Source organism: Pseudomonas sp. NPDC087336 (assembly GCF_044744285.1).
Classification (GTDB): Bacteria; Pseudomonadota; Gammaproteobacteria; order Pseudomonadales; family Pseudomonadaceae; genus Aquipseudomonas.
Window position 1 is genome coordinate 57,429 of sequence record NZ_JBIUYA010000019.1, and the last position, 56,517, is coordinate 113,945.

At 59.7% G+C, this 56,517-nt stretch carries 51 protein-coding genes and 1 tRNA gene (2 of these 52 running past the window's edge); 23 read left to right on the plus strand and 29 right to left on the minus strand.

What is annotated here, in order from left to right; genetic code table 11:
• From secD to queA, 4 genes are all read right to left on the minus strand, one after another.
• Positions 1–748, minus strand: the 5' end (the start) of a protein-coding gene (gene secD / locus ACIO0C_RS19510) for a protein translocase subunit SecD (protein ID WP_401314680.1). The gene continues 1,121 nt to the left of window position 1, outside the view; 748 of the gene's 1,869 nt are visible here — the first part of the coding sequence; its start codon is at positions 746–748; its stop codon lies beyond the left edge, outside the window.
• 63 nt (positions 749–811) lie between these two features.
• Complete coding sequence (gene yajC, locus ACIO0C_RS19515; RefSeq protein ID WP_007956696.1) at positions 812–1,147, minus strand: preprotein translocase subunit YajC; 336 nt, start codon at positions 1,145–1,147, stop codon at positions 812–814.
• 43 nt (positions 1,148–1,190) lie between these two features.
• The gene (tgt, locus tag ACIO0C_RS19520) at positions 1,191–2,306 is read right to left on the minus strand and encodes a tRNA guanosine(34) transglycosylase Tgt (RefSeq protein WP_162130301.1); all 1,116 of its coding nucleotides are present in this window, start codon (positions 2,304–2,306) and stop codon (positions 1,191–1,193) included.
• A gap of 14 nt (positions 2,307–2,320) precedes the next feature.
• The gene (queA, locus tag ACIO0C_RS19525; RefSeq protein ID WP_401314682.1) at positions 2,321–3,370 is read right to left on the minus strand and encodes a tRNA preQ1(34) S-adenosylmethionine ribosyltransferase-isomerase QueA; all 1,050 of its coding nucleotides are present in this window, start codon (positions 3,368–3,370) and stop codon (positions 2,321–2,323) included.
• 105 nt (positions 3,371–3,475) lie between these two features.
• On the opposite strand from queA, the gene ACIO0C_RS19530 reads away from it, so the two are divergent.
• Positions 3,476–3,560: transfer RNA gene (locus ACIO0C_RS19530), tRNA-Leu, on the plus strand.
• Positions 3,561–3,707: 147 nt separating this feature from the next.
• On the plus strand, positions 3,708–4,037 hold the full coding sequence (locus ACIO0C_RS19535; RefSeq protein ID WP_401314684.1) for a hypothetical protein: 330 nt from the start codon (positions 3,708–3,710) through the stop codon (positions 4,035–4,037).
• 1,215 nt (positions 4,038–5,252) lie between these two features.
• On the opposite strand, the gene ACIO0C_RS19540 is transcribed toward ACIO0C_RS19535, so the two are convergent.
• From ACIO0C_RS19540 to ACIO0C_RS19550, 3 genes are all read right to left on the minus strand, one after another.
• On the minus strand, positions 5,253–5,528 hold the full coding sequence (locus ACIO0C_RS19540; RefSeq protein WP_401314686.1) for a hypothetical protein: 276 nt from the start codon (positions 5,526–5,528) through the stop codon (positions 5,253–5,255).
• A gap of 378 nt (positions 5,529–5,906) precedes the next feature.
• Entirely contained in the window at positions 5,907–6,293 is a 387-nt protein-coding gene (locus ACIO0C_RS19545; RefSeq protein WP_282487779.1) for a hypothetical protein, read from the minus strand.
• Positions 6,290–7,699: a PAAR domain-containing protein gene (locus tag ACIO0C_RS19550; RefSeq protein WP_401314688.1), complete on the minus strand. Its 1,410-nt coding sequence runs from the start codon at positions 7,697–7,699 to the stop codon at positions 6,290–6,292. The genes ACIO0C_RS19545 and ACIO0C_RS19550 overlap by 4 nt, the downstream gene beginning before the upstream one ends.
• Positions 7,700–8,369: 670 nt before the next feature.
• On the opposite strand from ACIO0C_RS19550, the gene ACIO0C_RS19555 reads away from it, so the two are divergent.
• From ACIO0C_RS19555 to ACIO0C_RS19575, 5 genes are all read left to right on the plus strand, one after another.
• Positions 8,370–8,681: a DUF3077 domain-containing protein gene (locus ACIO0C_RS19555; RefSeq protein WP_401314690.1), complete on the plus strand. Its 312-nt coding sequence runs from the start codon at positions 8,370–8,372 to the stop codon at positions 8,679–8,681.
• A gap of 712 nt (positions 8,682–9,393) precedes the next feature.
• The gene (locus ACIO0C_RS19560; protein WP_401314692.1) at positions 9,394–9,870 is read left to right on the plus strand and encodes a formate dehydrogenase subunit gamma; all 477 of its coding nucleotides are present in this window, start codon (positions 9,394–9,396) and stop codon (positions 9,868–9,870) included.
• Entirely contained in the window at positions 9,870–11,426 is a 1,557-nt protein-coding gene (locus tag ACIO0C_RS19565) for a formate dehydrogenase beta subunit (protein WP_401314694.1), read from the plus strand. The genes ACIO0C_RS19560 and ACIO0C_RS19565 overlap by 1 nt, the downstream gene beginning before the upstream one ends.
• Positions 11,423–14,305, plus strand: a complete 2,883-nt coding sequence (fdhF, locus tag ACIO0C_RS19570; protein WP_401314696.1) for a formate dehydrogenase subunit alpha — start codon at positions 11,423–11,425, stop codon at positions 14,303–14,305. Before ACIO0C_RS19565 ends, fdhF begins: the two co-directional genes overlap by 4 nt.
• Complete coding sequence (locus ACIO0C_RS19575) at positions 14,302–14,517, plus strand: formate dehydrogenase subunit delta (RefSeq protein WP_401314698.1); 216 nt, start codon at positions 14,302–14,304, stop codon at positions 14,515–14,517. Before fdhF ends, ACIO0C_RS19575 begins: the two co-directional genes overlap by 4 nt.
• Before the next feature lie 116 nt (positions 14,518–14,633).
• On the opposite strand, the gene ACIO0C_RS19580 is transcribed toward ACIO0C_RS19575, so the two are convergent.
• From ACIO0C_RS19580 to ACIO0C_RS19600, 5 genes are all read right to left on the minus strand, one after another.
• Positions 14,634–15,833 carry a hypothetical protein gene (locus tag ACIO0C_RS19580; RefSeq protein WP_401314700.1) on the minus strand — a complete coding sequence of 400 codons (1,200 nt, stop codon included), beginning with the start codon at positions 15,831–15,833 and terminating at the stop codon, positions 14,634–14,636.
• A 15-nt stretch (positions 15,834–15,848) separates the two neighbouring features.
• Complete coding sequence (locus ACIO0C_RS19585; RefSeq protein ID WP_401314750.1) at positions 15,849–16,736, minus strand: nitrilase family protein; 888 nt, start codon at positions 16,734–16,736, stop codon at positions 15,849–15,851.
• Positions 16,737–17,071: 335 nt separating this feature from the next.
• On the minus strand, positions 17,072–17,524 hold the full coding sequence (locus tag ACIO0C_RS19590) for a hypothetical protein (RefSeq protein WP_401314702.1): 453 nt from the start codon (positions 17,522–17,524) through the stop codon (positions 17,072–17,074).
• Positions 17,525–17,714: 190 nt separating this feature from the next.
• The gene (locus ACIO0C_RS19595) at positions 17,715–18,083 is read right to left on the minus strand and encodes a PH domain-containing protein (protein ID WP_401314704.1); all 369 of its coding nucleotides are present in this window, start codon (positions 18,081–18,083) and stop codon (positions 17,715–17,717) included.
• 61 nt (positions 18,084–18,144) lie between these two features.
• Positions 18,145–18,486, minus strand: coding sequence for a potassium channel family protein (locus ACIO0C_RS19600; protein ID WP_401314706.1), 342 nt, complete (start codon positions 18,484–18,486; stop codon positions 18,145–18,147).
• Between the two features lie 127 nt (positions 18,487–18,613).
• On the opposite strand from ACIO0C_RS19600, the gene ACIO0C_RS19605 reads away from it, so the two are divergent.
• The 4 genes from ACIO0C_RS19605 to ACIO0C_RS19620 all read left to right on the plus strand — a co-directional run bounded on the left by ACIO0C_RS19605 (position 18,614) and on the right by ACIO0C_RS19620 (position 21,838).
• Entirely contained in the window at positions 18,614–20,533 is a 1,920-nt protein-coding gene (locus tag ACIO0C_RS19605) for an alkaline phosphatase D family protein (RefSeq protein WP_401314708.1), read from the plus strand.
• Between the two features lie 124 nt (positions 20,534–20,657).
• Positions 20,658–21,179, plus strand: coding sequence for an adenylate kinase (locus tag ACIO0C_RS19610; RefSeq protein ID WP_401314710.1), 522 nt, complete (start codon positions 20,658–20,660; stop codon positions 21,177–21,179).
• Between the two features lie 153 nt (positions 21,180–21,332).
• On the plus strand, positions 21,333–21,587 hold the full coding sequence (locus tag ACIO0C_RS19615) for a type II toxin-antitoxin system prevent-host-death family antitoxin (protein ID WP_401314711.1): 255 nt from the start codon (positions 21,333–21,335) through the stop codon (positions 21,585–21,587).
• Positions 21,584–21,838 (plus strand): Txe/YoeB family addiction module toxin, encoded by a 255-nt coding sequence (locus ACIO0C_RS19620; RefSeq protein WP_020795568.1) that lies wholly within the window; start codon positions 21,584–21,586, stop codon positions 21,836–21,838. Before ACIO0C_RS19615 ends, ACIO0C_RS19620 begins: the two co-directional genes overlap by 4 nt.
• Here the strand turns inward: ACIO0C_RS19620 and ACIO0C_RS19625 are convergent.
• A complete protein-coding gene (locus ACIO0C_RS19625; protein ID WP_401314713.1) occupies positions 21,806–22,993 on the minus strand; it encodes an aspartate aminotransferase family protein in 1,188 nt (395 codons plus the stop codon). The two genes, ACIO0C_RS19620 and ACIO0C_RS19625, sit on opposite strands and share 33 nt — an antisense overlap.
• Before the next feature lie 102 nt (positions 22,994–23,095).
• Between ACIO0C_RS19625 and ACIO0C_RS19630 the strand changes: the two genes are divergently transcribed.
• Complete coding sequence (locus ACIO0C_RS19630; protein WP_401314715.1) at positions 23,096–24,001, plus strand: LysR family transcriptional regulator; 906 nt, start codon at positions 23,096–23,098, stop codon at positions 23,999–24,001.
• A gap of 78 nt (positions 24,002–24,079) precedes the next feature.
• Positions 24,080–25,093 (plus strand): diguanylate cyclase domain-containing protein, encoded by a 1,014-nt coding sequence (locus tag ACIO0C_RS19635; RefSeq protein ID WP_401314716.1) that lies wholly within the window; start codon positions 24,080–24,082, stop codon positions 25,091–25,093.
• Between the two features lie 6 nt (positions 25,094–25,099).
• Here the strand turns inward: ACIO0C_RS19635 and msrA are convergent, their stop codons facing one another.
• Together msrA and msrB are read right to left on the minus strand one after the other, a co-directional pair.
• Positions 25,100–25,807, minus strand: coding sequence for a peptide-methionine (S)-S-oxide reductase MsrA (gene msrA / locus ACIO0C_RS19640; protein ID WP_401314717.1), 708 nt, complete (start codon positions 25,805–25,807; stop codon positions 25,100–25,102).
• A 31-nt stretch (positions 25,808–25,838) separates the two neighbouring features.
• Complete coding sequence (gene msrB, locus ACIO0C_RS19645) at positions 25,839–26,357, minus strand: peptide-methionine (R)-S-oxide reductase MsrB (RefSeq protein WP_401314718.1); 519 nt, start codon at positions 26,355–26,357, stop codon at positions 25,839–25,841.
• 211 nt (positions 26,358–26,568) lie between these two features.
• Here msrB and ACIO0C_RS19650 point away from each other — a divergent pair, with 211 nt between their 5' ends.
• From ACIO0C_RS19650 to ACIO0C_RS19660, 3 genes are all read left to right on the plus strand, one after another.
• Positions 26,569–27,288 (plus strand): response regulator transcription factor, encoded by a 720-nt coding sequence (locus ACIO0C_RS19650; RefSeq protein ID WP_008060591.1) that lies wholly within the window; start codon positions 26,569–26,571, stop codon positions 27,286–27,288.
• Positions 27,285–28,805, plus strand: coding sequence for an ATP-binding protein (locus tag ACIO0C_RS19655; protein ID WP_401314719.1), 1,521 nt, complete (start codon positions 27,285–27,287; stop codon positions 28,803–28,805). Before ACIO0C_RS19650 ends, ACIO0C_RS19655 begins: the two co-directional genes overlap by 4 nt.
• A gap of 108 nt (positions 28,806–28,913) precedes the next feature.
• Positions 28,914–30,002 (plus strand): RHS repeat-associated core domain-containing protein, encoded by a 1,089-nt coding sequence (locus ACIO0C_RS19660; protein ID WP_401314720.1) that lies wholly within the window; start codon positions 28,914–28,916, stop codon positions 30,000–30,002.
• Positions 30,003–30,182: 180 nt separating this feature from the next.
• Here the strand turns inward: ACIO0C_RS19660 and ACIO0C_RS19665 are convergent, their stop codons facing one another.
• The 4 genes from ACIO0C_RS19665 to ACIO0C_RS19680 form a co-directional block, all read right to left on the minus strand.
• On the minus strand, positions 30,183–30,938 hold the full coding sequence (locus ACIO0C_RS19665; RefSeq protein WP_401314721.1) for a class II aldolase/adducin family protein: 756 nt from the start codon (positions 30,936–30,938) through the stop codon (positions 30,183–30,185).
• Entirely contained in the window at positions 30,935–31,879 is a 945-nt protein-coding gene (locus ACIO0C_RS19670; RefSeq protein WP_401314722.1) for a CobW family GTP-binding protein, read from the minus strand. Before ACIO0C_RS19670 ends, ACIO0C_RS19665 begins: the two co-directional genes overlap by 4 nt.
• Positions 31,876–33,624 (minus strand): amidohydrolase, encoded by a 1,749-nt coding sequence (locus ACIO0C_RS19675; RefSeq protein WP_401314723.1) that lies wholly within the window; start codon positions 33,622–33,624, stop codon positions 31,876–31,878. Before ACIO0C_RS19675 ends, ACIO0C_RS19670 begins: the two co-directional genes overlap by 4 nt.
• A gap of 82 nt (positions 33,625–33,706) precedes the next feature.
• On the minus strand, positions 33,707–35,311 hold the full coding sequence (locus ACIO0C_RS19680) for a 5-guanidino-2-oxopentanoate decarboxylase (protein WP_401314724.1): 1,605 nt from the start codon (positions 35,309–35,311) through the stop codon (positions 33,707–33,709).
• A 151-nt stretch (positions 35,312–35,462) separates the two neighbouring features.
• Between ACIO0C_RS19680 and ACIO0C_RS19685 the strand changes: the two genes are divergently transcribed.
• The 7 genes from ACIO0C_RS19685 to ACIO0C_RS19715 all read left to right on the plus strand — a co-directional run bounded on the left by ACIO0C_RS19685 (position 35,463) and on the right by ACIO0C_RS19715 (position 43,253).
• Positions 35,463–36,368, plus strand: a complete 906-nt coding sequence (locus tag ACIO0C_RS19685) for a LysR substrate-binding domain-containing protein (RefSeq protein ID WP_401314725.1) — start codon at positions 35,463–35,465, stop codon at positions 36,366–36,368.
• A 268-nt stretch (positions 36,369–36,636) separates the two neighbouring features.
• Positions 36,637–37,728 (plus strand): ABC transporter ATP-binding protein, encoded by a 1,092-nt coding sequence (locus ACIO0C_RS19690; RefSeq protein ID WP_401314726.1) that lies wholly within the window; start codon positions 36,637–36,639, stop codon positions 37,726–37,728.
• A 90-nt stretch (positions 37,729–37,818) separates the two neighbouring features.
• Entirely contained in the window at positions 37,819–38,931 is a 1,113-nt protein-coding gene (locus ACIO0C_RS19695; protein WP_401314727.1) for an ABC transporter substrate-binding protein, read from the plus strand.
• Between the two features lie 10 nt (positions 38,932–38,941).
• On the plus strand, positions 38,942–39,814 hold the full coding sequence (locus tag ACIO0C_RS19700; RefSeq protein WP_401314728.1) for an ABC transporter permease: 873 nt from the start codon (positions 38,942–38,944) through the stop codon (positions 39,812–39,814).
• Positions 39,815–39,821: 7 nt separating this feature from the next.
• Positions 39,822–40,649 carry an ABC transporter permease gene (locus ACIO0C_RS19705; protein WP_401314729.1) on the plus strand — a complete coding sequence of 276 codons (828 nt, stop codon included), beginning with the start codon at positions 39,822–39,824 and terminating at the stop codon, positions 40,647–40,649.
• Positions 40,650–40,888: 239 nt separating this feature from the next.
• A complete protein-coding gene (locus ACIO0C_RS19710; protein WP_401314730.1) occupies positions 40,889–41,593 on the plus strand; it encodes a hypothetical protein in 705 nt (234 codons plus the stop codon).
• Between the two features lie 223 nt (positions 41,594–41,816).
• Entirely contained in the window at positions 41,817–43,253 is a 1,437-nt protein-coding gene (locus ACIO0C_RS19715) for a PLP-dependent aminotransferase family protein (RefSeq protein ID WP_401314731.1), read from the plus strand.
• 71 nt (positions 43,254–43,324) lie between these two features.
• Here the strand turns inward: ACIO0C_RS19715 and ACIO0C_RS19720 are convergent, their stop codons facing one another.
• From ACIO0C_RS19720 to ACIO0C_RS19765, 10 genes are all read right to left on the minus strand, one after another.
• The gene (locus tag ACIO0C_RS19720) at positions 43,325–49,276 is read right to left on the minus strand and encodes a DUF4329 domain-containing protein (RefSeq protein WP_401314732.1); all 5,952 of its coding nucleotides are present in this window, start codon (positions 49,274–49,276) and stop codon (positions 43,325–43,327) included.
• Positions 49,277–49,435: 159 nt separating this feature from the next.
• The gene (locus tag ACIO0C_RS19725; protein WP_401314733.1) at positions 49,436–50,236 is read right to left on the minus strand and encodes an N-acyl homoserine lactonase family protein; all 801 of its coding nucleotides are present in this window, start codon (positions 50,234–50,236) and stop codon (positions 49,436–49,438) included.
• A gap of 14 nt (positions 50,237–50,250) precedes the next feature.
• Positions 50,251–51,210, minus strand: a complete 960-nt coding sequence (locus tag ACIO0C_RS19730; protein ID WP_401314734.1) for a diiron oxygenase — start codon at positions 51,208–51,210, stop codon at positions 50,251–50,253.
• Between the two features lie 66 nt (positions 51,211–51,276).
• On the minus strand, positions 51,277–52,035 hold the full coding sequence (locus ACIO0C_RS19735) for a TauD/TfdA family dioxygenase (protein WP_401314735.1): 759 nt from the start codon (positions 52,033–52,035) through the stop codon (positions 51,277–51,279).
• A 21-nt stretch (positions 52,036–52,056) separates the two neighbouring features.
• Complete coding sequence (locus ACIO0C_RS19740; protein WP_401314736.1) at positions 52,057–52,929, minus strand: branched-chain amino acid aminotransferase; 873 nt, start codon at positions 52,927–52,929, stop codon at positions 52,057–52,059.
• Positions 52,930–52,960: 31 nt separating this feature from the next.
• Complete coding sequence (locus ACIO0C_RS19745) at positions 52,961–54,313, minus strand: KamA family radical SAM protein (protein ID WP_401314737.1); 1,353 nt, start codon at positions 54,311–54,313, stop codon at positions 52,961–52,963.
• Between the two features lie 33 nt (positions 54,314–54,346).
• Positions 54,347–55,003: a glutathione transferase gene (gene yfcF / locus ACIO0C_RS19750; protein ID WP_401314738.1), complete on the minus strand. Its 657-nt coding sequence runs from the start codon at positions 55,001–55,003 to the stop codon at positions 54,347–54,349.
• A 211-nt stretch (positions 55,004–55,214) separates the two neighbouring features.
• Positions 55,215–55,700, minus strand: a complete 486-nt coding sequence (locus tag ACIO0C_RS19755; RefSeq protein ID WP_401314739.1) for a cupin domain-containing protein — start codon at positions 55,698–55,700, stop codon at positions 55,215–55,217.
• A gap of 84 nt (positions 55,701–55,784) precedes the next feature.
• On the minus strand, positions 55,785–56,279 hold the full coding sequence (locus ACIO0C_RS19760) for a RidA family protein (RefSeq protein WP_401314740.1): 495 nt from the start codon (positions 56,277–56,279) through the stop codon (positions 55,785–55,787).
• Positions 56,280–56,327: 48 nt separating this feature from the next.
• On the minus strand, positions 56,328–56,517 hold the 3' portion of the coding sequence (locus ACIO0C_RS19765; RefSeq protein WP_401314741.1) for an acetyl-CoA carboxylase biotin carboxylase subunit family protein. Its footprint extends 1,091 nt past the window's final position; the window shows 190 of its 1,281 coding nt (coding positions 1,092–1,281); its start codon lies off the right edge, out of view — the gene reads right to left on this strand; it ends in the stop codon at positions 56,328–56,330.

Here is a 56,517-nt window from a genome sequence, read left to right on the forward strand (position 1 = left end):
CGGCAACACCCAGCTCGTTGACGCGGTTACGTACCGTGGTCAAGTTCTGCTTGATGGAGTATTCGCGGATTTCCGCCAGCTTGGCCGGGGTCATCGCCAGACGCAGCACCGGTTGACCGTTGAGGTCGGCCGGAACAATGTCGAAATCGTTGAAATTCTTGCGGATCAGAGCGCGGGCCTGTTCACGGCTGTCTTCATCGGAGAAGCCCAGCTGAATGGCGCCGTTGAGTTGCGGCAGGCTGCGATAGCGCAGTTTCTCTTTACGCAACAGGCTCTTCACATCGCCTTCGTACACTTTCAAGCGTGCATCAAGGGCTTTGTCCATGTCCACTTCGAGCAGGAAGTGCACACCACCGGACAAGTCCAGGCCCAGCTTCATCGGGTGCGCGCCAAGGTTGCGCAGCCATTGCGGAGTGGTTTGTGCCAGGTTCAGTGCAACGACGTAGTCATCACCCAACGCCTTGCGCACCACGTCTTTGGCCGGCAGCTGGTCTTCAGCCTTGGTCAGGCGAATCAAGCCGCCCTTGCCGCTGGCAGCCAGGGTGGCAGCCTTGACGTTGATCCCGGCGTCCTTGAGAGCAGCGCTCACACGGTCCAGATCAGCCTGATTGACCTGCAGCGCAGTGCTTGCACCGCTGACCTGAATGGCCGGGTCATCAGGATAAAGATTGGGAGCGGAATAAATCAGACCGATCGCCAGCACCGCCAGGATCAGAATGTATTTCCACAGAGGGTATTTGTTCAGCATCACGCCGCCCGCTTATGACGCGGGGCGCCTTGCGCGCCCCGTCGATTGAGTAGAAGTTGAAACTTAGATCGCTTTGAGCGTGCCTTTTGGCAGCGTGGCGGCGATGGCGCCTTTCTGGAATTTCATTTCGACGGTGTCGGAAACTTCCAGAACCACGAAATCGTCGGCCACTTTGGTGATCTTGCCGGCGATGCCGCCGGTGGTCACGACTTCGTCGCCTTTCTGCAGGCTGCTCAGCAGGTTTTTCTGCTCTTTGGCGCGCTTGGCCTGTGGACGCCAGATCATCAGGTAGAAGATGACCAGGAAGCCGACCAGGAAAATCCACTCAAAGCCGCCGCCCATCGGGGCTGCAGCAGGTGCTGCAGCGTCTGCCATGGCATTAGAGATAAAAAAGCTCATTTAGCACTCCAGTTGCAAATGTTGAATCTTGGGGTCAGTAAACTCAGTCCAAAGGCGGTACGGGAAGCCCGCGTTTGGCGTAGAAGGCATCGACAAAGGCGGCCAATGTACCCTGTTGAATAGCCTCGCGCAAACCAGCCATAAGCACTTGATAATGACGCAAGTTATGGATGGTATTGAGCATGCTTCCCAGCATTTCGCCGCACTTGTCCAGGTGATGCAGGTAAGCGCGGGAGAAGTTCTGGCAGGTATAGCAATCGCAGGTCGGATCGAGCGGCGAATCATCATGGCGATGGAACGCGTTTCGGATCTTCAGCACGCCGGTATCAATGAACAGATGCCCATTGCGGGCATTACGGGTTGGCATCACGCAATCGAACATGTCCACACCGCGGCGCACACCCTCCACGAGATCTTCCGGTTTGCCAACGCCCATAAGGTAACGAGGTTTGTCAGCCGGCATCATGCCCGGCAGGTAATCCAGCACCTTGATCATCTCGTGCTTGGGTTCGCCCACCGACAAGCCGCCGATGGCCAGGCCGTCGAAGCCGATCTTGTCCAGGCCTTCCAGGGAGCGCATGCGCAGGTCCTGGTGCATGCCGCCCTGAACGATGCCGAACAGCGCCGCGGTGTTGTCGCCATGGGCTTCTTTCGAACGCTTGGCCCAACGCAGGGACAATTCCATGGAAATACGGGCGACGTCTTCATCAGCCGGGTACGGCGTGCATTCGTCAAAAATCATCACGATGTCCGAGCCCAGGTCACGCTGGACCTGCATCGACTCTTCCGGGCCCATGAACACCTTGGCGCCGTCGACCGGGGAGGCGAAGGTCACGCCCTCCTCCTTGATCTTGCGCATGGCGCCCAGGCTGAACACCTGGAAACCGCCGGAGTCGGTCAGGATCGGGCCTTTCCACTGCATGAAATCGTGCAGGTCGCCGTGCTTCTTGATCACTTCCGTGCCCGGGCGCAGCCACAGGTGGAAGGTGTTGCCCAGAATGATTTCGGCGCCCGTTGCCTCGATATCCCGTGGCAGCATGCCCTTGACCGTGCCGTAGGTGCCCACCGGCATGAAAGCCGGGGTCTCGACGGTACCGCGCGGGAAGGTCAAGCGACCGCGACGAGCCTTGCCGTCAGTAGCAAGTAACTCAAACGACATACGACATTGGCGACTCATTCTTTGTCCTCGGGGCCACGTGGTGCGGGGTTACGGGTGATAAACATCGCATCACCGTAGCTGAAAAAGCGATATTCGTTGTCGACGGCGGCTTTATAGGCGGCCATGGTTTCCGGATAACCGGCAAACGCCGAGACCAGCATCAACAACGTGGATTCAGGTAAATGGAAGTTGGTGACCAGGGCATCGACCACATGAAACGGCCGGCCTGGGTAGATGAAAATGTCGGTATCGCCGCTGAACGGCTTGAGCACGCCATCGCGCGCAGCACTTTCCAGCGAGCGCACGCTGGTGGTGCCCACCGCGACCACGCGACCACCGCGAGCGCGGCAGGCGGCAACGGCATCCACCACGTCCTGGCCGACTTCCAGCCATTCACTGTGCATGTGGTGGTCTTCGATCTTCTCCACCCGCACCGGCTGGAAGGTGCCAGCGCCAACGTGCAAGGTCACGAACGCCGTCTCGACGCCCTTGGCGGCAATCGCCTCCATCAGCACCTGATCGAAATGCAGCCCAGCCGTCGGCGCCGCCACCGCGCCCAAACGCTCAGCGTAGACGGTCTGGTAACGCTCGCGGTCCGCGCCTTCGTCCGGGCGGTCTATATAAGGAGGCAGCGGCATGTGCCCAACGCGGTCAAGCAGCGGCAACACCTCCTCAGTGAAGCCCAGCTCGAACAACGCATCATGACGCGCCAGCATCTCGGCCTCGCCACCGCCGTCGATCAAAATCTTCGATCCGGGCTTGGGCGACTTGCTGGAACGCACATGGGCCAGCACGCGATGACTGTCCAGCACCCGCTCCACCAGGATTTCCAGCTTGCCGCCGGAAGCCTTCTGGCCAAACAGCCGCGCCGGAATCACCCGGGTATTGTTGAACACCATCAAATCGCCGGGGCGCAAATGCTCCAGCAAATCAGTGAATTGACGGTGTGCCAGGGCGCCGCTGACCCCATCCAGGGTCAACAGGCGACTACCGCGACGCTCGGCCAAAGGGTGGCGGGCGATCAGCGAATCAGGGAGCTCGAAAGTAAAGTCAGCAACGCGCATGATGGGGTTCGTCTAGCAGGGCCGGGAAGTCTAGCGGAAATATCAAAAATTCTCCATGTACCTGATTGACCAACGGTTATCTCATCTCTATACTCCGCGGCCATTGCCCTGATGGCGGAATTGGTAGACGCGGCGGATTCAAAATCCGTTTTCGAAAGGAGTGGGAGTTCGAGTCTCCCTCGGGGCACCAAATTAAGAAAGGTCTTGCTTAGCAAGGCCTTTTTTTTCGCCTGTAAAAAAGCCACCCCGCCCCTGTGGGAGCTGGCTTGCCAGCGATGCTTTTGATCTGCCCTTCACTGCCACTCGTACCGCCGGAACATTTCACAAGGACTCCCCCATGGAATCGCACCTGGAAACCGTCGCCCTGTTCTCCCTCAAGCTGGCTTATGAGACGGAAGGTTCAAGCCCGATTTTGCGGGATGACCTGGTCATGGGTGATTACCAGCGGGATGTGTTTGAGTTGCTGGTGCGGCGGGGGGATGTTGAGGGGATTCAGGTGAAGGTGGGTGAGTGTGTGGGGTTGGCTTTGGAGGCGGTTGGGGGTGTGGATAAGCCGTTGGGGCGGGAGTTGGGGAGGTTGGTGGGGGAATTTGCCGGGATTCGGGCAATGGAGGAGCTTGATGCTCCGCTCATCACGCTTAAGGATTATCTGAAAGATATTCAATGAAAGAGGGTCAGCCTGAATGCGGGCTCGCTCGGTAGCCGGACCGCCTCTGGCCATCACGTCTTGACCGATAACAAATCAGCTTCACTTTCCCCACCTTGCCTTTCCCACCTCTTCCCCCCTCTTTTGGCCTTGCAACTCTCATAAAGTAGCGACAACATACGTAGCCAAACGCCAGCATTCAAAGGCTTGATTCGATGCTTACCTATCATAGATTTGTCCCAGCTATGCGAAGCGCTTTGAGGCGAGTGAAGTAGAGCGCGAGTGCCCAAGGAAGGAGGGCTATGTAGGCGTAGGGAATCAGTGCCAGGTTCTTGATGCCCAAGCCGGCGAACACTACAAGCAGTATCGTTGAAGCAGCAGTCGTCCACATGGGCCATAACCTTCGAGCATTTTCGCGTTTGAACAATAGTTTGTTAGGTTGTTTTCGACTGCACTTGTAGAGGACCTTGAGGTCAGCCCATTCTATGAGCTTCATGATTTTTCCTTATCTTCAGAGTCGAGAGGGTAAAAATTGGACGACCACAAATTGGATTTATTTTCATACGAAAGACCTGCCAACTTTTCTCCTATTATCTCTTTCGACTATTCCATTTTTTACCGTGCAACTTGAAGCTTTGCGGCAACTTACTCCGCACGCCGCTATACGATGCCAAGTGTGCTGACTGCAAAAAGCCCAAGCAAAAGAGAAATACAAAACACGCCTATCCAATACAAAACTATTAGCTTCCATCTAAGGTTTCCGGGGAAACTTTGCAGGTCCTTAGCATTGGCTCCACCATCACGAAGATACACATTAGGCATAGTCATAGCGCCCATTATTGCAGCCAGAACGAACAACCTTCCCCAAGCCCCCCATTCTTAAATGGAGCCCTAACCATAATAGATGGGCAGTTTTTCAGGTGATCCAGCATCATATCCATTTTGGTGTAGGCCAAATGCAACGCCACACAAAGGAAAATGAGAAGACCGCCAAAACCAATTATGCTGATACACAGAAATATCTTTTGCGCGGCACTCACGCTCATTTCAGGGGCTTGTAAATTATTTCGCCAGTTTTTTCACCCGTCTTGCCGAGGGCAAATCCTACAGCCAAGTATTCTCTTGCCACTACAAATCAACATACCTAAATTTCTGAGCTTGCAGTTTAGTTCTCGGAACTGGCTAGCCTTAAGCCAGCCAGCTATCGATCAGACACTACATAGATCCACAGCCACATTACTTGAGCACTCCTGACTCCCACAATGAAACCAGGAACACCAAAGTGGTGAGCAATCCTATTACACTCCATTGCAAAAAAATTAATTTGCGCATAAATGGAAGTGGAAAGCTTTCTATATCTTCAGCGCTGGCGATGCCGCGCTTTATAAAAAATCGAGGAAAGGTGACAACACCAGCTATGCCACCTACCAACTGAAGCTTTCCAAATGGTCCCTTATGCTTGTTCGTATATAGCGTTATAAGCGAAGAGTTTTTTTTGAAATACGCCGACATCTCTTCACCTTCGGTGTAGCCAAGATATAGGGTAAATCCAATCCAAAATTACAATCCGACGAGCGCTACCCCGCATAAACTACCGACAACCAATTCAGCGGCAGTCATTTCGTAGAATCATAGATAACCTCCCCTATAAACTCACCACCCTTCGCACCATAAACGCTGCTAGCATAAGAACCGACCCCAACTACGATGACACCGCACATCAAAGTAAAAAAGTAAAAAGTGGACAAAGTAAAAACAATAAAAATGGGACAGATTTATTTCATAAAAAATGCAATAAAAATGGGACAGATTTACCCCCCCCTTTCCTTTTTCCACTCCTAGTACTGCCGTGCGCTTTGGAACAACTCTACAACCTTACCCCGAACACTACTAAACGAGGCCAAGTGCACTGACTGCAAAAAGCCCAAGCAATATAACGATAAAAACCACCCCACTCCAATGCAAAACAATTAGTTTGCGCCTGAGGTTCCCAGGAAAGCTTTGCAGATCCTTAGCGTTGGCTCCGCCATCGCGAAGATACACATTAGGCATAGTCATAACGCCCATTATTGCAGCCAGAACGAACAACCTTCCCCAAGCCCCCCCATTCTTAAATTGAGCCCTAACCATAATAGATGGGCAGTTTTTCAAGTGATCCAGCATCATATCCATTCTGGTGTAGGCCAAATGCAGCGCAACGCCAAGGAAAATGAGAAGACCGCTAAAACCAATTATGCTGATACACAGAAATATCTTTTGCGCGACACTCACGCTCATTTCAGGGTCTCGTAAATTATCTCGCCGGTTTTTTCACCCGTCTTGCCGAGGGCATAGCCTGTAGCCAAAGAACCTGCTCCCACCACTACGAGTCCACATATCAGGGTCCCTGCGCCTGCTGTGGGTACTCCTAAAGCTGCGCAGATAATACCTGTCGTACCAGCGCCAAAGATCACGCCTGCGGCACTACCACCGACTATTCCCCCTATAAAAGATCCTCCCTCAGTGAACTTCACCTTTTTACAGGCCTCAGCATCCCCCGCTGTACACACGTCTTGAACCTTTACGGCAGATGCTCCTCCTCCGACCGCCGTCCCGACCCAACCGCCGTATTTGACGTATTTAGAAGCCTTCGCCACACCCTCAAGATGGGTGGCATGACCCGGTATTTGGCCCCCAGGACTGGCCTCCGTCCAGAGATGAACCAGGCTTTGACTGGAAATCCCCAACATTTTTTTCAAGTTGATATGGTCAGGGAATCCAATTCCCTTGCGGGTCAGTGTCGTCATATGGGTGTTCAGTTGTGCGAGCAGACGCTGGCGCTCTGCAAAGAACGCTGGCGAGCGCAGGTTCCCATCTCTTTGAAGCGTATTCTGTTGCAACGCTTCAATATCCCTCAAGGCATTGCCTACGTTGTCCAGGTTGTTCTTGAAAACGCTCGCGCCAATGCCGATAGCGTCTGAGCCATAGGTCAGGAAAGCCTGAATGACGTCTCGGTGTTGCACCATGAAATCCGCCTCTTCGGGGCTAAGCGTTTCAATGATCTGGTTGGTCTTGGCTGCCACGTCCATGAGCAGGGCTTCTTCGCGGGTGCACTGGAAGTTATTGGGGTCGCTCAGCACGATCATCGAGCCGGCTTTGACGTCGCGCAGGTTGGGATTGAGCAGCTTGAATTTGCCCATCACCGCCGGGTCACGCAGGGTGAACAAGGAAGCTTCGAGCTCTTCGCGGGTGGTGCTTTTGGGCACGATGTAGAAGCCAGGTTCCTGGGCTGCTGAACTGCCCAGCGGCACTGGCTTGGGAGTGCTCGCCGCAGACGCGAAACCGGCGGATCGCGGCGCTGCCGGATTGCCGAGAGGTGTGTTCGGTTGGGGCGCGGCCCTTGTGGTCTGGGGTGCAGCACTGTGGCTCGATTCATAAGTGGCGGTGAAAACCGACGGGATCAACTTGGCTCTGCACGGGCAGCTGCTGTAGCTGTCCAGCGAGCCCGCCACGATCCTGCCATGACTGTTGATGTAGGAGACGCCTCCCATGATCTTGTAGGTTTCGTCGTTTTTCCCGCAGGAAACGCGGTCGCCTTCACGAGCGTGGGCGATACCAAACATCATCACGCGGGTGTCGGCCTCCAAAACCTTGCCGCCGCAAGTTGTCTCGTCACCCAGGCGAATGAAATGTCCTTTGGCCATTGCTGATCTCCTTCTCTACTGGCGCCCCGATAATGGGAAGCGCACCACTGTTAACGATCGATAAGCCGACTCAGGACGAGTCGCTTAACGCAAAGTACGTGGACAGAGAGGAAACTCAAGATGGCCGAGAAAATCAGGAAAGATCCCACAAGCCATGCGAATAAAGCCGACGAAAAAGGAGACAGGACAACCCCCCTTTCGTGCTTGGTTCGTAAAAAATCAAAAAAAGAGACATTAATAACTTAACGTCCTTCGCCACATCATCTTCTCGGCGGCAGGTCATGTACTGCTCGATTGATGGTTGCACCAGTGGTGACTGCACGATACCCTTCCGCCGTCGCTGCCAATTCAGCGACCGGGTGTGAGAACCCGTGGAAATCAAGGCGCAAAGCGCCCCAAAACCTGTCGCGGCGTTTTTTTTCGTCTGCGATATGGCTTTATGGCGGCTGTGCGTGGGAGACCTTCGGGTCTGCCGGTTGCCTTGATTGCCGGTTTCTCACCCCGCGCACGGCTGTCACCCAAGCCCGTGAGAAGGCTCGTGGCAGCTCCTCAAATCAAGGATGTTGACCATGACCAAGACAAATCCGTTTGAAATTTGGCTTTCCCCTCTACGCAATTCCCAATCGCGTAACGCCCTCCCCCATTGCCTCTCCATCCTCGGAGGTGGCCAATGACTGAACAATCTGAACTCAAAACCATTGGCCTGACGCCTGCGATCTACTGCGCGGATCAAGCGCTGTTTCATGTCACTCGAGGCGTTCCTCTCGGCGATGCGTTGTCCATGGCCTCCGATTTTCTGTTCCTGGCCAAGACGCTCACTGAAGATGCCGCTTATGCCAGAGACACTGACCGTCACGCTTGGGCTGCGCATTATCTGACTTCGATGAGCAAGGCGTTGGTGGATGATGCGGTGAAGGTGCTTACTCGAGATCGGGCTTGTGCGCCGGTATCCGAGCGGGCGGGGGCGAAGGCTGAGGCTTAGTGGTTGATGCCTGTGGGTGTGGGTGGCTTGGGATGGTGGTGGCTGATTCGGCATTTGTGCTGATTGGGCTGGAGCTATCGCGGGCAAGCCCGCTCCCACAGGGTATTGCGGTGAGTTGGCGGGCATTGTTTGGCCACGGTGTTTGAGTGGGTTTGGGGTGCAGCTTCAGCATTGGTGGTGGTTGGGCTGGGGCTATCGCCAGCGGGCTGGCTCCCACAGGGGTTTTGGGTGGTGGCTAGGATTTGGGATTGGCCTCGAGGTTTTCGGGGCTTTTTCGTATTTGGGTCAGGGTGAAAGGCTTTCGGGTTACGGCGCAATGGATCAGCGCATCTGCTCCGTAAAATTGCCCTCGGTTCTGATGCTTCTTCTCGCCTGTAATGCTTGTTATACATCAGCCCATCGACAGGCCCTCCGGGCGTTAGGCCAGTGTGCAAACGCCCTTGCGGCACTCATCTAGACTTAATGGATAGTCGTAGGCAGAACCGAGCACGTCGCTTTGGTGCGGTTCGTTCAATAGCGGCGTGGCAAGCTGCTCTTTATGCCCAGTAGAGGTGCGGCGAAGACCGTGCCGGGCGCACAAGATGCCCGCTCAGGGTGCCCTGGCCAACGGCCTGTCAATGCCACGATGCCGTGACGTGGTGTGAGTGCCGCAGCCGACACTTTCGGACGACCGACGACCTTCTGGTTTGTCCGTGACCGTGAGGATTGCTGAATGCCTGATGTTGAGTTGCACCTGTCTGTGGTCAATACCCTGCTGGAGCGCCATAAGGGCACTCCCGGTGCTCTGTTGCCGATTCTTCATGATATTCAGGAGCGCATTGGGTATATCCCCGATGCGGCCGTGCCCGAGATTGCCCATGCGCTGAACCAGAGTCAGGCTGAGGTGCGCGGGGTGATCAGTTTTTACCATGACTTCCGAACTGCGCCGCCTGCCCGGCACATCCTGCGGCTGTGCCGCGCCGAGTCGTGCAAGAGTCGCGGGGCCGAGCAGTTGGCGGCGCAGTTGCGTGAGCGTCTGCAACTGGACGACCACGGCAGCAGCGCCGATGGCAGCATCAGTTTGCGCCCCGTTTATTGCCTGGGGGCCTGTGCCTGTTCGCCGGCCCTGGAGCTGGATGGCCGGGTGCATGCGCGGCTCAGTGCCGAGCGGCTGGATGCCTTGCTTGATGCTTGCCGGGAGGACGTGTGATGCCGACTCTTTATCTGCCAACCGACTCGCTGGCCCGTGCCGTGGGGGCCGATGAGGTGTCCACGGCGTTGATCACTCAAGCCAGGGAACGCAACCTGCCGCTGGAGTTGCAGCGCACCAGTTCGCGCGGCCTGTATTGGCTGGAGCCGTTGCTGGAGGTGGACTCGCCACAAGGCCGGATCGGCTTTGGTCCGCTGACCGCTGCCGATGTGCCGTCCGTTCTCGAAGCCCTACACAGCTCAACCGAACATCCTCTGTCCCTGGGCCTGGTAGAAGAACTGCCTTATCTGAAGACCCAACAACGCCTGCTGTTCGCCCGCGCCGGCATTACCCGGCCCCTATCGCTGGATGACTACCGAGCCCACGGCGGTTTCGAAGGCCTGGCAAGGGCTGTCGCCATCGGCGGCGAGCAAACCGCCACAGCGGTGTTCGATTCGGGCCTGCGTGGCCGTGGCGGCGCGGCTTTCCCCGCCGGGATCAAATGGCGCACAGTGCGTGGCACTCAGGCTGCGCAGAAATACATCGTGTGCAACGCCGACGAAGGCGACTCCGGCACCTTTGCCGACCGCATGTTGATGGAAGGCGACCCCTTCCTGCTGATCGAAGGCATGGCCATTGCCGGTCTCTGCGTCGGCGCCACCTACGGCTATATCTATGTGCGCTCGGAATACCCGGATGCCGTGGCCACCTTGCGCAACGCGCTGGAGATTGCCCGGTCGAACGGTTACCTCGGCGCCAATGTCGGCGGCAGCGGCCAGGCCTTTGATATGGAAGTGCGCGTCGGTGCCGGCGCCTACATCTGCGGTGAGGAAACCGCGCTGCTGGATTCGCTCGAAGGCAAACGCGGGATCGTCCGCGCCAAGCCGCCGATTCCTGCCTTGAAGGGGCTGTTCGGCCAGCCGACGCTGGTGCACAACGTGCTGACCCTGGCCTCGGTGCCGCTGATCCTGGCCAAGGGCGCGCAGTTCTATCGCGATTACGGCATGGGCCGTTCCCTGGGCACCATGCCTTTCCAACTGGCAGGCAATATTCGCCACGGCGGCCTGGTGGAGCGGGCTTTTGGCCTGACCCTGCGCGAACTGGTGGAAGACTACGGCGGCGGCACCGCCAGTGGCCGGCCGCTGAAGGCTGCACAAGTGGGCGGCCCGCTCGGAGCCTGGGTGCCGCCGTCGCAATTCGACACGCCGCTGGATTACGAGGCCTTCGCCGCCATGGGCGCGATGCTCGGTCACGGTGGTGTGGTGGTGGCGGACGACACACTGGACATGGCCCACATGGCGCGGTTCGCCATGGAGTTCTGCGCCGAGGAATCCTGTGGCAAATGCACGCCGTGCCGTATCGGCTCGACCCGGGGCGTGGAGGTGATCGACCGCTTGCTGGCCGCATCGGACCAGGGCGGTCGCGATGAGCAGGTGATCATCCTCAAGGACCTGTGCGACACGATGCAATACGGTTCGCTGTGCGCCTTGGGCGGCATGGTCTCTTTTCCGGTCGCCAGCGCCCTCAAGTACTTCCCCGCCGACTTCGGCTTGCAGCCCTCGGAGGCCGAGCAATGATCACTGTATTCGATCCGAAAACCGACATGGATCTGGGCACGCCAGCCCGCGAAAGCCAGGTGCAGGTCACCCTGAACATCGACGGTCAAACCATCAGCGTGCCCGAAGGCACGTCGGTGATGCGCGCTGCCGCATTGCTGGGCACCACCATTCCCAAACTCTGCGCCACCGACAGCCTGGAAGCCTTCGGCTCCTGCCGCATGTGCCTGGTGGAGATCGACGGCATGCGCGGCTATCCCGCGTCCTGCACCACGCCGGTCACCGAAGGCATGACCGTGCACACCCAGACGCCGAAGCTCGCGACCCTGCGGCGCAACGTCATGGAGTTGTACATCTCCGATCACCCGCTGGACTGCCTGACCTGCTCGGCCAACGGTAACTGCGAGCTGCAAACCGTGGCCGGTCAGGTCGGCCTGCGGGAGGTGCGTTACGGTTACGAAGGCGACAACCATCTGGCCGATGTGAAGGACACGTCCAACCCCTACTTCGACTACGACCCGAGCAAGTGCATTGTCTGCAACCGCTGCGTGCGTGCCTGCGAAGAAACCCAGGGCACCTTTGCCCTGACCATCACCGGGCGCGGTTTTGAATCCCGGGTGGCGGCGGCTGGTGGGGATAACTTCCTCGATTCGGAATGCGTGTCCTGCGGCGCCTGTGTACAGGCCTGCCCGACCGCCACGCTGATGGAAAAAAGCGTGGTCGAACTGGGTCAGCCCGAACACAGCGTGATCACCACTTGCGCCTATTGCGGCGTGGGTTGCTCGTTCCGCGCCGAGATGAAAGGCGACCAACTGGTGCGCATGGTTCCGGACAAGAACGGCCAGGCCAACCACGGCCACTCCTGCGTCAAGGGCCGATTTGCCTGGGGCTACGCCACCCACCCGGATCGCATCACCAAGCCAATGATCCGCCAGCACATCAACGACCCGTGGCAGGAAGTCAGCTGGGATGAAGCGGTGACCTACGCCGCCAGTGAATTCCGCCGCCTGCAGCAGAAATATGGCCGCGATTCCATCGGCGGCATCACCTCCAGCCGCTGCACCAACGAAGAAACCTACCTGGTGCAGAAACTGGTGCGCGCCGCCTTCGGCAACAACAACGTCGACACCTGTGCGCGGGTCTGCCATTCGCCGACCGGTTATGGCTTGAAGCAAACCCTGGGCGAGTCCGCCGGCACCCAGAGTTTCGACTCGGTGATGCAGGCCGACGTGATCCTGGTGATGGGCGCCAACCCCAGCGATGCGCACCCGGTGTTCGCTTCGCAACTCAAGCGCCGCCTGCGTGAAGGCGCACGGCTGATCGTCATCGACCCACGGCGTATTGATCTGGTGGATTCAGTGCATGCTCGCGCCGAATATCACTTGGCCCTGCGCCCCGGCACCAACGTCGCCATGCTCAACGCCCTGGCCCATGTGATCGTCACCGAAGGCCTGCTCAACCAGCCCTTCATCGACGCCCGCTGCGAAGGCAACGATTTCGCCCGCTGGAGCGAGTTCGTCAGCCGTGCGGAGAACTCACCGGAAGCCCTTGCCCCAGTCTGTGGGGTCGACGCCGCCGATATTCGTGCTGCCGCGCGCCTGTACGCCACCGGCGGCAACGCCGCGATCTATTACGGCCTGGGTGTCACCGAGCACAGCCAGGGCAGCACCGCGGTGATGGGCATCGCCAACCTGGCCATGGCCACCGGCAACATCGGGCGCGAAGGCGTGGGCGTGAATCCGCTGCGGGGGCAGAACAACGTGCAGGGCTCCTGCGACATGGGCTCCTTCCCCCACGAGTTGCCCGGCTACCGGCACATTTCCAACGAAGTGGTGCGGGCGCAGTTCGAGCAGGCGTGGAACGTCACGTTGCAACCTGATCCGGGCTTGCGCATTCCCAACATGTTCGAGTCGGCGCTGGCCGGCAGTTTCAAGGGCTTGTACTGCCAGGGCGAAGACATCGCCCAGAGCGACCCGAACACCCAGCACGTCACCGCGGCCCTGTCGGCCATGGAGTGCGTGGTGGTGCAGGATATCTTCCTCAACGAAACCGCCAAATTTGCCCACGTGTTCCTGCCGGGCGCCTCGTTCCTGGAGAAGGACGGCACCTTCACCAACGCCGAGCGGCGCATCTCGCGGGTACGCAAGGTCATGGATCCCCTGGGCGGCAAGGCCGACTGGGAAGGTACGGTGGCGCTGGCCAATGCCTTGGGCTACCCGATGAACTACAAGCATCCATCGGAAATCATGGATGAAATCGCCCGCCTGACGCCAACCTTCACCAACGTCAGCTACGCCGAACTCGAGCGCCACGGCAGCCTGCAATGGCCGTGCAACGCCGAGGCACCGGACGGCACGCCGACCATGCACATTGATCAATTCGTGCGCGGCAAGGGGCGCTTCATGCTCACCGGCTACGTGCCCACCGAGGAGAAGGTCAACAGCCGATACCCGCTGTTGCTGACCACCGGGCGCATCCTCAGCCAGTACAACGTCGGCGCCCAGACCCGGCGTACCGAGAACGTCGCCTGGCACGCTGAAGACCGCCTGGAAATTCACCCTACCGACGCCGAGAGCCGTGGCATCAACGAAGGCGACTGGGTCGGCATCGGCAGCCGCGCCGGGCAGACCGTGCTGCGCGCGCGGGTCACTGAACGGGTGGCGCCGGGCGTGGTGTACACCACGTTCCACTTCCCGGAATCGGGGGCCAACGTGATCACCACCGATAACTCCGACTGGGCCACCAACTGTCCGGAGTACAAGGTCACGGCCGTGGAGGTCAGCCGCGTGTACCACCCTTCGGAGTGGCAAAAACGCTTCCAGGAATTCACCGACGAACAGCACCGCTTGCTCAAGGAGCGCCGTCAGGCCCGTGGCGATAAGGCAGAGGTGCGCCGATGAGCACCGAAAACCTGATCAAGATGGCCAACCAGATCGCCCAGTACTTCGCCAGCGAACCGGACCGGCAACAGGCAGTACTGGGCGTGCGTAATCATCTCAAGATGTACTGGACGCCAGGCATGCGCAAGGAGTTGCTGGCCTGGCAGACTGAGCATAAGGGCGCGGATATGCACCCGCTGGCGCAAGAGGCGGTGGGTGGAGCGGGCTGGTAGCGACTGAAAAACGCGATTCCTGCAGGAGCCGGCTTGCCGGCTCCTGCAGGATGAATATCAGCCAGCACATAGGCTGAATGTCAGGCCGCCATCGCGAGCAGGCCAGTCGCTGGCATCTACCCCCCGACAAGAACGCCAATCAGCGGCACGATCAGCAACGTGCTGATGGCCATGGACAGGACATTGCCAATGTAGGCATGCATGTCGGCCGGCAAACGCTTGGCAATCGCAAAGGCCAGGGGTGGTGCGATCAAAGCCCCTAGCAACGCACTCGAGCCGATCACCAGCCCACTGCCGCCATGGGTCAGGATCGCAGCGGGCACCACTGACACCAGAGGCACGTAAGTGGGGTACCAGCCGCGCAGCATCCATTGTCGACGCCAGACCAGCACCCCGATGGCCGAGGTCAACGCTTGTGCAGCGATGATATGCAGCAATAGTCCCGACCCGTACGCCGGGCTGACCGGATTCATCGCGTACGCCAGCAATACCCCCAGTAACAAGCCAAGACTGGCCAGTTCATTGCCAAAGAATGGCGCTTCGGAAAAGTCTGCCAAAACCCGGCGCATGCTCCAGACGACCCCGTAGTCGGGCGCTTTGGTGACGGGCGCGGGAGGCTTGGAGGGTGGTGTCTCGGATTGTTCGGACTTCATCAGGTCGGGCCGGTAGCGGCACAGCAGAAATGCCACGACACTGGCGACTGCCATGCCAAGAACATTGCCGATCACCGCTGGCAACCCCAACGGATTGCACAGGTAATTGACGATCAACAGGCACATGGGAGTGACGAGTACGGCCCCCATGATTGCGCCGTTGATCGTGACCTTCCAGCCACCGCCAAACATCAGCACCATCGCCGCTGGCAGCGAGACGAATGCGGCAAATGTCGGTTGCCAGCTGGTGGCGGTCACCGTCCACCCCCAGAGCACGTTACTCAGCAGCAGGCCGAGCAGTGAACTGGTGATCAGCCAAGGCCAGAGCCCGGTGCCATAGGAAATGCTGAAGCCTTGCCAGGATCTCCCCGTTCGATTCGCCCAGTAGGCGAGATATGCACCCGCCAACAGTCCGATCGAGGCGAACTCGTGTTTGTAGAATGCCACCTCGCTGATGTCTCCAAGCAGCCAGCGCAACCAGGCGCTTGGCTGGGGAAGGCTCGACACCATGTCGCTGTAACCTGGCCAATGAGCGGACCAGAACGAACGGTTGGTGAATGAAAGCCAGATAATCAGCAGTGTCGCGCCGGTCATCAGCAGGATGACCGCCATATCAAATGGCGATCTGTGGACAATGCGTTTTTTGTCGGTAGTCGTTTGCATGTCAGGTCTCCCCTATCAACGCGGGAGACATGGGTGTTGTGTATAGCTGAGCATCTGATCGTAGAGATCGGCTCGACGATCACGGTGTAGATCGTTCAGGTTGTTCCAGATAGGGGCGCTGCGGGAGCTGGTCAGGTCAATATCGGCATACAGGATTTCCTCCTGGTCTGCCGAGGCTACGGCGCCAATCGGCCAGCCATTGGTCCCGGCAATCAGCGAGCATCCAAGGTAACGGGCACCTCGTTCTTCACCGATCCGGCTGGCTGCAGCGATAAACACATTGTTGACGTGAGCAGCCGTCATCGTCAGGTACGACGCCATGCACTTGCCGGCATCGTCGAACAGCGGCGGCGGTGTCCAGACCCAGTTGTTGACGCTGCAAATGATGTCGGCGCCTTGTTGACTCAGGATGCGTGGCACCTCGGGGAACCAGATATCCCAGCAGATCAACATGCCGATTCGACCAATCGGCGTATCAAAAACCGGAAACCCCAGATCGCCCGGTGTGAACCAGAGTTTCTCCAGATTCCATAAATGGGCTTTGCGATACTTGCCGATAAAACCTTCAGGGCCGACCAGTATTGCGGTGTTGAAGAGCCGCATGCCATCACGTTCGGCCAGGCCGGTTACGAGGTAGACGTTGTGCCTGGAGGCAAAATCGATCCACAGTTGCGCGCTTGGCCCGCCGGGTATCAACTGGGCATGAGCAAAGGCATCCTGCCGACTGCTGAAGAAATAACCGGTGCTGGACAGTTCAGGCAGCACGATAAGATTCGCACCGCCGTTGACCGCCTCCAGCGCCAATTCCAGGCTGCGACACAGATTTGCATCACAATTTTCAATGCCGACTTGTGGATCGAATTGCACGACTGCTACACGAACAGGGCTTGTTGGCTCGCTCATTTCGGGTGACCTCTTTTTATTGTTATTCACGCTGTTTGATTGCGTGTTTATGAGAGTCGAAATGCCAGCGGGTGTAAGTCAGATGCTTCCGGTAAGGCTGTAGCCTGTGTCCGGAGATGTATGAGGGAGTTGTTTTAGTTTGATTCGGAAAAAGAGTCTGCATTTGCAGGCCCTTTTTGTGCGTGAAGGACCCTAAAATTCACCACAACACCCTGTGGGAGCGGGCTTGCCCGCGAAGAGGCCAGTACTTTCAACGGGGATGCCGACCGGGCGAACGCCTTCGCGGGCAAGCCCGCTCCCACAGGGTATGCATCGTTCTCGAGTTCCTGTTTTGATCACTCGATCTCAATCGGCCCCTTGGTCCCGGCATCACTGTCCGTCCAGTAATCCTCGCCCGTCAGTCGCCGATCACCTTGAAGCGTGAAGGTAAGTTTGCCTTGGTGAAATTGCAGGGTGCCGTCGGTGCGTTTGGCGTCAACCCGTTTGCCGTTCACCCAGACCTGTTCCTTGGCATCGATGCGGATGGTGGCCACTGTCGCGCCTGCATCGCTTTTGGCTACCCACTGGCCGGCATAGGGCGTCTGGGTCGTCGAGTTGTCCGTGGCGGGGTTGGTGAACCCGGCCTTGGCGTTTTCCGCTTTGCTCTTGTGGATATCACAGCCCTGGGTCTCGCTGACCTGGGTGCAGCCCGATTGCTCGAGTTGCTTGCGGTACTTGTCGTTGATGGCAAACGCCGGGGCTTGCGCGGTCAGCAGGATTGCCAGCACTGGCAGGATGATTTTGTTCATGATTGCCCTCTTATTGATCAACAACTTGGCCATTGGCTGCGAACAGTATGGGTGGGATGAAGCGGTGACCTATGCCTGCAGGGGGTGCTCCGACGAACCGAGGGCGCCGCGGGGTGCCAGGCTTCCCGCGTTATCGCTAACGACCATCGTCGGAACGCCGCCCGGAGCATGCTCGCTCCTACAGGGGGTGTTAGAGCAGGTGTTGGGAGATCAGCTTGGAGACCTCGACCATCGAGGTCTTGCCGGTGAATTCGAATTTCACTTTTCCCAACGACGAAAAATAGATCTCCAGCTCGGAATCCAAGTCAAAGGTCCCCGAGGTCTCCACCGAATACGCCACGATGTTTTTATACGGCAACGAGGTGAAGTCCTTCTTGCTGCCCGTGATGCCCTGTACGTTCACCGCGATGATGCGCTTGTTGGTGAAGACCACGCCGTCGCGCATGGATTTGTACGAGTCGATGACCTTTTCCCCGTCGAGCAAAAGCTCGGCAACCCGTTCGGCGTATTCCTCGTTTTGCTTGAGCTTGAAGAATCCCTTGTTGTTGAAGTCGATCATTGGCCTCTCCCTGATTGTCAAAACACGCATCTAAGCACGACTTCATGCCCTTGGGCCTGCCTTACTTATCTCCGCCGGTCGTGCGTACCGCACTCTCGATCGCCCGCACGCTGATCGCCGCAAAGATAGCGGTGAGCAGCACGCCGTTGAACCCCAGCAATATCGCGAGTATTCGCGACATCGGCAGTTTCGGCACGAGCTCGCCGTAGCCGATGGTCAACCCGGTCACGAAGCCGAAGTAGATGCCGTCAAAAGCGTCCCAGCCTTCCAGGTAGCTGATGATCAGGCCGCACGTGACGATGACGACCAGCATGGAGGAAAAGATCGGCCAGACAATTCGAAGGTAATAGCCGACGGCTTTGTAGAATTCTCGACGGATGTGCGAGGTATGGGTGGGCTTCATGTCATGGGTATCCTGGGGGCGGCGGATTATTTCGTGACAGACGCAATGGCAACTTCACTTTAGCCTGTGTTGCCGTTAGCTGCGTTATCATCGCCCGCCTCTGTGCCTTCAAGAGTTTGTATCCCGGATGTCCCAAGCGCTGCCAATACCCGACGACCCTCAATCCCTGCCTCCTGTGCTGGCCGGCCCGATATTACGGCGCCTGGAACCCACGCGGCTGGTGCTGTGGCTGGTGGGCTCGCGGGCGCTGGAGTTGACGCTGCGCTTGCAGGGCGTGGGCGATATTCGCCTCGATGTCGGGCAATGCACGGTGATTACGGTGGGTACGCATGCGTTCGTGCACCTGATCGATGTCGCGCTGGACGTCGCCCTGCCCTGCGATGAGTTGATCGAGTACGACCTGCTGATCGATGACGGCACCGGCATCGCCACCTGGGCGCCGCATCTGTTGTACGGCGATGCAACTGCGCCGAATTTTGTCCTGCACGCTCGCATTGAGCAGTTGCTGCACGGCTCGTGCCGCAAGCCCCATCACCCGGCCACCGACGGACTGCTGTGCGTCGATGAGCTGTTGGCGCAAGACCACCCGGCCAGCGACCGGCCGGCGCTGCTGATGATGAGCGGTGATCAGGTCTACGCCGACGATGTCGCCGGGCCGACCCTGCGGGCGATCCATGCCTTGATCGAACGGCTGGGGTTGTTCGGTGAGCATCTGGAGGGCGCCGTGGTCAGCGACAGCGCCGAGCTTTACGGGCACGCCGCCTGTTACTACCACCGCGCGGACTTGTTGCCGGCACTGCAAAGCAACGAAACCCTGCGCGAGCGTTTTTTCGGCGGCGCGCGCAAGCCTATTTTCACCAGCAGCAGTGCCGACAATCACCTGGTGACCTTCGCCGAAGTGATGGCCATGTACCTGCTAGTCTGGTCGCCGACGCCCTGGACCCTGATCGCGCCAAAACCGCCGAAACTGATCAAGGAACGGCGCGAGCGTTATGCCCTGGAACAGACGCGCATCGACGCGTTCAAGGCCGGCCTGGACAAGGTCGCGCGAGCCCTGGCGCACGTGCCGACGCTGATGATCTTCGATGATCACGACATCACCGACGACTGGAATCTTTCCGCGCAATGGGAGGAAACCGCCTACGGCCATCCGTTTTCCCGGCGCATCATCGGCAATGCGCTGCTGGCCTACATGCTGTGCCAGGGCTGGGGCAACAATCCGACCGCCTTCACTGCCGTGCTGGAAAAAACCCGTTTGTTGAGCGCTACAGGCGATGACCATTACCTGGACAGCGATGTCCAGGACGCGCTGATCGATGAGCTGCTGCGCTTCCAGAACTGGCACTACGTGCTGCCCACCACGCCGGCCATGGTGGTGCTCGATACCCGCACGCGGCGCTGGCGCAGCGAGATGAACCTCAAGCAACCGTCGGGCCTGCTGGACTGGGAAGCCCTCAGCGAACTGCAGCAGGAACTGCTCGATCACCCCTCGGCGATCATCGTTTCGCCGGCGCCGATCTTCGGCGTCAAGCTGATCGAAACGGTGCAACGGGTGTTCAGCTGGCTGGGTTATCCACTGCTGGTGGACGCCGAGAACTGGATGGCCCATCGCGGCGCGGCCCAGGTGATTCTGAACATTTTCCGCCACTCGCGCACGCCGGGTAACTACGTTGTGCTGTCCGGCGATGTGCATTACTCCTTCGTCTACGAAGTGCTGATCCGCCACCGCAAGGCCGGCCCGCGCATCTGGCAGATCACCAGCAGCGGGATCAAGAACGAGTTTCCGCCAACCCTGCTGGAGTGGTTCGACCGCCTCAATCGCTGGCTGTACTCACCGCGCTCGCCGCTGAACTGGCTGACCAAGCGTCGGCGCATGCGCATCGTGCCGCACGTTCCGGAGCATGCTGAAGCGGGTGAGCGGCTGTGGAATTCGGCGGGGATCGGCCAGGTGTACTTCAATGAACAAGGGCAGCCCCGGGATATTTTCCAGCACAACGCCAATGGCTCGCCGAAGACGCGGATGGTGGCGCCTGAAGATGATGCCTGAAGGACTTGAACAATAATCTGTAGGAGCGAGCTTGCTCGCGAATGCGGTGTAACAAGTACCCCTGAGGTGACTGGCAGAGCGCATTCGCGAGCAAGCTCGCTCCTACAGTTGATCGGTGTCGCTCATGGACCTCACCCGAACCCTGATCATCGGCAACTCCGGCTCCGGCAAGAGCTGGCTGGCACAACGGCTGGCCGAGCGATTGCAGGTGCCCTGGACCGATCTCGACCGCCTTCACTGGCTCTGCGACGAACACAGCATCCCCCGCCCCCGCGCCGACGCCCTGGCCATGGCACGAATCGCGGCCGGGCAAGAACGCTGGGTGATCGAAGGCGTGTATGGCTGGATCGCCCGCGAACTCCTGCCCCGCACGACTGCGCTGATCTGGTTGTGCGTTGCCGACGAGGTGTGCGTCGACAATATTCGCCAGCGTGAGGCCAAGGATGACGAACGCCTGATCGCCCTGCTGGAGTGGGGGGGGAGCTATCGCCAGCGCGATGGGTCCAGCGGATATACGGCCCATCGGCAATTGTTCGACGGGTTTACCGGCGGCAGAATTCAACTGATGGATCGAACTGAAATCACCAATTTCGCGGCGCAATGCACTACGCCGATTGATTTATCTTCACGGCTTCTCATCAGATAAGGACTACAACGTTCTCGGAAACGTCTCGAGGAGGTTTCGACGATACTCAGGAGAAGCGTTGATGCGCCAATTGCATAACGACCATTCGGAGCTATCGCCTTGTCAACCTGTACTGATTTCTGTACGTTCCTTGCATCGAGCGAGGATTTCACCATGCACACCATCAATTACACCACCGCACGCGCGCACCTGGCTGAAACCATGGATCGCGTCAATGAAGACCGCACCCCGCTGCTGGTCACCCGCCAGAAAGGCGAGCCGGTGGTGATAATGTCGCTGGCGGAATACAACGCCCTCGAAGAAACCGCCTACCTGCTTCGCTCCCCAGCAAACGCTGAACGCCTGATCAAATCGATTGGCAACCTGCGCGCCGGGAAAACCAAGTCTCGGCAACTCATTGAAGAATGAATATCGAGTTCACTCCTGAAGGCTGGGACGACTACCTTTGGTTTCAGCAAAACGATAAGGCGGGACTCAAACGCATCAACCTGCTGATCAAAGCCATCCTGCGTGAACCGTTCGAGGGTCTCGGAAAACCAGAACCGCTCAAACACAATTTAAGCGGCTTCTGGTCGCGCCGGATAACGGCTGAACATCGCTTGGTCTACACCATCGAAGACGGTGAGTTATGCGTTGTCATGTGCAGATACCACTACTGAACTCACCCCCCTGACAATCATCTCCACCTCCCGCTCGTCAATCGTCAGTGGCGGCAACAAACGAATGGTCTGCCCCCGCGTCACGTTGATCAGCAACGCATGATCCCTTGCGGCGATCAGGCTAAGGTCGCGCATCGGTTGCTTGAGTTCGATGCCGATCATCAGGCCCTGGCCGCGGATCGCCAGGACATTCGGATTGTCGGCCAACTCCATGCGCAACCTGGCCAACAGGCGTTCGCCCTGGCGCCGGGCGTTTTCCAGCAGGCCCTGTTCCTCGATGATGTCCAGCACCGTGCACCCAACCCGGCAGGCCAGCGGGTTGCCGCCGAAGGTGCTGCCGTGGCTGCCCGGGGTAAAGAGTTCGGCGGCTTTGCCACGGGCCAGGCAGGCGCCGATCGGGACGCCGTTGCCCAGGCCTTTGGCCAAGGTCATGACATCCGGGACGATGCCCTCGTGCTGGAACGCGAACCACTGTCCGGTACGGCCGATGCCGGTCTGGATTTCGTCGAGCATCAGCAACCAGGCGCGCCGGTTGCAGAGTTCGCGCACGGCTTTCAGGTAGCCGGGTGGCGCCAGCTGCACGCCGCTTTCGCCCTGGATCGGCTCCATCAGGATCGCCACGATGCGCGAGCCGTGATCCTGGCGCACCTTGTCCAGCGCCTCGAGGTCGCCGAACGGCACTTTGACGAAATCCCCTGGCAACTTGTTGAACCCCAGGCGCACCGCCGGGCCATCGCTGGCGGACAGGGTGCCGAGGGTGCGGCCATGGAAAGCGTTCTCCATGACCACCACCAACGGTTGCTCGATGCCCTTGTGCCAGCCGTGCAGTCGGGCGATTTTCAGCGCTGTTTCATTGGCCTCGGCGCCGGAGTTGTTGAAGAACGCCCGGTCCATTCCCGACAGTTGGGTCAGCTGGCGGGCCAGGCGTTGCTGCCAGTCGATGCTGTAGAGGTTGGAGGTGTGCAGCAACAGGCCGGCTTGTTCGCTGATGGCCGCGACGATTTTCGGGTGAGAGTGGCCGACATTGGTCACCGCCACCCCGGCCACCGCGTCCAGGTATTCACGACCGGCCTGGTCCCACAGGCGCGTGCCCAGGCCCTTGTTGAAACTCAAGGCCAAGGGTTGGTAAGTGCTCATCAGGCAGGCGGCGGTCATGACATCAAGCTCCATCAAGGGTCGTTGTTTTTGCAGTATGGTTAGCCACCTGAGCTGGATAAATACTGCAATACTTCAATCATTTTAAAGTTGAGCTTGATAATGGATCTGTTCCAGGCAATGACCGTCTACGTCAAAGTGGTGGAATCCGGCAGCATGACCGGCGCCGCTGCGCAGTGCAAAATGTCCACGACCATGGTCGGCAACCACCTCAAGGCCCTCGAGCAGCGCCTCGGCGTGCGCTTGCTCAACCGCACGACCCGGCGCCAGCGGTTGACCGAATTTGGCGTTGCGTATTACCAGCGCTGCCTCGAAGTGTTGGGGCTGGTGGCCGATTCCGAACGCCTGGCCGAGCAAGCGGTGGATGAACCCAGCGGCACGTTGCGCATCTCGGCGCCCTTGACCTTCGGCACGGAAAAACTGGCACCCGCCCTGAGCGAATTCGCCCTGCTCTACCCCCGGGTAAAACTCGATGTAATGCTCACCAACCGGCGCCCGGACCTGCTGGAAAACGGTCTGGACGTGGCCTTTCGCCTGGGCGCCATCGAGGCGTCCAACCTGATCGCCCGGCCGCTGCTGGACTACACCCTGACCATGTGCGCATCCCCGGCGTATGTGGCTCGTCGCGGGGCGCCACAAACCCCTGAAGACCTGCGCCATCACGATTGCCTGTCCTTCGCCTATCCGGCTGGCGATGACTGGCACTCGGTGGAGAAGGAATGGCGCCTGGCTGGCCCCGAAGGCGAAGTCACGGTAGCGGTCAGCGGACCGATGCTGATCAACAGCTCGGCAGGGCTGCATCAGGCGGCGCGAACCGGCATGGGCATCGTGATGTTGCCCGATGTCCTGGTCGAGCAAGACATCCAGGACGGCAAACTGCTGGGCTTGATGCCCGGATTCAACCCGCCGAGCCGGCCGATGCACCTGATGTATGCCCAGGACCGCTACCGCCTGCCGAAATTGCGACGTTTCGTCGACTTCGCCGTGCAGATGTGGGGCAAGCACTAGCAGCCTCGCCGAGCCTTGGACTAATCTCCCTGACTGAGCAGGTCATTGGCTATCAGGCGCTCGCCAGGGAGAGCAGCGATGGGAGAAGCATCGAGTATCGAACCCTTGAAGTTCAATGTCTCGGACATGAACGAAGGCATGCTGCACACCATCATGGAGCTGGTCAGCGACGGTATCTGGGACTGGAACGCCAACACCGGCTTCGTCTACCGCAACGCCCGCTGGTACGAAATGCTCGGCTACACGCCGCACTCCCTGGATAACAACGTGTTGACCTGGGAAAATATCATCCACCCCGATGATTTCCCGCAGGTGATGGCTCTGTTCGATGACTACCTGAGCCAGCGCACGCCGGTGTACCAGGCCGAGTACCGCTGCCGCGCCCACGATGGCCGTTATATCTGGATCGAAGACCGCGGCCACGTCCTCGCCCGCAATGCCGACGGTTCGGTGGCGCGGATGGTCGGCGCCCACCGCAGCATCGAAGACAAGAAGCGCCTGCTCGAAGCACTCGAACGGCGCAATCAATCCCTTGAAGCCCTCGTTGAAGAACGCACCCGCGAGCTGTCCAGGGTCAATCAGCAACTGCAGCAGCAACTGGAAGAAAATCGTAAGTTGGCTGAAACCGATGCCCTGACGTCGATCGCCAATCGCTACCGCCTGGAAAAAACCCTGCCCCAGGAATGCGAGCGGGCCCAGCGCTTTCGACAGCCGCTGTCACTGATCGCTATGGACATCGACGACTTCAAGGCCATCAACGATCACTACGGCCATGCCCTGGGCGATGCCGCGCTGGTGCAGGTGGTCGAACAAGTGCAGCGCTGCGTGCGTGACGGTGACCTGCTGGCCCGTTGGGGCGGCGACGAATTCATCGTGGTCCTGCCCGATACTCCGCTTGACGCGGCCAGGGCCCTGGCGGAAAGAATCCGCGAGGGCCTGGCGCACTTGCCGGCCGTGGGCGACTTTGCCGTGACCATGAGTTTCGGTGTGGTCCAGCGCTTCGACGAAGAACAACAGACCGGCCTGATGGCCAGGGCCGATCAGGCTCTGTACCGGTCGAAAATCGCCGGCAAGAATATGATCAGCGGATAACGGCCTTCACATCCCCGCCTTCACCAGCACCGGTTTGTCCTGATAACGATCCGGGTACAGCTGCTTGAGCTGCGCCACCTTCGGCAAGTCGTTGATCACGATGTAGGGATAGGTCGGGTGCTCGGTCAAAAAATCCTGGTGTTCTTCTTCAGCCGGGTAAAACCCGTTGAAGCTTTCCAGCTTGGTCACGATCGGCTTGTCGAACGCATGGGCGGCGTCGAGCTGGGCGATGTAGGCCTGGGCGACCCGTTGCTGTTCGCTGCTCTTGGTAAAAATCGCCGAGCGGTATTGGGTACCGGTGTCCGGTCCCTGGCGGTTGAGTTCGGTGGGGTTGTGCGCCACGGAAAAGTAGATCTGCAGCAAGGTGCCGTAGCTGACCTGGCTCGGGTCGAAGGTCACTTCCACCGATTCCGCATGACCGGTACTGCCACTGCTGACGCGATCGTACTGCGCGGTGTTGGCTGCACCACCGGCGTAGCCGGAGACGGCGTTTTTCACGCCTTTGACATGCTGGAACACCCCTTGGACGCCCCAGAAGCAACCGCCGGCGAACACCGCGGTTTCGCTGCGGGCCTGGGTGGTTTCGTCGAGGGCCGGAGGTGGAAGCAGCACCGCTTCTTCGGCCCCGCCGAGGGAAAACGCCGAGCATTGGCCGATGATGCCGGCAGCGGCCAGCCCCAACAGGGTACGGCGCCAGGTGAACAGGCTTTTCATGTCACAGACTCCAGGAAGGATGCAGATAAATTCAGACGGACACGGGCTCGAACTTCAGCGCCAGGCCGTTCATGCAGTAGCGCAGGCCGGTGGGTTTTGGTCCGTCGTCGAAGACATGGCCCAGATGCCCGCCGCAACGCCGGCAGTGCACCTCTTCGCGCAGCATCCCGTAGGAACGGTCCTGGCGGGTAGCCACGGCCTTGTCCAGCGGCGCCCAGAAACTCGGCCAGCCGGTGCGGCTGTCGAACTTGGTCGCTGAAGAAAACAGCGGCAATTGGCAGCCGGCACAGGCGAACGTGCCGTCGCGGTGCTCGTTGTTCAGCGGGCTGCTGTAGGCGCGTTCGGTGCCTTCTTCGCGGAGGATTTCATACTGCTCGTCGCTGAGGATGGCGTGCCATTCGCTGTCGCTGTGGGTCACTTCGAACGCCTCGGCCGCGCTGGCGTCATTGATCAATGCCGCGCCTGTGGAAAACTTCGGCAACAGGCCGATCGCCAGGGCTGCCACCCCCAGCCCGCCGCTCGCGAGAAGAAATTGCCGTCGTGAAAACATGCTCGTCTCCAGAAATCCAGGGGTGTTTCATGGAACACAGCCTAGGCTTTGGGTGATCGCCAAATCCTCACGGTAAGTTAAACAATTCGTGATAACTCGGGCGCCGAAAAACCCGCACAATGGGTATGCCCTTCCCTGACTTTACTGATCTAACTGTAGGAGCTGCCGCAGTGAGGGGCATTACGCACATTGCGCCGAAGGATTGAGCTGGATGGAACAGACCAAACGCGTCCTCGTGGTCGAGGATGACCTGCATATCGCCGACCTGATCTGCCTGCACCTGCGTGACGAGCAGTTCGAGGTGGTGCACAGCGCCGATGGCACTGAAGGCATGCGCCTGCTGCAGCAAGGCAACTGGGATGCGCTGATCCTCGACCTGATGCTGCCCGGTGTCGATGGCCTGGAAATCTGCCGTCGCGCCCGCGCCATGGCCCGCTACACGCCGATCATCATCACCAGTGCGCGCTCCAGCGAAGTGCACCGGATTCTCGGCCTGGAACTCGGCGCCGACGATTACCTGGCCAAGCCGTTTTCCATGCTCGAACTGGTGGCCCGGGTCAAAGCGCTGCTGCGCCGGGTGGATGCCATGGCGCGCAACCTGAAGATGGACGCTGGCAGCCTGCTCATCGACGGCCTGGCCATCGACCCGATCACCCGCGAAGTGTCCCTCGATGGTCGGCGCCTGGACCTCACGCCCCGGGAGTTCGACTTGCTGTACTTTTTTGCCCGCCAGCCGGGCAAGGTGTTTTCGCGCATGGACCTGCTCAACGCCGTGTGGGGCTACAGCCACGAAGGCTACGAGCACACGGTCAACACCCACATCAATCGCCTGCGCGCCAAAATCGAGGCCGACCCGGCGCAACCGGTGCGCATCCTCACGGTCTGGGGTCGTGGCTACAAGTTCGCCACCGGGGAGGAATCGCCGCCATGAGGCTGACCCTGACACAGCGCCTGTCGCTGGTGTTCGCCGTGCTGCTGCTGGTGTGCTGCGGCACCTCGGCGTGGCTGCAGGTGCGTTCTAACCAGATGCATGAGCAGGAAGTGGTGCAAGGGCTGTCCCGGGACCTGGCGCAGCACATCGCCCGCGACACGGTGCTGATGGACACCCAGGGCCTGATGCCCAATGCCGTGCGTGATCTGTTCAGCAAGCTGATGCAGGTCAACCCCAGTGTCGAGGTGTACCTGCTGGACACCGAGGGCAAGATTGTCGGCAGTGCCGCACCCGAAGGCCGGATTCGGCGCGAGCGCGTCGACCTGGCGCCGATCCAGCGCCTGCTCAGGGGTGACGCCTTGCCGATTGCCGGTGACGATCCGCGCAGTGTCGACGCGCGCAAGGTGTTCAGCGCCGCACCGTTGAAGGTCGATGGCAAGGCCGTCGGTTATCTCTACGTGGTGCTGCTGGGTGAAGAACATGATCGCCTGGCCGAGCGCGGCGCCACCAGTGCTGCGCTCAATACCGCCCTGCTGTCCATCGGCCTGGTCGCGCTGCTGTGCCTGATTGCCGGTCTCACCGCGTTTGCGCTGATCACCCGGCCATTGCGCCGCCTCACCGAAACCGTCAGCCAGTTCGACATCGATGGCGTCCCGGTGACGCCGGCCCTGCCCGTCATCGTGGAAACAACCGCCAGTCACGACGAAATCGCCGTCCTCGATGCCGCGTTCCGGCAGATGCAGGCGCGCCTGGGTGAACAATGGCGCTCCTTGACCCGCCAGGACCAGGAGCGTCGCGAACTGGTGGCGAACATTTCCCATGACCTGCGCACGCCGCTGGCCTCGTTGCACGGTTATCTGGAGACCCTGTCGCTCAAGGACGCCACGCTGTCCCCCGCCGACCGCCGCCGCTACCTGGGCATCGCCCTGGATCAAAGCCGCAAGGTCGGGGGGCTGGCGCAGTCGCTGCTGGAACTGGTGCGGCTGGAGCACGGCTTCGTACAACCGGTGCTGGAGCGGTTTTCCCTGACCGACCTGGCCCAGGACATTTTCCAGAAGTTCGAACTGACCGCCGAGGCGCGGCAGGTGGAATTGAAGGCCACGTTCGCCCCTAACGTTGCTGCGGCCTGCGCAGACCTGGGATTGATCGAGCGGGTGCTGACCAACCTGTTCGACAACGCGTTGCGCCATACGCCGCCGGCTGGCGAGATCGAACTGGGTTTGCGCCCACAAGGGTCATTCATTGAAGTGACTGTCAGCGACACTGGCCCTGGTATCGCTCCGGAACTGCGCGAAGGACTGTTTTTGCGGCCGTTCAATATCGGCGGTGCACGGCGTGATGGCGGGTTGGGGTTGCGGATCGTGCACCGCATCCTGCAACTGCATGGGCTTGAGATTCAGTTGATCGATGTGCCGGGGCGTGGGGCGACGTTCCGGTTTTCGTTGCCGATCGATGAACAGACCGCCGCGGGGTTGGTGGTGCGGTCGATGAACCTCAATACACCGCGGCAAGCCTGAATGACGGTGGTGCCTGTCAGGACCCTATCAGTTCTGCTAGTAGCCTACGCCTGAAAAAAGTCCGAAGCTAAAGGTCCGGCTTTACCGACCCTGCACGGAGCTCAGCCAATGCCCATTTCACCTCGCGAAACCCTATTGTGCCGCTACCGCTACGACCCGCTGGACCGCTCGATTGACTGGGCACCCGGTCAGCAGGCCAGCATCCAGCGCTTTTATTGCAAAAGTCGCCTGGCCACCGAAATTCAGGGGGCGGCGAAGTACAGCTTCTTGCAGCATGATGAGCAAGTGTTGGCACAACAGCGACAGGTGGGAGACAACGTCGACACTACTCTGCTGGCGACCGATCAACAGCGTTCGGTGTTGAATGCACTCGACACGACGCAACCCCATCCCCGCGCCTACTCACCCTACGGCCATCATCCATTCGGAAACGGTGTGCTCAGCCTGCTCGGTTTCAACGGCGAACGGCCGGACCCGGTGACCGGACATTATCATTTGGGCAATGGCTATCGGCAGTTCAACCCGAGGTTGATGCGGTTTAACAGTCCGGACAGTTTGAGTCCGTTCGGGAAGGGTGGACTCAATGCTTATATGTACTGTGGCGCAAATCCAATAAATCGAAGCGATCCGACCGGACACTTTGCTCTGAGCCCAAAAATGGTAAATATCGCAGCACGCGCAATATTAATAGCACCTGGTGCGATTTTAGGACTTGCAGGGACGACATTATTATCAATCGGGGCAGGAGCAAAAGATGAAAAAATGGTCATGGATAGCATGATCATTATAGGAACCGCCTCTGCATATTTAGTTGGCGTAGTGGCTTTCACCCAATTAACTCGTAAGCTTCCAGTTCGTCCGCCCCGTCCTTCATCGTTTACACCTCGTAACCCATCGACACCATTAGAATCGGGTGGTTTGCGTCGGCCCTCAACGTCTTCATCCCGAATGCCTGCTACATTTCGCAACTCAGAGTCAGGATCCTCCACCCCTCCACCGAGTTATCGTTCAAGTTGGGCCCCCGCCCCCGACCCCGAACTACCGAGCTATGAATCAATTGAGCTCACGCCAAGGCCCAACGCGCAACCACCGCGCTATTCTCCGCCCGGGTCAACACCGTCAGAACATATTGGGGACGTATTTTTTAAAGCCCGCGAAAATAACGTGAAAGCGAAGAATATTCGTCGACCTACGTAGACCTGCTGAAGATTACTGTTGGCAGCATCACACGTTGCCTCGATTATCTGGACTTGTGCCACCCGGCGGCCATTAACACCAGCCGCCGGTTTGAGTTTCAGGTGCTCTGACGCGGCCGAAAGTTGCGATGACCTCACTATCGCTTCGCGAGCAGGCCAGCCCGATCAACCGAGCATCAGATCAGTCCCGATACCCCGGCGCCACGCGTTCCAGCAATCTCAACAACGCCGTCCAGGCCAATTGCATGGCATCCGGATCGTTGAACTCACCCTCCTCCAGCGTCCGCCCCGGCTCATTGAACTGCCGCTCGGTATGCGCGCAAACCTCGGCCGGCGGCAGCACCACTTCACCGGCCGCCATGGCCGCCAACTGGATGTCGCAGGCCTTTTCCAGGTAGTACATGCGCATGAACGCCTGCCCTACCGTCTCGCCAACCGTCAGCAAACCATGATTGCGCAGCATCAACACCGGTTTGTCGCCCATGTCGGCCACCAACCGTTGCTGCTCGCGCATGTCCAGGGCCACGCCTTCGTAGGCGTGGTAGGCCACACGGTTGTAGAACTCCATGGAGATCTGATTCACCGGTAACAACCCGCACTTCAACGCCGCCACCGCGCAGCCTGATTTGGTGTGGGTGTGCAGCACGCACTGCGCATCTTCGCGGGCTGCATGGATCGCGCTGTGAATCACGAAACCAGCCGGGTTCACCGGGTATGGCGACGGCTCCACAGCGTTGCCGTCGAGGTCGATTTTCACCAGGTTCGACGCCGTGATCTCATCGAACATCAGCCCGTAGGGGTTGATCAGAAAATGGTGCTCAGGCCCCGGAATGCGCACCGAGATGTGGGTGAAGATCAAATCAGTCATGCGCAAATGCGCCACCAGTCGATAACAGGCGGCGAGTTCTTCGCGCAATCGTTGTTCGGTCGGGTTCATTCGCTCACCTTCATGGTGCAGGCCTCAAGCCCCTGGCCCAAGGCCTTCCAACCGTCGAAGCCACGCCGGGCGATGAACACCAGCCGCGTGCTATCGGTGCCGGCTTCATCGGTCGCCGGCAGAAACTGACTGCGGGTACCGACGTGTTGCAGCCAGTGAGCCTTGTTACCCTGCACCAGCTTCACCAGCCCCTTGACCCGGAACACATCGCTGGGCAGCGCCTGCAACCAGCCGCGCAGTCCGTCGGCATCCAGGGCCGCGTTGCTCTGCCACAACCAACTGCTGAACATCTCGCCGTGATCGCCATCGGACACCCGTGTCAGCGGTTTCACCGAGCGAGATTCAAGCTCCAGTTCGGTATCGAGCCACAGCGCATCCGGCAACTGCGCCTGCACGCTTTCATGCACGCGGGTCCGGAACCCTAACGCCTCGCGCAATGCCTGCAACTGCGCCTCGTCGACCAGATCGGTCTTGTTCAACAGCAGCAAATCGGCAGCGGCCACTTGTGCCCGCGCCAGTCGCGCGTACTCGCCGTCGAGTTGCAGATGGCGAGTGGCATCGACCACGGTGATGACCATGTCCAGTTGCATCTGGCTGCGCAGCTGTGGATAAGCCAGGGTCTGTACGATGCGCTGCGGATCGGACACGCCGCTGCACTCGATGACGATGCGTTCCAACCTTGGTTCAAGCTGCGCCAGGCTGCCGAGTTGCGCCAACAGGTCTTCCTGCACGGTGCAGCAGATGCAGCCGTTTTGCAGGCTGTACACCGCGTCGGTCACCTCCGAAACGATCGCGGCATCGATGTTCAGCTCGCCGAAATCGTTGACGATCACCGCCAGGCGGCTGCCTTCGGCACGGCGCACCATGCGGTTGAGCAAGGTGGTTTTACCGGCGCCGAGAAAGCCCGAAACGACGGTTACGGCGATACGTGGCGTGGTCATTGCGCCTTGCCCTCCAGCACCGGTGGTTCACCCTGCCAGACCGCCTTGAGGCCGACGGCTTCCAGTGTCGAATGACGGTCGTAGACCAGTTGCCCTTCGACGAAGGTCAGCAGCACCTGGGTCTTGTGGATGTAGTTGCGTGCCGGTGCAGCGAACAGGTCACGGTCGATCACGATCAGGTCCGCCGCCTTGCCCACTTGCAGGCTGCCGGTGCTGTGCTCCAGGCCCATGGCCACGGCGCCATTGCTGGTGATCACGGTCAGCGCCTGTTCGAGGCTGATCGGGTCGCCGAAGCAGGCCGGGTCGTCGTTCCACGGGTTCTGCCGGGTGATCATGGTTTCCAGCGCCAGCCACGGGTCGATGGACGCCACCGGCCAGTCGGTGCCCATCACGGCGGTGCCACCGGAGGCGAGCACGCCCTTGAAGTCGTAGATGCGCTTGAGCCGTTCCTGGCCGTAACCGGAACGCGCACCGCTGGCGAACGGTGTCGGGTACCAGGCCGCCGGGGAAAATTCGGCGATGACATTCAGTTCCTTGAAGCGCGGCAGATTTCCCGGGTGCAGCAAGGTGCTGTGGGCGCACTGGTGACGCACACCGCTCAAGCCATTGCGTCGACGCGCCTCGGCCACGGCATCGAGGAACACGTCGGACGCGCCGTCGCCGGTGCAATGGGCGATGACACGGATGCCCTTGCGGTCCATGTCCACCACCATGTCGGTGATGTGCTCCGGGGTCAGGTTGAGCTTGCCGCGCCAGCTCTTTTCCTCTGGCCAGGGGGTCAGCAGGTAGGAAGACTTAGGCTCCACGGTGCCGTCGAAGTGGAACTTCACCGCGTTGGCGCTCAGGCGTGCACTGCGATAGTAGTGACGCTCGCCCGCCAGCAATTCCCAGCGCCGACGCACCGGGAAGATGTCGTCCTGCCAACTGATCGCCGCTTCGATGCGCACGGTCAGTTCACCGCTGTCGTCGAGCTCCTTCAGCGCCTGCAAGCGCTGTTCGCAGACATGCACATATTTGCTCGCCGTGACCCCGCGCGAGCTCTGGAAGTGCACGCCATCACGATAGGCGCGGCGCAGCACGCTGACCGGCGTCGGCGGCATGGCGGCGTGGATCATTGCGTAGGCGCCGTCGATCATCAGGCCGGTGGGTTCGCCGGTCAGTTCGTCGCGCTCGAAATAGCCGTTGCGCGGGTCGCTGGTATTGCCATCGATCCCGGCCAGTTCCAGGGCCTTGGAGTTGACCATCATGGTGCCCCACATGCGGTCGAGCAGCGCTACGGGACGGTCGGGCATGACGCTGTCGAGCCAGGCACGACCCGGGGTCAGGCCGGCTTCGCGGAAGGTGTAGCGCACCCAGTATTGGCCGTAGATCCAGCCATCGCCCGGATGACTGTCGGCATAGGCCAGGATGCTTTCGCGCAGTTGCTCGGGCGTCGGGTCTTCGATGCCCACATCCAGGTCGTCGCTGTAGCGTGGCGCCAGCGCCAGGTCGGGATGGGTGTGCATGTCGTGCAGGCCCGGCATGCAGAACGCGCCTTGCAGGTCATGCACACGGGTGTTCGGGCCTTTGAACATCTCGATCTGGCCGAGGCTGGCAACACTGATCAACTTGCCGTCGCGAATGGCCACGGCCTCGGCCCACGGGTTGGCCGGGTCCTGGGTGTAGATACGCCCGTTGGCCAGGATCAGGTCGGCGTAGGTCCCCTGCACGGAATGGGTAGAGGAAAAGTTATCGGACTCAGCCATGTAAGCCACCTTTGAGTTCAGGAAGATTGAAAGGTCCACCGGGCGCCGGGCGCATGGGGAACCTGAAAAAATTGTTGTTGTTTTAGTCAGCCAGAAACGTTGCGGCGTCGACTTCGATCATCACCGGTTCATGGCAATTGCCGAGTTGCCCCAGCAGCCCGCGCAGGCCTTGCAGATTGCTCGCCCGGTGATGAGCGACGTGGCAGCTTCGGGCCAGGGCGGCGAAGTCCGGCGTGAGGATATCCACCCCGAGCAACGGCACCGCCTTGGCGTTCATGTAGTCGCGGATTTCGGCGTAGCTGCTGTTGTTCCACAGCAGCAGGATCACGCCGACACCGGTTTCTTTGGCGGCGATCAATTCGGCGCTGGAAAACTGCAAGCCACCGTCGCCCACCAACGCCACCACAGGGCGCAAGGGTTGCGCGAGCTTGGCGCCGATGGCGGCGGGCAAGCCGTAGCCGAGGGTGCCGTAGCCAGTGCCAGCGTTGAACCAGCTGTTGGGTGTTGGCGCCCGGTAGCCCAGGGCACCCTGATACACCGGCTGGGTCGAATCACCGACGATCAGCGGTTGTGGCAAGTGATCCCGCAGGGTATCGAGCAAGGCCTGCATGCGGCTCTGCTTTGCGCTCCAGCCGGCGTGCTCGATGGCGTTGACCCGGCTCACACGCTCGCCTGCCCAGGCACCATCGACCTGGCGTTGCGGCAGTCGCTCCAACAACGCGAGCAAGCCCTGTTCGGCATCGCCCAACAAGCCGACCGTGGCCGCTTGCACGCCAAGTATTTGCAGCGGATCGATGTCCAGGCGAATCAGCGGCGCCTTGAACTGCAAGGGGCCAAGGCCGAAAAAGTCATAGTCGGTTTCCCCCAGCTCAGTGCCGACAGCCAGCACCACGTCGGCCTCGGCGAACAGCTCACGGCCATGGGCCGAGGACTGCACGCCGTCGAGCAAGAGAGGATGTTCGGGGGCCAGCAAACCCCGGGCGTTGGTGGTCAATGCCACGGGGGCCTGCAAGCGTTCGGCGAGCGCGGTCAGGGCGTCGGTAGCGCGGCGCGCGCCGCCACCAGCGAGGATCAATGGACGCTTCGCCGCCTGGATCAATTCGACGGCGCTGGCGATGGCCGCCGCTGCCGGGGCCGGTGCTGCCGGCAATGCCCGCGGGCGCAAGTCCAGGCCATCGGCAGGCATTTCCAGCACGTCCAGCGGAATCTCGATGTGCACCGGTCGTGGCCGCGTGCAGCCGAACAGGGCAAAGGCCCGCGCCAGCACTTCCGGCAACTGCGACGGGTGCTGCAGCGTATGGCTGAAGGCGCAGACCCCGGCGACCAGCGCGCGCTGATCCGGCAGTTCATGCAGGTGACCGTGCCCAAGGCGCAAGTGTTCGCGACGGTTGCAGGTGGAAATCACCAGCATCGGTACCGAGTCCGCATAGGCCTGGCCCATGGCGGTAATGATATTGGTCATGCCGGGACCGGTGATGATGAAACACACCCCCGGCTTGCCGCTGGCGCGGGCATAACCGTCGGCCATGAAGCCGGCGCCCTGCTCGTGGCGCGGGCTGATGTGTTTCAGGCGGCTGCCGTGCAAGCCGCGATACAGCTCGACGGTGTGCACGCCGGGAATGCCGAAGACGGTGTCAACGCCATAGCCTTCCAGCAACTGAACGAGCGCCTCGGCACAACGGGTCATGCAGCACCTCTTTGATGATGGGCCATACCGGCCCAAGGACAATTGGCGCTAGTATTGTTGAATCAACCGATACAACAATCGATTTTTTTTGGCCTGACTGTTCAATTTCCATCACCATATGTACCACTCACCACCACAACGGGATTGATCCATGCGATTTCCTTCGATGACCGCCCTTCGCGCGCTGGATGCGGTTGCCCGCCTGGGCAGCGTGTCGGTCGCGGCCCGTGAACTGAACCTGACCCGCAGCGCCATCAGTCACCAGATCAGCAAGCTTGAAGAATGTGTCGGCTTTGCCCTCACCGAGCGCATTGGCCGGGGTATCGGCCTGACATATCAGGGCGAGCGTTACGCCCGGGAGGTGCACGGGATCTTGTTGAACTTGCTCGATGCCGGGCAGTTGGTCGACGACCAGGAGATTTCCGGTCGGTTGTGTGTCAGTTGCGCACCAGGGTTTGCCACCTATTGGCTGTGCCACCACATCGGCGCGTTCCTGCGCCAGTATCCGCAGGTGCAATTGCAGCTGATTTCCCCACGCACACCGGACGACATCAACAACCCAGGCGCCGACCTGTTCATCGCCTACGGCATTGGCGACTGGCCGGAGATGGTGGTCGAAGAGATCGTTGCGCTGCGCTTCTTCCCGGTGTGCAGCCCGCGCCTGATCAACGCGCTGAGCGGCCTGAAAAACCCGCAGGAACTGAGCAACTACCCGCTGTTGCACATGACCGATTACTCGGACTGGCGCGTCTGGCTGACCGCCGCCGGGGCTTCGGGAGTCAACGCGGTGAGTGGCATCCTGTTCTCCGATGCGCACTGCGCGCAGTCGGCGTGCATTGCCGGCCAGGGCATCGCGATCGGCGACAACCTGATCAGCGGCGATGCCCTGTCCAAGGGCCTGCTGGTACGCCCGTTCGACATCAGCATCGATTTGCACCGTGGCTACTACCTGGCGGCAGACCCGCAAAAGGCTGACCGCGCCGTGGTTCAGGCCTTCAGCAACTGGGTCAAGACCCAGCTGCAATCGTCCCGCCAGACCTGGCAGGACACCCTTTAAAACCTGTTACACATCCCTGTGGGAGCGGGCTTGCCCGCGATGACGGTGTGTCAGTCGACAAATAAATTGGAAATGCCGGCCTCATCGCGGGCAAGCCCGCTCCCACAGGGATTTGGTTGCCACGCAATTGGGTAAAAAAACTAACCAATACGGGCAAAATAATTCCATTGATGTAGCGATATTTTTAACAATAATAACGCCCAAAGCCCATTTCGGATTTGCATCCGTCCTCGTACGTCTTATGGGCAATAAAAAGAGGAACCTCATTGTGTCCAGCCGTTCAGCGATTCAGCTCAGCGCTCAAGGTATCAGCCAGTATTACGGCCGTTTCGCGGCGCTGGATAACGTCGACCTGGATGTTCGCCAAGGCGAATTCCTGACCCTGCTGGGTCCTTCCGGCTCGGGCAAGACCACCTTGCTGATGATCCTGGCCGGTTTCCTCAGCCCGACCTCGGGCAAGTTGATGGAGCAAGGCGTCGATATCATCCGGCGCTCCGCCGAGAAGCGGAACTACGGCATGGTGTTCCAGGGCTATGCGCTGTTCCCGCACATGAGCGTGGCCGATAACGTCGCCTACCCGCTGCGCATCCGCAAAGTCGCGGCCGAAGAACGCAATCGCCGGGTCAAGCACATCCTTGAAGTGGTCGGCCTCGGCGCGCACATGCACAAGAAGCCCGCCGAGTTGTCCGGCGGCCAGCAGCAGCGCGTAGCGATTGCCCGGGCGCTGGTGTTCGAACCGGAACTGCTGCTGCTCGACGAACCGCTGTCCGCCCTGGACAAGAACCTGCGCGAACAGCTGCAAACCGAATTGCAGCGCATCCACCGTCAGGTCGGCACCAGTTTTGTCTTCGTCACCCATGACCAGAACGAAGCCCTGGCGCTGTCCTCGCGCATCGCGATTTTCAACCACGGCAAGCTGACCCAGGTCGACACCCCGGAAAACATCTACAACCGCCCCGAGAGCCGCTTCGTCGCCGAGTTCCTGGGCAAGATGAACCTGTTCCCGCTGGACAAGCTGACCCGCAACGGCCAGACCGCCAGCGGCCGCTGCGGCTCCAGCGTGCTGCACGCCGTCGCACCGAACGCATTGGGCAATGCCCCGATCGTCCTGGCCGTGCGCCCCGAGCACATGGAGCTGCACAGCGAATGCCCGACCACCGAGGGCTACAACGTGATGCCCGCGCAGCTCACCGACAAGGTCTACCAAGGCTCCAGCACTCACCTGGCGCTGAAGGTCGGAGGCGACACATTGCCGATCAACCTGTCCGTGCCGGGCAATCACCCTGGCGCGCTGATGCCCAGCGGCGCGCCGGTATGGCTGAGCTGGCCGGTGCAGCAAAGCTTCCTGCTCCAGGCCTGATTCCCCAAGAAATTGCGTCACAAAGCTCTCTTCCAATGACAACAAAAAGGCCGGTGCCCACGCAGGCACCCGCCGACTGAGGACTTGCCCATGCGCCAGGATCACCAACAAGACTGCATCGAAGTGCTAATCGAAAAGGCCCGTGGCGGTCAGATCAACCGTCGCACCTTCATCCAGGCCATGGGCCTGCTGGCGGCGGTCCCACTGGCGTTGCGCAGTGGCATCAGCTGGTCGGCGGACAAGCCCCTGGTGGTGGTCAACTGGGGCGGTGATGCCCTGAACGCGTTCCGTTCGGCGTGGACCGACACCTTCACCAGGAACACCGGCATCCAGGTGCGCATCGACGGCGCCGGCCCGACCGAGGGCGCGATCCGCTCGCAACTGGCCAGCGGCCAACCGAGCTGGGACGTAGTCGACGTCGAGAGCTACAGCGCCATCGTGCTGGGCCGCGAAAAGATCCTGCAGCCGCTGGACTACACCACCATCAAGCGCGATCAGGTGGCCCCGGCGCTCAGCTCCGACTTCGGCATCGCCAGCTATCAGTTCAGCTACGTGATGGCCTGGGACAGCGAAAAATTCGGTGATAACGGACCCAAGACCTGGGCCGATTTCTGGGACGTGAAGAAATTCCCCGGCAAGCGCACCTTGTACAAGTGGATGAACGGGATGCTCGAAGCGGCCCTGCTCGCCGACGGCGTTCCAGCCGATCAGCTCTACCCGCTGGACGTGCCGCGGGCGATGAAGAAGATCGACGAGATCAAGCCTCACGTGCTGTCGTTCTGGAGCTCGGGCGCCGAGAGCCAGCAGTTGATGGTCGACGGCGAAGTGTCGGTGGGGGCGATCTGGCACACCCGCGCCAAACTGCTCAGCGAAGACACCGACAACCGCGTGCGCTGGAGCTTCGACAACGGTTTCATCAACTCCAGCAGCTGGGCGGTGCTCAACGGCAACCCGGGCGGCACGCAACCGACCATGCAGTTCATCCAGCAAGCCTTGCAGCCTGAAGGCCAGCTGAAACTATTCGAAGCGCTGGGCAACGGTCCGTCAAACAGCGCCACCGAGAAATTGATGTCGCCCGAGCAGCTGGCAGCTAACTGCAGCTCCGAAGCCAACCTGAAAAAACAGATCGCCCTCAATGCCCAGTGGTACGCCGACAACTACTCCAAAGCCCTGGAAGAGTACCTGACGCGGTTGTCCAAGTGAGCCATCGACCATGACGACGACCCTGGTTTCAACCCTCACCACCCCCAAGCCGCGCTTCAGCTCGCCGGGCCTGGAGCGCGGCTTGCTGCTGTTTCCGCTGCCGGTATTGCTGCTGGTCTTCTACGTGCTGCCATTTCTCGGCGTGGTCGGCTGGAGCTTCTCGCTGCCCACTCCAGGCATCGAGCAGTACCAGCGTATAGCCACGGACCCGGCGATCCACGAGATGCTCTGGCGCACCTTGCGCCTGTGCCTGACGGTCAGTGGCCTGGCCTTGATGATCGGTTACCTGCTGGCGTACTGCTGGGTGTTCAGCCCGCCGTTCTGGCAGCGGGTGGTGGAGATCTGCATCTTCATCCCGTTCTGGATTTCCGTGCTGGTGCGCGCCTTCGGCTGGCTGATCGCCCTGCGCAGCAATGGCGTGCTCAACGACAGCCTGTTGGGCATGGGCCTGATCGATCAACCGCTGCAACTGAGCCGCAATGAAATCGGCGTGGTCATCGGCATGCTCCACGTGATGATCCCGTACGCCGTGTTCCCGCTGCTGTCGACCATGCGCCAGCTCGATCAGCGCGTGCTCATGGCCTCGCGCGGGCTGGGTGCCGGTGCCTTGCGTACCTTCTGGCAAGTGCTGCTGCCACAGACCCTGCCGGGCATCCTGGGCGCGTTCATCATGGTCTTCGTGTTCTGCCTGGGCTTCTTCATCACGCCGGTGCTGTTGGGTGGCGGGCAAACGGTGATGATCGCCGAATACGTGTTCCTGCAAATGTTCCAGACCAGCAACTGGGGCCTGGGGGCGGCACTGAGCGTGGTGCTGCTGGCTTTGGTCAGCGCATTGATCTGGGTGCTGCTGAAAATGACCCGCGTGAACCGACTGGTAGGCTGAGATCACTATGAATACCCATCGTACAAGCCTGAGTACCCGCCTGCTGGCCGTAATCGCCATGGCCTTCATGCTGTTCCCGTTGCTGACGGTCATCCCGGTGTCGTTCACCAGCAAGCGCTTCCTGTCGATGCCCCAGGGCAATTGGTCGCTGCGGCATTACGAAGCGCTGGTGAGCAACCCTGACTGGTTCCATGCCATCAGCCAAAGCCTGACCATCGCCTTCGCCACGAGCATCATCGCGACCTTGCTGGCCGCCAGCTTCAGCCTCGGCATCTGGTACATGCGCTCCAAATGGGCCACGGCGTTGATCGGCCTGGTGCTGCTGCCGATGGCGATTCCGCCGGTGATTTCCGCGCTGGTGCTGTACTTCATGGAAACCAAGCTCGGTCGCTTCGCACCCGGCATGGGCTACGACACCCTGACCGGCGTGGTGATCGCCCACGTGATCATGGTGGTGCCATACGGCGTGGTGACCATGCTGGTAGCCCTCAGCCAGATCGATCGACGCATCGAACTGGCCTCACGCAACCTCGGCGCCAACCTGATGCAGACCACCTTCATGGTGATCCTGCCGAATCTCAAACTGGGCCTGGCCTCCACCGCCCTGCTGGGTTTCGCCCTGTCGTGGGAAGAGGTGGCGGTGACGCTGTTCATCACCAGCGTCAACGTCGACACCCTGCCCAAGCGGATCTGGAGCGGGTTGCGCGATAACGTTGATCCGAGTGTCGCGGCGATTTCGGTGTTGTTGATCAGCCTGACCTTGCTGGTGCTGATCGGGCGGCTGGTGGTTCAGCATCTGGCGGATAAACGCGCGCAGAAGCTGTTGCATCCATAAACACGCCACGCAACCTGTAGGAGCCCGGCTTGCCGGCGAAGGCGTCCTTGACCATTGCGCCGGTCTGTCGGACGCCTTCGCCGGCAAGCCGGGCTCCTACAAGGTAATGCGTTCGTGGATTTTGTCCGTTGGCCCGTTGGGCCGTGACAACCGCGTCCCGGTCCAATAGATTAGTCGGCCTGAAAAAGCCCCCGGGCTTTCTCGCCTCTATTCAAGTTCAAAGAAGTAGTGAAATTTCAATGTCCGATTCCAACACCGCTGAATCCGTAGTCACCTTGTCGTCCAAAGCGGAATACGAAAACTCCATCAATCTTTCACAGCATGTGCCACAGGCCAAGACCATCAGCGAAATGGTCCTGGACGCTTTCCAGTCCACCCGCGAAAGCGAGCAGATCCGCGAGCTGCGCGCCGCGATCCGCCAGGCCCACGACAGCTTCGACGACGACAAAGCCTACGAACTGATGGGTGAGCTCAAGCAACTCAAGGACGCCGAGGCCGCCGACATCGCCGCCCTGGAAGACCTGAGCAGCAAATTCCCGATCAGCCGCATCCTGTCCAGCTTCAAGGACGATCCGGCGTTCCAGGAAATCGTCTACGGCCTGGCCCTGAAGGTGCTGAACCAGACCCACCAGGCCATCAACAATCCGAGCGGCGGCAAGAGCAAAGCCGCCAAGGCGAAAAAAGAACTCGAAGTGTTCACCATCAGCAAGGACGGCATCAGCGTCACCTTGCCGTTGCGCACCCCGCGCTCGCGCCTGAACGTCGACCGTGAAGCCCTGGAATTCCTCGGTTTCACTTTCGTTGGCGAAGGTGAGGAAGCGCAACTGCAAAGCGAAACGTTCCTGGACAACAGCGGAACCGAACAGGCGATCAACCGCAAGAACATCATCACCGCGCTGCAACAACAGACCGCCTTCGATGGCTTCACTATCGCCGCGCAGTAACACCCCCTCGCCGCAAATGCTTCGCTAGTTCAAGCATCCCCCAAGCCCCGCCCTCGTGCGGGGCTTTTTATTGCCTGCGATTCAGGCAAGTCCGCGACTACTGTTCCAGTATCAAAACAATATCAACACTTCCCTTAACCCTCGAGCACCATGGGTCCGCCTGCGGGGAGCGTCAACTCACTGTCCAGCCCAGGACCTCAGTGGTGCAATTGCTGAGGCCTGCATGAACACACTTCCCCTGTACCGTCAGTTAGCCAACCACTACCTCGACGCGATCCGCAGCGGCACCTTGAAAACCGGCGAGCGCTTCCCCTCCATCCGCCTGATGATGGAGAAGCACGCCGTCAGCCTGTCGACCGCCGTGCAGGTTTGTCGGGAACTGGAGGGCCAGGGTGTGCTCGAGGCGCGTCCGCGCTCGGGCAACTACATCCGCCAGCCCGACACCCTGCCCCGCCCTGTGCCCCTGGCGGTGCCGGATGCCGGTGCGTATGTCGGCATTCACCAACAGGTGTCGTCGGTGCTCAAGGCCAGCCAGCGCGCGACCATCAAGGTCAATTTCGCCAGCCCCTACTGTGCGCCGCAACTCTACCCGCTGAAAATCCTCCAGGACCACATGGCCAAGGCGTTGCGCCAGGACCCGCAGTTGCTGGGGAGGACCGGGCCAACCTGCGGCAACCTGGCACTGCGCAACATCCTTGCCCGCCGGGCCTTGACCTGCAAAACCCACCTGAGCGCAGAGCAGATCGTGATCACCAACGGCGCATCAGAGGCATTGAACCTGGCCCTGCGTGCCGTCACCCAACCGGGCGATACCGTCGCCGTCGAGTCACCGACTTTCCACGGCCTGCTGCAGATTCTCGAAAGCCTGAACCTGCGCGTGCGGGAGGTGCCGGCGACGGCGCACTGTGGGATCAATCTGTTTGCCCTGGAGCAGATGCTGCGCGGCCCCGAGCGAATCCACGCCTTGATTGTCATGCCCAATCTGCAAAATCCGCTGGGCAGTATCATGCCCGACGCGCACAAGGCACGACTGGTGCATCTGTGCGCCGAGCACGACACGGTGCTGATCGAAGACGACACCTATGGCGACCTGGTGGACACCGAGCAACCGCTGTCCACGCTCAAGCACTGGGACCGCAGCGATAACCTGATTTACTGCGCCTCCCTGAACAAAACCCTCGCCCCGGGCGTGCGCCTGGGCTGGATCAGTGCCGGCAGGTGGCATGACCGCGTGGAGATGCTCAAGCACAGTCAATCGAGGGGGTGCGAGACGCTGTCGCAGTTGGCGGTCAGTGCGTTCATGAAGACCCCGTCCTACGAACGTTACCTGCGGCGGCTGAGGAAGACTCTCATGCAGCAGCGCCAGCAGATCAGCAGCGCGCTCCTGCACCATTTCCCCCCGGGCACTCGCGTCACTGAGCCTCGGGGCGGCACGCTGTTATGGGTGGAACTGCCACCCGGATACTCGTCGATGGGTTTGTTCCACGAGGCGTTGAAGAGAGGTATTCAGATTTTGCCTGGGGATATCTTTTCCAACACCGCAGGCTTTGCCCATTGCCTGAGAATAGGCTGTGGCACGCCATTTTCGCCGCAGATCGAGCAGGCACTGGCAACTCTGGGCCAGCTACTCGCCCAGTCATGGTCAGGCCCTGAAGCGTAGCGCCTGCTGCAAGCCCCTCCATTTCAATCAATGGAGGGGCTCATTGGCCATTTGTCAGTGGCTTGTACCCTTCAGGAAGGATTCGAGTCTCCTGTCCTGCTTAATTCGCGAATCTCTTTCGTGGCGAGTTGGCCACGCGGTTGCCAGAATTTATCAGGCTCCAGAACGTAGAACTTGCCCCGTTTCGCCAGAGTCCCGAGCACTTCCTGGAGTTTGGATCGGGTGACGCCGTTTTCCACGTCTTGCCAATCATTGAGCAAGACTTCGCTTTCGTTCGTCGAATAACCGGGTGCATACGCAAGCAAGGCGCCGTTTCGAGGGGTCAGGTAGTAGCGGGCATCAGGGACGTTATCCACTCTCAACTTGTCGATGACTGCGCGAATCTCACCGTGCGCTATGAAATTGCGGTAAAGCGCTTTTTCATAATGACTGCTGAAGTCATGTGGGGTGTCGTCCAGCTTGTAGATCTGCTGCACCCCCATGACCTCGTATCCGGTGGGATACTTGCTATTCATGCCCCCGGAAAAGAGACTCCGATAAGCCTCACCGAGCATCACGCTGGAGCCGGTATCGTTCAACGGCTGAACGGCCACAAAAGTGTGAGTGGCTTCGTTCCTCAGAATCGCCCCCAGACAGGCTTTGCCGTGATAAACCCTTCTCTGGCGCCACACCTGGCGCGCAGCATCGTCCGGGTGCAAGCACAGGGGCCCCAGTGGCAATCGTTCACTATCGGATACGTACGATGATATTTGCCGGGGCTGCCAGGTGAACGTCGCACGCCCCGTGGAGGCCCATATCGGGCTGCTGACCAGCACAGTGAGATAACCGGCCGCTATGACTTTGCGGATGTATTGCGCGGGGTCCCCATCCTCTTGCAGGGTTTTCACGTAGGCCCTCAATGCGCTGCCAAACTGCAGATCGCTGTCCAGCCGCACGGCCTCATATTTGAGCAAGGCGCCATCGGCGCAAGACAGGTACAGCGGCTGGAACCTGAGTGCCTGCCCCGGAATACTGACGGCCCCCAAGGCTGTCACGAGTACCGACGGCGGAACAAAACTGTAGTACACATCGTTACTCGGCAGTTCATCAGGTTGTCGCGCCGGCGCGCACACGTAGAGCCCCTGCACCGTATACCCGGTGGGCAGCACTCCATTGGGAAATACCCGGTCGAACGCAAACTTCAGCTCATCTGCCACGACCGGCAAACTTGTCACGAAATGGCCGTGTCGCGACGACTTCAGAATCAAGCCATAGGACATTTGTTCACGCCTGCCCGCACGCTCATGGGCGTAATGCACGGCATCATCCATGTGTTCAAACGTCGGGCTCAACGTCCGATCAACCAAGGCAAAGCGAACAGTCTCGGGGCTGGAGTATCCAGACGTCAGCGGCTGCCAGCCAGCATGCAGTTTCTGGACAGGGCCCCAGAGGTTGGAACTCTCCAGTACATGCACCGCTCCAGCCTTGACCAACTGTGTGACGAACTGCGTGGGAGTGAGAACCCCATTGCGAATGCGCCGTTCGATCAAGTTACTCCAGGGATCATGGGGGGAATCGCTGGACGGCGCGAGTTCGGTTTCCAGCAATGCGACGCGGGCTGTCAACTCGTTCCTGAGCGACGCTGGCAACAGATCCTGGTCCTGATTCAGCAAAGTGAAACTGATCAGTGAACCATCCGGACCGAACAGAAACTCATGGTTCCAGAGGTGGGTCGAAGCGAGCGCCGTGGACACCACCTCGGTAGACAGCAGGTTACGATAAGTCTCCTTTTCCAACCCCGTTAAGTGGAAGGGGTACTCTTTAAATGCACGCGAGCGATAGCGGCCTACGATTGCACATCCCGGGGCCCGCAGGCGCTTGCTGAAATGCTCATGCGGTAAAATGCAGTCGGGATCGAAGTTCTCTGACGGCACCGCCATCGGTTCGGTTGCAACGAACAGGCCGTCGATACGCCTGAGAATCAGCCCCCCGTAAATTTTGTCGCGGCGATTGCCCAGTAGTCGATAGGCGTAGCGGGCGGCGTCGGCTTCGCAGATAAAAGCCGGGCTCAAGGCTCGCCGGATGTTCTGTGGATAAGGCTCCCAATCCACCGTCAACCTGGCGGAACCCTGCTCGCCCCAGAACTCGTTGGGTACCACAACGGTCAGCCAGCTCAGGGTGGCCACCTTGGTGACAAAATCCTTTGGCAGCAACTGGCCACTGGCCAACTGCGTATGAACATCCTCGGCTATTCCCGTGGACTGGACCCGGGAATCGAACAGGGTCGTCGAGTCCGGGGTTTGATATTTCAACAGCGCCTGGTCCAGGGTCGAGATGTAAACCTGCAATCCCGCCATCGCGTCCTTGGGCTTCCTGCGTCGAGCTTCAAAGTAGGCTTTATACAGGTCGCTCGAAGAAATGAAGTGCTGCGCCAACCAGGCCTCGGTCGAGCCCAGCCCCTTGGGCATCCACTGCCGCGCATAGAAAAGACCGTTCAGCTCGAAATCCTGCGGATATTCGAAGCCACCCGTTTCATGGGTGCGGAACAAGCTTGCCAGAGAAAAGAGTTGCTGCTTTTGGGTGGCAGCCACCGTTTCGCTGACGATGTATTCCTCTTTATCCTTGTGCTTGAGGATAAATCCAAAACAGGTCTGGTCCGGACCGTAGCGCCGCACCCGCTCATGTGCATCCTTGGCGGCAGCATCCCTGCTGGCGAATATCGCTCCAAAAGCCACCTGCTCTGGCACCTCACGATCCTTGGCCGAGGGGAAGGCTTTCCAGTGTTCGGAGACCAATCCCGGCGCCCCCCATAAGTCACTCGCAATGACGACCCGCAAGCCACCCGCCTCGGCCAGCTGTTTGACGACACCTTCAGGCTGCAGCGCACCGCTCGCCAGATCCTGCGCAAGCAGACTGCCCTGCGGTCCGGGCGCAACTTGCTTGAGCAGCGCACTTTCAGCAGGAGAACCACTGCAGTCATAGGCGATCAGGGAATCTTCAGCTGTGGACAGATAGGCCAATGAAACACTGGAGCGGTTCTGCACAATGGTGTGGATATCCACGTCGGAGAACATCTGCGCGTCGATGCACGCCTGCTGCCGAGTCCATGAATAGCGCCGCATTTTTTCCGGGTCATATTTCGAGAAAGCCAGGCACGAGGCATACACCCCATGAAGAACATGCCCCTCAGGCAGTATCGCTTTCCCGCTAGCATCCGCAGGGTAGATGGCGCCTGGTGTGAATCGACCGAACTTGAAGTTGTCGAGCGGCTCGGTCACAACAAACCGCTGATCCTGACGCTGCAGGATATAACCACTGAACTCGTAGTCGCGCTGATTGCCGATACGTTCGTGCGCATAACGAGCCGCATCGTCCGCGGTGAGAAATGACGGGCTCAGGACGGGTTTCGGATGCAGCGCGAAAGGCTGCCAGTTTTGATCCACAGGCCCCGTTACATCCCATAGCCTGCCCGGCTGAATCACCGACATCTCGCCCGCTGCCGCCACCCGCATTACAAACGCCGAAGGCGTCAGCGTTCCTGAGATCAACTCGGCTTGATCACCGTTGTCCGTGACGATTCCATGCGGATTAACCGCATACAACTGGTTCTCCTGTGCGGATTGGGAGAATACGTACTTCAATTGCGCGCGATCGCGGGTGCTAATGTAGAGTGCAAACCCACTCGGTTTCCCGACTCGGGAGGTACCGACTGCCAATGCGAAATCCGTGGGAGAAACAAAACATTCGTAGACCCACTTTTCTTTGGGGGACGAACTGGCGTCGGGCAACGACAGATAGCAAATATTCTGAAGGGCATAGCCTTCGGGGAATCTGACCTTCCCGGCATCATCAACCGCGAAGGCATGCAGTGGCGAAAACAACGGCAACGCACTGTTGGCGGCATCGATGACGGCCGCAGCGGTGACCACGTATTCTTCGCCCTGGGAGCTCTTGAGGATAAAAGCGACTTGTCTGAGCGTGGGTTTTGCCAACATCTGTTCATGGGCAAATTGCGCGGCCGTTTCCGCATTCTGAAAGACCCAACTGAGCGCGGGCGCGACAGGTGACGCGGAGTCAAAAGGTTCATAGGCAACCCACGCCGTGGGCACTTTTCCGCGCGAGTATTTCCAGGCCGGATTCGAAACGATGACGCTGAGCTCACCGGTCCTCACCAGTTTTTTAACCAGTTGCTCTGTCGACCCATCATACCCGTCGAGTTGTTTACCGATGGTATGGTCACCCTCCAACGCGGCAGCTAACAGGTTCTTGAAGTTGAGTTCTTCCTGGGAGCGACTGCAGACATATTTGATCAGTGAGCCGCCAGCACCTGAATGATAGAGAGCGGGTACAGCTGTCTGTGAAATGATGCCGACTATGGCGCCAAAGGAAGGCAGGCTGACATACAAGTTGATCTCATCTTGCGACCAGGAAGGATTCAGCTCTTTAATCCGCGCCTGGTTCTGGGTGCTGGCAAGGTATTGGCCCTTGTATCGATAACCGGGAAGCTCAATCAATTTGCTGGATACCCCCCCTGCATAGGGGAGCCCCCAACCATCAAGCCACTGTTCCGATCGCACCGGCTGCGTGGCAAAAAACTTGCCGTCCGAACGCTCAAGCACATAACCCAGATAGTTATGGGCACGCACATCACCCAGCTGTTCGTGGACATGACGAGCAGCATCGTCGGCCGATAGAAAGGCCGGGCTCAGCGCTTGGTGAATCCGCTCAAAAGGCCGCCAGTTTTGCGCCACGCTACCGAGCTTGTCCCACACGTCGCCGGTTTCCACGACGGTCAACCTGCCGGCAGCAGCCACCTTGAGCACAAAGTCGAAAGTGCTCAAGGTTCCGGCCTTCAGCTCGTTGTGCAAGGTCGTGCCTTGTGCCGTCGACAGTGCTGTTTCGGCAGCGGACCCAGAGCATTGGTAACTCAACAGTGCGTTACCCTTGGCCCGCATATGCAGGGTCAATCCGCGCTGGGCATCCAGCAGGTAGGTGTCATTGCGCGACTGAGCGATCGCCGCCGCGAGCTCTTGTGGGGAAAAGAAGTTGTCATACAGCCAGGCTTGCCTTGCAGGCCGTTGCGCTTCAACCGGTCGAGACCGAAAGTAGATGCCGTCTAGCCGGAAGTTGGACGGCAGTTTCGGCCCGCCATTGGCGCGCTGGGGGAATAGTTCGATCGGCGAAAACAGCGGTGTAAGGGCGCTCAGCGGTTGGGTGGCGACATATTCATCCTTGCCTACCGCCTTGAGGATGAATCCCACGCAGCCTTCGTCGGCGTGGGCACCGCCAAAGCCCAGTACGGCATCGACAGCCTTGGACGACTGATCGAACACCTGTGTGCAGAAGGGTTGTTCCGTGGGCGTCCTGGAGGTCGCCACAGGCGTGTTCAAGGTCCATTGCGGGTGAATCTGGCCTCTGCGTCCGCCCCATACTGTGTTGGGCACAACAACGCTCAGGGTTCCCGCCTGCGCCAACTCGTGAATCGGCCCTTCAAAACTCGCGAATGCATCAGGCGCACGTCCCTCCCTGATGATTTTTGCTACCTGATCCTCCGCAGCGGATCCGCTGCTCATGTATTTAAGCAGGCAGTTCTCAGCCCCCGATAAATAGTGAGCCGGGGCAAAAGCCCTGTGATGGATGATGAAGTACTTGTCGGCTTCCGAATAGAAGCTCACGACCACGGCAACAAAGTCGTCGGAGAACGTCGGATTAGCCTCTTTTACCTGGGCAGTGTGAGCTGGATGTGAATGATAAAAGGCATAGCACTTGAAACCGGCAGGGTGGACGAAGTTGCCTTGCGCATCCGTCGACATCATCGTTTGATGATCAAATAATACGGTATCGCCTGCGATAGGCAGGGTCGCAAAGAACCGACCGTCTTTATGCTGAAGAATGGCGCCGCCGTACTCCCGATCCCTTTTATTACCAATGGCCTCATGAGCAAACCGCGCCGCATCGTCCGCACTGATAAAAGGCGGGCTGAGTGCTGGCAGTTTGACGGTGACATTGGCTGTACGTTTGACGCGAGCTAACGAGTTTTCCATTACGTAATCATCCGTGAATGTAGAAAATCCTGATGTCAGTGCCTCAGTGGCAGTACCTGAGAAACACACATTCCATGATCATCAATCGTCATTCACGGCAGCGGTATATATGTATTCGCTGAAAATTATTTGTGCCCCCTGCGCCAGCGCCTACAAAAGTTAGCGTGGCGGTTGGTGCAGGCAAATGATGTGCGGATCGTCATTCCAGTGCGGGAAACGTTCGGCTATCAAGGGGTCATGACCGGGGATGACGTGGTCTTCACTATCGGCCAGGCGATCGATTTCACTGAACGCTTCGAGCGACTGCGCCAGGTCATCGATGATCGGAAACGGGCTGCGTTCGCGGATGTTCATCCACAAGTGCGCCGCGTCCGAAGCCAGCACGATCGAACCCCGTTCGGTGTTCACCCGCACCACCTGGCTACCCGGTGTGTGACCGCCCACCGCGTGCAGTGTGATGCCGGGCAGCACCTCGACAGTGCCGTTGTGCAAACGCATCCTTCCTTCGAACAGCGGCGGCAGCGCCGACATCACATCCTCGACCTCATAGGTCTTGTTCACCGTGCGATGGGTCATCTTCGGCCCGGTGCAAAAGCGCAATTCCGCTTCCTGCAAATGCACCGTGGCCTTGGGAAACAGCCCCAGGTTGCCGGCGTGGTCCCAGTGCAAGTGCGTGAGGATCAAGTGCTCGACCTGCGCCGGATCGATGTCCAGTTGCCGCAGGGAGTCTTCCGGCAAGCGATACATCTGCCGGTTGCGCCGGTCCGCCGTGGCCGGTTGAAAACAGGTGTCGACCACGATCACCTGGTGCTCGTTGCGAATGACCCAGAAGTAATAGTCCAGGGGCATCGGCGCATTCGGGTCGCCGCAGCAGGCGTCGTAGAGGAAGTTCTCCCGGGCGGTGCGCTGCGCGTTGGCGCCGACACGGATGGCAAACACTTCGTACATGGGAACGGACATGGACACCTCCGGGTTCAGGCGGCTGCGGTGGCTTTGAGGGTCGGACGAAAATCGAAGTCGATCTGCTCGCTGATGCCCAGGTCCTGCGCCAGCTTATGCAGGCCACTGTAGTCGCGCATGATCGTCGCGTTCCGGTTGCTCTCGCGAGTGTCGGCAATGATCGACTGGGCATCCTCGACCCCGAGCTGCGTGAGGATCGCCTCCCACATCGAGTAGTCCTGGGCGATGAAGGCACTCAACGCCACCGACAGGTTGCGAGCAAAAAACTCCCGCTGTATTGGCTGCATGTTGGCGTACATCACCTTGGCCACTTCGGCCAGCACCTTGCTGTGGGCGTATTCGTCGCGGTTGTGCAGTTCGGCCACGCGACGGTTTTGCGGCTGGATGGTCTGGTCGTCCGCCAGCAAGTCTAGATAGGCATTGACGCTGATCTCGGCCACCACCGCGAAAGTGATTGCCGCCAGGTCCCGCTGCCATGGCTCGGGCAGTTCCTCGCGCAGGGCCTTGAGGCGCAGGTACGTCACCGATGGCGGCAACTGCAGATCGTGGTCCAGGGCGCGATCCAGTTTGGTCCGCTCGATGGCCCGCAGGTGCATGAGCGTGTGGTAGTGCTCGTCGATCAGGGTCTGCTGCATCGCCTCGCGAAAATGCCAGTCGTCCTTGCCCAGGTACTGATTGGCGAGGACGCTCAGCGCCGGGTTCACCACATGTTCCTCGGCAGTGACGGTGCGCAGGTTGTAGCCGATCCAGCCCCAGGTCACCACCTTGCTTTTGAGCTCATCACTCAAGGCCTGGAATTTCGGGTGATGGAAAAACGGCACCATGCACTCCGGGTAATCCGGGCGTGCCGGGTCGAACACTTCGTTGATCTGGGCCTTGTCCGGCGAACACACCGCGGCGCGTTTGGTCCAGGCCTGATTGAGCCGTACGATCAGTTGATGATCGACCTGGGCAATCTCGATTGCTGTTTGCATGACGCGATACCTATAGAACGCGTACCCCGGGGGGAGGTACGCCGAAAAAGAAGGGCGACGGAAAAATCAGGCCAGCCAGTAGCGGGTCAGGTTGCGCGCCGGGTCAGTGTATCGGCTGCGGGCATGAATCATTCGCCAGTTATCCCAAATCAGCATGCATCCGTCGGGAATCAGCACCGGGATGTTGTGTTCGACGAAGTACGCTTCGCCGAGCACGGCAAACCTGGCCAGCGGCGAGTCGTTGTTGTTGACCTGTGATTGCTGCAAGGCTTCCTTCGACGGATTCACATCGCCGTAGTGAAACTGGTTGTAGCTGAAGCGGAAAATATCGCCCTCCTCGGTCGGTGTCAGGATGTATTCCCTGACCCGGGTTTGCGCCGGATCGCCGGGCTTGGCCGTGGCGACGAACTCCACCGGCGTATCGTCGAGCCACTCGCGTAGTTCCGGCTCGGATTGCTCAAGCGACTTCAAGAACGCGTAGCCGTCCACCAGTCCCGTGTGACCGCCACCGCACGTCGCCTGTTTATGGCAATGCAGCGCCAGGTAACGCGGTGGCGGGCCGTACACCGGCGCTTCGGTGTGCGGCCCGATGCCGTTCATGCTCTGGGAGTAGGGCAAGTCCTCGTAGCCCGGTTTGCGGGTGATGGCGAACGCCGTCTGGCCATTGAACTGCGGAATGATCGGGCCGAACTCATGCAGTGTTCCTGCAACATCGTGGGCAAATTCCCCCGGGGTCAGCACAGTCCAGCCACGACTCGACAACTCTTCATGGCGATGGCCCAGCGAAACATAAGGTTTGGACGCAACAATCCCTTGGTCTGACATGGTGAGTTTCCTGGCGGTTTATCAGGCGTTTACGGTTGAGGTGTAAGCGGCAATCAATTCACTGCAGGCGCGGCCCGGTCGGTACCGCTGTTCGTCGATGCTCTGTACCGGGGTGATTTCGGCGGCGGTGCCGGTAAGAAAACACTCGTCGAAGGCGCCCAGTTCCGTGGGCCGGATCGTGCGTTCGATGACCTGGTAATCCAGCGCCCGGGCCAACTCGATGACGGTCTGGCGGGTAATGCCATCGAGGAAGCAATCAGGCACCGGCGTATGCAAGGTCCGCCCCTTGGCGAAAAACACGTTGGCACTGGTGGCTTCGGCGACATGGCCGCGCCAGTCGAGCATCAAGGCATCGTGGTAGCCGTGGTTTTCGGCGTCGTGCTTGCTCAGCGTGGCGATCTGGTAATGCCCGGACGCCTTGGCTTCGAACGGGCTGCTGCTGGGCGGCGGCCGACGCCAGGTGGCGGTCTTCAGGCGGATGCCGGCCATGCGCGCCGCCGGGTCGAAATAACTCGGCCATTGCCAGCAGGCGATCGCCACATGGACGCGATTGAAGCGCGCCGACGTGGAAATCATCTCGCTGCCGCGCCAGGCCACCGGACGTAAATAGCCGTCGACCACATGGTTACGTTGCAGCAATTGATGACTGGCCGCTTCCAGCTCATCGAGTTCGAACGGAATGGCGAAATCCATCAGCTGCGCCGAGCGATACAACCGCTCCGTGTGTTCGCGCAGCTTGAAGATCTTGCCGTTGTACACGCGCTCGCCCTCGTACACGGTGCTCGCGTAATGCAAGCCGTGGGTCAGCACGTGCAGGCGCGCCTGGGACCACTCGACGAACTCGCCATCGAGCCAGATCAATCCTTCGCGCTGATCAAACGGGATACCGCTCATGTCCTTGTCTCCCCAGTAATCAAGTGTCGTCCTAGGCCGTTTGCAGCAGGACCGGTATCAACTCCGGCACGGGCGCCAACAAACGCTCAGGCTCGGTCTGAAAGAAAAAAACGCGTTCGCCGAAGGCCGGGCGCAGCTCGTCGAACCAGGTCGCCTGCGGATCGAAGCGCGCATAAAAGGTACGCAATACCCATTGCGGGTCCCGGGCCTGGAGGAACTGCAGCACGAAGACTTTTTCCCCGGCGACGGTCTCGATGCCGTTGATCAAGACCTTGCCGTAGAAGGTGCTCATCGACGGCCCGCGCACCGTTCGCGCCAGTCCTGACACCGTGCGATACGCTGCCTGGAAGATCTCGAACGCCCGGGCCAGCGGCATCGCGAAGTAGTGGCTGGGGCCGGTGTCGCGCTCGACGAACATGTAGTAGGGCACCGCCCCGAGCCGTACGCCTTCGGTCCAGAGGTCCGCCCAATCGGCGGGGTTTTCGTTGATGTGGCGGATCACCGGCGCCTGCATGCGCAGGGTCGCGCCAGTTGCGCGAATGCGTTCGACGGCCTGCCGTGCGATGTCCTGGCGAATCTCCACTGGGTGGTTGTAGTGGCCCATGACCGACAGGTTTTTACCCGCTGCGACGATCCGCCGGAATAGCGCGAGCAACTCGTCTGCATCCTTGTCACTGACAAACCGCTGCGGCCAGTACGCCACCGACTTGGTGCCGATGCGGATGCTCTTGAGATGCGCCAACTCCAGCAGCGGCTCGATGTACCCGGCCAGCGAACGGGTGTTCATGATCAGTGGATCGCCACCGGTGATCAGTACGTCGGTCACTTCCGTGTGCACGCGCAAGTAGCTCAGCAGTTCCTGGGATTCCCGTGCGTTGAACTTGAGTTCCTCCTCACCGATGAACTGCGCCCAGCGGAAACAGAAGGTGCAATACGCATGACAGGTCTGGCCCGCGCCCGGAAAGAACAGCACGGTCTCGCGATACTTGTGCTGGATGCCTGGCAGGATTTTTCCGTCGAGGGTCGCGCCGTTGTGCGTCAGCTGCCCGGCCGGATGGGGGTTCATGCGTAGCCAGATCGCCTCGATCCGCCGCTTGATCGCGGCGGCGTCGTCCTGTTCGATCAGTTGTTTGAGCGAGGCATATTCATCGGCCAGCAACATGTCCTTGTGGGGAAAGGTCATGCGGAAAATCGGATCGTCCGGGATGTTGTTCCAGTCGATCAGCGTCCCCAGTACGTATTCGTTGGTGCGAAACGGCATGACCCGGGCCACGACCGTCATGGCTTCCTGCAGCTCAGGCGTGAGTCTGTGCCAATACGGTGTGTCGCCAATGGTGCGAGCGTTATAGGGTTTGTAGCGTTCGTGCTCCGACAGTCCTTGCATGGCAGCGCTCCTGTGATTGCCCTGACAGTCGCCTTAAACAACAGCCGGTGCGATGGCCGGCGCTTTGCGCTCTATGTCCATCCATGCCCGAACGCTGTCGCGATCCCACTGGCGCCGGACATACGCCGCGAGTCGCACCGGAACTTGATCGCCATTGGCGACCAGCCGGTTGAGCATGATCGCCAGATCAGTGTCGGCAATGCTCCAGTCACCGAAGAGGTGCTCGGCGCCCTCCTCCAGCAAGCGCTCGGCGACGAAGAACAGGCGCTCGACCGCGGCCTTGGCATCGTCGGACAGCGGTACGTCTTTCTTGCCGAAGTACACCAGGTCAAATGGGCGCTCTTTGCGGATCACCAGCAAATCGCTGCGCAACCAGGCCTGGAGTTGACGGGCCCGGGCGCGCTGCTGGAGGTCCTTGGGGAAAAGTCTTGCATGCCCTGGAGCGAGTTCCTCCAGGTATTCAGCGATGGCGGAAGACTCCGACAGTGAAAAACCTGCGTGAACTAAGGTGGGAATCTTGCAGGTCAGCGAAATATCACGATATTTCGCCTGATAGTTCTCTCTTGCCTTTAAATCCAGCGCGACAAATTCAAATGAAAGTTGCTTCTCCTTGAGTGCCACAAACGCTGACATCGCAAAAGCGCTGACAAAATCCGCGCCAACATAGAGTTTTATCCTATTGTTTTCCATGGAACACCCCCTTGCACTAAGTACATTAATCCGTTGCATTCGAGTCGATCGTAGTAAGTTGATCAGGTGCTGAACAGATACAGAAATTATCCGTTTGCATCGATACAGAAAATTCGAAAATGCAAAGCGCCAAGGGGCCGTCGAGGGCACGGTAGAAACGAAAAAAGGGAGTCCGCGAACGCGGACTCCCTGCTGTGAAACGGAGGGGAATTTACAGCTGGCGGGGGATCAGGCCCACGTTGTCGGTACAATTGGCGAGCAGCAGCGCCTGGGGCATGTTGCTGATATTGAGCATGGCCAGCGGCTCGGTGGCGCTGGTGTTGACGAAGCCGTGGCGGGTCCAGGCCGGCACCAGCAGCACGTCCCCGCGGCCTACGCACACGGCCTCGGCATCGCCCAGGGTCAAGGTGCCATTACCGCACTGGATGATGAACAGGTGCCACCACGCATGCTCATGGCCATGGAGCTGGGCGCCCGGTATCAGCCATTGCATGGACACGGCCATTCCGGGCGTCAACGAGCAGCCATCGAGGCTGTTGTCGTGGGCCAGCGCGACAATATCGACATCGCTGGCCTCAAGGCTCTGACGTATACCCGTAAGTTCAACGTCCTTCCAAACCCGTGGTTTAATCGGTTGGCGAACCAGACTTTGGCGAAAGTCCTTATAGGAAAAGAATGCACCTTGAACGTTATTCATGTTCGGGATCCAACTTATTCTGCAGAGTTGAGTCACTCGACCTTAGGCGAACAATTAAGCGCTGTAAAGCCGAACAACCCACACTTATAACGCAGAAGGTCGCAATGCCACGATCATGTCCACTTCCACTGCCGCGTTTTTCGGCAATTGATAAACACCGACAGTAGAGCGCGTATGTTTACCGGCATCGCCCAGTACGTGACTGAAGACATCCGAGGCGCCGTTGGCCACTTCGCTGAGGTCGACAAAGTCCGCCGTGGATTTCACATACACCGTGATCCTTATGAGCGACTTGATCTTGTCCAGCGAACCGATGGCATCGACGATCAACGCCAACCCGCGCATCGCGCAGAGGCTGGCGGCCGCTTGTGCGTCTGCCATGTCGAGGTCCAGGCCGACCCGCCCGGGGTATTGGATCTTGCCGTTCACCCGCGGCACCATGCCGCTGATATACAACTCATCGTGGTGGCGGATCAGCGGCGCGTAATGCCCGCCCGCGCTGTTTTCACCGTAGATGTCGTAGTCGAATTCCTTCGCCAGCGCGATGAAGCGTTCATCACAGGTCATGTGCTCAATCATTTGCCGAACCTCTTGATCAATACTGCAAAAAACATCGATCCCTGACACTCAACACGACACCCTTGCCGATGGCGCCAGGCTGGTGATCCCGATGCTTGATTCAACGGCCTCGGCCAGGCGCAGCAGGTCATTGCTGAGCTGCGCGTAGTCTTCGTTGAACAACACGATGTGGCCGATAAACGAGAAGTTGTCTTTCACCAGTGCGCTGACCGATTCGCCGATGCGCTTGCTCACCACC

What these genes read in the sequence shown, in the direction of transcription:
- yajC (WP_007956696.1), bottom strand. Translation starts at nt 1,147, where the DNA reads ATGAGCTTTTTTATCTCTAATGCCATGGCAGACGCTGCAGCACCTGCT.
- tgt (WP_162130301.1), bottom strand. Translation starts at nt 2,306, where the DNA reads ATGTCGTTTGAGTTACTTGCTACTGACGGCAAGGCTCGTCGCGGTCGC.
- queA (WP_401314682.1), bottom strand. Translation starts at nt 3,370, where the DNA reads ATGCGCGTTGCTGACTTTACTTTCGAGCTCCCTGATTCGCTGATCGCC.
- ACIO0C_RS19535 (WP_401314684.1), top strand. Translation starts at nt 3,708, where the DNA reads ATGGAATCGCACCTGGAAACCGTCGCCCTGTTCTCCCTCAAGCTGGCT.
- ACIO0C_RS19540 (WP_401314686.1), bottom strand. Translation starts at nt 5,528, where the DNA reads ATGTCGGCGTATTTCAAAAAAAACTCTTCGCTTATAACGCTATATACG.
- ACIO0C_RS19545 (WP_282487779.1), bottom strand. Translation starts at nt 6,293, where the DNA reads ATGAGCGTGAGTGTCGCGCAAAAGATATTTCTGTGTATCAGCATAATT.
- ACIO0C_RS19550 (WP_401314688.1), bottom strand. Translation starts at nt 7,699, where the DNA reads ATGGCCAAAGGACATTTCATTCGCCTGGGTGACGAGACAACTTGCGGC.
- ACIO0C_RS19555 (WP_401314690.1), top strand. Translation starts at nt 8,370, where the DNA reads ATGACTGAACAATCTGAACTCAAAACCATTGGCCTGACGCCTGCGATC.
- ACIO0C_RS19560 (WP_401314692.1), top strand. Translation starts at nt 9,394, where the DNA reads ATGCCTGATGTTGAGTTGCACCTGTCTGTGGTCAATACCCTGCTGGAG.
- ACIO0C_RS19565 (WP_401314694.1), top strand. Translation starts at nt 9,870, where the DNA reads ATGCCGACTCTTTATCTGCCAACCGACTCGCTGGCCCGTGCCGTGGGG.
- fdhF (WP_401314696.1), top strand. Translation starts at nt 11,423, where the DNA reads ATGATCACTGTATTCGATCCGAAAACCGACATGGATCTGGGCACGCCA.
- ACIO0C_RS19575 (WP_401314698.1), top strand. Translation starts at nt 14,302, where the DNA reads ATGAGCACCGAAAACCTGATCAAGATGGCCAACCAGATCGCCCAGTAC.
- ACIO0C_RS19580 (WP_401314700.1), bottom strand. Translation starts at nt 15,833, where the DNA reads ATGCAAACGACTACCGACAAAAAACGCATTGTCCACAGATCGCCATTT.
- ACIO0C_RS19585 (WP_401314750.1), bottom strand. Translation starts at nt 16,736, where the DNA reads ATGAGCGAGCCAACAAGCCCTGTTCGTGTAGCAGTCGTGCAATTCGAT.
- ACIO0C_RS19590 (WP_401314702.1), bottom strand. Translation starts at nt 17,524, where the DNA reads ATGAACAAAATCATCCTGCCAGTGCTGGCAATCCTGCTGACCGCGCAA.
- ACIO0C_RS19595 (WP_401314704.1), bottom strand. Translation starts at nt 18,083, where the DNA reads ATGATCGACTTCAACAACAAGGGATTCTTCAAGCTCAAGCAAAACGAG.
- ACIO0C_RS19600 (WP_401314706.1), bottom strand. Translation starts at nt 18,486, where the DNA reads ATGAAGCCCACCCATACCTCGCACATCCGTCGAGAATTCTACAAAGCC.
- ACIO0C_RS19605 (WP_401314708.1), top strand. Translation starts at nt 18,614, where the DNA reads ATGTCCCAAGCGCTGCCAATACCCGACGACCCTCAATCCCTGCCTCCT.
- ACIO0C_RS19610 (WP_401314710.1), top strand. Translation starts at nt 20,658, where the DNA reads ATGGACCTCACCCGAACCCTGATCATCGGCAACTCCGGCTCCGGCAAG.
- ACIO0C_RS19615 (WP_401314711.1), top strand. Translation starts at nt 21,333, where the DNA reads ATGCACACCATCAATTACACCACCGCACGCGCGCACCTGGCTGAAACC.
- ACIO0C_RS19620 (WP_020795568.1), top strand. Translation starts at nt 21,584, where the DNA reads ATGAATATCGAGTTCACTCCTGAAGGCTGGGACGACTACCTTTGGTTT.
- ACIO0C_RS19625 (WP_401314713.1), bottom strand. Translation starts at nt 22,993, where the DNA reads ATGACCGCCGCCTGCCTGATGAGCACTTACCAACCCTTGGCCTTGAGT.
- ACIO0C_RS19630 (WP_401314715.1), top strand. Translation starts at nt 23,096, where the DNA reads ATGGATCTGTTCCAGGCAATGACCGTCTACGTCAAAGTGGTGGAATCC.
- ACIO0C_RS19635 (WP_401314716.1), top strand. Translation starts at nt 24,080, where the DNA reads ATGGGAGAAGCATCGAGTATCGAACCCTTGAAGTTCAATGTCTCGGAC.
- msrA (WP_401314717.1), bottom strand. Translation starts at nt 25,807, where the DNA reads ATGAAAAGCCTGTTCACCTGGCGCCGTACCCTGTTGGGGCTGGCCGCT.
- msrB (WP_401314718.1), bottom strand. Translation starts at nt 26,357, where the DNA reads ATGTTTTCACGACGGCAATTTCTTCTCGCGAGCGGCGGGCTGGGGGTG.
- ACIO0C_RS19650 (WP_008060591.1), top strand. Translation starts at nt 26,569, where the DNA reads ATGGAACAGACCAAACGCGTCCTCGTGGTCGAGGATGACCTGCATATC.
- ACIO0C_RS19655 (WP_401314719.1), top strand. Translation starts at nt 27,285, where the DNA reads ATGAGGCTGACCCTGACACAGCGCCTGTCGCTGGTGTTCGCCGTGCTG.
- ACIO0C_RS19660 (WP_401314720.1), top strand. Translation starts at nt 28,914, where the DNA reads ATGCCCATTTCACCTCGCGAAACCCTATTGTGCCGCTACCGCTACGAC.
- ACIO0C_RS19665 (WP_401314721.1), bottom strand. Translation starts at nt 30,938, where the DNA reads ATGAACCCGACCGAACAACGATTGCGCGAAGAACTCGCCGCCTGTTAT.
- ACIO0C_RS19670 (WP_401314722.1), bottom strand. Translation starts at nt 31,879, where the DNA reads ATGACCACGCCACGTATCGCCGTAACCGTCGTTTCGGGCTTTCTCGGC.
- ACIO0C_RS19675 (WP_401314723.1), bottom strand. Translation starts at nt 33,624, where the DNA reads ATGGCTGAGTCCGATAACTTTTCCTCTACCCATTCCGTGCAGGGGACC.
- ACIO0C_RS19680 (WP_401314724.1), bottom strand. Translation starts at nt 35,311, where the DNA reads ATGACCCGTTGTGCCGAGGCGCTCGTTCAGTTGCTGGAAGGCTATGGC.
- ACIO0C_RS19685 (WP_401314725.1), top strand. Translation starts at nt 35,463, where the DNA reads ATGCGATTTCCTTCGATGACCGCCCTTCGCGCGCTGGATGCGGTTGCC.
- ACIO0C_RS19695 (WP_401314727.1), top strand. Translation starts at nt 37,819, where the DNA reads ATGCGCCAGGATCACCAACAAGACTGCATCGAAGTGCTAATCGAAAAG.
- ACIO0C_RS19700 (WP_401314728.1), top strand. Translation starts at nt 38,942, where the DNA reads ATGACGACGACCCTGGTTTCAACCCTCACCACCCCCAAGCCGCGCTTC.
- ACIO0C_RS19705 (WP_401314729.1), top strand. Translation starts at nt 39,822, where the DNA reads ATGAATACCCATCGTACAAGCCTGAGTACCCGCCTGCTGGCCGTAATC.
- ACIO0C_RS19710 (WP_401314730.1), top strand. Translation starts at nt 40,889, where the DNA reads ATGTCCGATTCCAACACCGCTGAATCCGTAGTCACCTTGTCGTCCAAA.
- ACIO0C_RS19715 (WP_401314731.1), top strand. Translation starts at nt 41,817, where the DNA reads ATGAACACACTTCCCCTGTACCGTCAGTTAGCCAACCACTACCTCGAC.
- ACIO0C_RS19720 (WP_401314732.1), bottom strand. Translation starts at nt 49,276, where the DNA reads ATGGAAAACTCGTTAGCTCGCGTCAAACGTACAGCCAATGTCACCGTC.
- ACIO0C_RS19725 (WP_401314733.1), bottom strand. Translation starts at nt 50,236, where the DNA reads ATGTCCGTTCCCATGTACGAAGTGTTTGCCATCCGTGTCGGCGCCAAC.
- ACIO0C_RS19730 (WP_401314734.1), bottom strand. Translation starts at nt 51,210, where the DNA reads ATGCAAACAGCAATCGAGATTGCCCAGGTCGATCATCAACTGATCGTA.
- ACIO0C_RS19735 (WP_401314735.1), bottom strand. Translation starts at nt 52,035, where the DNA reads ATGTCAGACCAAGGGATTGTTGCGTCCAAACCTTATGTTTCGCTGGGC.
- ACIO0C_RS19740 (WP_401314736.1), bottom strand. Translation starts at nt 52,929, where the DNA reads ATGAGCGGTATCCCGTTTGATCAGCGCGAAGGATTGATCTGGCTCGAT.
- ACIO0C_RS19745 (WP_401314737.1), bottom strand. Translation starts at nt 54,313, where the DNA reads ATGCAAGGACTGTCGGAGCACGAACGCTACAAACCCTATAACGCTCGC.
- yfcF (WP_401314738.1), bottom strand. Translation starts at nt 55,003, where the DNA reads ATGGAAAACAATAGGATAAAACTCTATGTTGGCGCGGATTTTGTCAGC.
- ACIO0C_RS19755 (WP_401314739.1), bottom strand. Translation starts at nt 55,700, where the DNA reads ATGAATAACGTTCAAGGTGCATTCTTTTCCTATAAGGACTTTCGCCAA.
- ACIO0C_RS19760 (WP_401314740.1), bottom strand. Translation starts at nt 56,279, where the DNA reads ATGATTGAGCACATGACCTGTGATGAACGCTTCATCGCGCTGGCGAAG.